50 protein-coding genes (2 of these 50 running past the window's edge) are annotated in these 56,416 nt (G+C 67.8%); 29 read left to right on the top strand and 21 right to left on the bottom strand.

The genetic code is table 11. From position 1 onward, the window contains the following. The 6 genes from ACYQ7X_RS05650 to ACYQ7X_RS05625 form a co-directional block, all read right to left on the bottom strand. Positions 1-803, bottom strand: partial view of an ATP-binding cassette domain-containing protein gene (locus ACYQ7X_RS05650; protein ID WP_459695883.1) — the 5' portion only. Its footprint begins 1 nt before the window's first position; 803 of the gene's 804 nt are visible here — the first part of the coding sequence; the start codon lies at positions 801-803; its stop codon straddles the left edge of the window (only 2 of its three bases are visible, at positions 1-2). Between the two features lies 1 nt (position 804). Then, positions 805-1,860: an ABC transporter permease gene (locus tag ACYQ7X_RS05645; protein ID WP_459695882.1), complete on the bottom strand. Its 1,056-nt coding sequence runs from the start codon at positions 1,858-1,860 to the stop codon at positions 805-807. A gap of 105 nt (positions 1,861-1,965) precedes the next feature. Next, complete coding sequence (locus ACYQ7X_RS05640) at positions 1,966-2,925, bottom strand: substrate-binding domain-containing protein (RefSeq protein ID WP_459695881.1); 960 nt, start codon at positions 2,923-2,925, stop codon at positions 1,966-1,968. Between the two features lie 820 nt (positions 2,926-3,745). Then, positions 3,746-5,323 carry an aldehyde dehydrogenase (NADP(+)) gene (locus ACYQ7X_RS05635; RefSeq protein ID WP_459695880.1) on the bottom strand — a complete coding sequence of 526 codons (1,578 nt, stop codon included), beginning with the start codon at positions 5,321-5,323 and terminating at the stop codon, positions 3,746-3,748. Between the two features lie 44 nt (positions 5,324-5,367). After that, positions 5,368-6,294 carry a dihydrodipicolinate synthase family protein gene (locus ACYQ7X_RS05630; RefSeq protein WP_459695879.1) on the bottom strand — a complete coding sequence of 309 codons (927 nt, stop codon included), beginning with the start codon at positions 6,292-6,294 and terminating at the stop codon, positions 5,368-5,370. Positions 6,295-6,317: 23 nt separating this feature from the next. Next, positions 6,318-8,045, bottom strand: a complete 1,728-nt coding sequence (locus ACYQ7X_RS05625) for an IlvD/Edd family dehydratase (protein WP_459695878.1) — start codon at positions 8,043-8,045, stop codon at positions 6,318-6,320. Between the two features lie 246 nt (positions 8,046-8,291). On the opposite strand from ACYQ7X_RS05625, the gene ACYQ7X_RS05620 reads away from it, so the two are divergent. Then, entirely contained in the window at positions 8,292-9,020 is a 729-nt protein-coding gene (locus ACYQ7X_RS05620) for a carbonic anhydrase (protein WP_459695877.1), read from the top strand. Positions 9,021-9,033: 13 nt separating this feature from the next. On the opposite strand, the gene ACYQ7X_RS05615 is transcribed toward ACYQ7X_RS05620, so the two are convergent. Further along, positions 9,034-10,308 carry an MFS transporter gene (locus tag ACYQ7X_RS05615; RefSeq protein WP_459695876.1) on the bottom strand — a complete coding sequence of 425 codons (1,275 nt, stop codon included), beginning with the start codon at positions 10,306-10,308 and terminating at the stop codon, positions 9,034-9,036. Between the two features lie 243 nt (positions 10,309-10,551). On the opposite strand from ACYQ7X_RS05615, the gene ACYQ7X_RS05610 reads away from it, so the two are divergent. The 5 genes from ACYQ7X_RS05610 to ACYQ7X_RS05590 all read left to right on the top strand — a co-directional run bounded on the left by ACYQ7X_RS05610 (position 10,552) and on the right by ACYQ7X_RS05590 (position 16,398). Then, positions 10,552-10,917, top strand: coding sequence for a winged helix-turn-helix domain-containing protein (locus ACYQ7X_RS05610; RefSeq protein WP_459695875.1), 366 nt, complete (start codon positions 10,552-10,554; stop codon positions 10,915-10,917). 171 nt (positions 10,918-11,088) lie between these two features. Further along, positions 11,089-12,297 (top strand): MFS transporter, encoded by a 1,209-nt coding sequence (locus tag ACYQ7X_RS05605; RefSeq protein WP_459695874.1) that lies wholly within the window; start codon positions 11,089-11,091, stop codon positions 12,295-12,297. A gap of 90 nt (positions 12,298-12,387) precedes the next feature. Further along, complete coding sequence (locus ACYQ7X_RS05600; protein WP_459695873.1) at positions 12,388-13,266, top strand: extracellular solute-binding protein; 879 nt, start codon at positions 12,388-12,390, stop codon at positions 13,264-13,266. Positions 13,267-13,272: 6 nt separating this feature from the next. Then, entirely contained in the window at positions 13,273-15,210 is a 1,938-nt protein-coding gene (locus ACYQ7X_RS05595) for an ABC transporter ATP-binding protein/permease (RefSeq protein WP_459695872.1), read from the top strand. A 126-nt stretch (positions 15,211-15,336) separates the two neighbouring features. Then, a complete protein-coding gene (locus ACYQ7X_RS05590; protein WP_459695871.1) occupies positions 15,337-16,398 on the top strand; it encodes a sugar phosphate isomerase/epimerase family protein in 1,062 nt (353 codons plus the stop codon). Between the two features lie 13 nt (positions 16,399-16,411). Here ACYQ7X_RS05590 and ACYQ7X_RS05585 read toward each other — a convergent pair whose 3' ends face one another. Continuing rightward, positions 16,412-18,439 (bottom strand): M3 family metallopeptidase, encoded by a 2,028-nt coding sequence (locus ACYQ7X_RS05585; RefSeq protein ID WP_459695870.1) that lies wholly within the window; start codon positions 18,437-18,439, stop codon positions 16,412-16,414. A 101-nt stretch (positions 18,440-18,540) separates the two neighbouring features. Here ACYQ7X_RS05585 and ACYQ7X_RS05580 point away from each other — a divergent pair, with 101 nt between their 5' ends. From ACYQ7X_RS05580 to ACYQ7X_RS05540, 9 genes are all read left to right on the top strand, one after another. Then, positions 18,541-19,770, top strand: a complete 1,230-nt coding sequence (locus ACYQ7X_RS05580) for a GGDEF domain-containing protein (RefSeq protein ID WP_459695869.1) — start codon at positions 18,541-18,543, stop codon at positions 19,768-19,770. 171 nt (positions 19,771-19,941) lie between these two features. Then, positions 19,942-20,934 carry an ABC transporter substrate-binding protein gene (locus ACYQ7X_RS05575; protein ID WP_459695868.1) on the top strand — a complete coding sequence of 331 codons (993 nt, stop codon included), beginning with the start codon at positions 19,942-19,944 and terminating at the stop codon, positions 20,932-20,934. 6 nt (positions 20,935-20,940) lie between these two features. Continuing rightward, a complete protein-coding gene (locus ACYQ7X_RS05570; RefSeq protein ID WP_459695867.1) occupies positions 20,941-21,972 on the top strand; it encodes an ABC transporter permease subunit in 1,032 nt (343 codons plus the stop codon). Then, complete coding sequence (locus ACYQ7X_RS05565) at positions 21,965-22,717, top strand: ATP-binding cassette domain-containing protein (RefSeq protein WP_459695866.1); 753 nt, start codon at positions 21,965-21,967, stop codon at positions 22,715-22,717. Before ACYQ7X_RS05570 ends, ACYQ7X_RS05565 begins: the two co-directional genes overlap by 8 nt. Next, the gene (locus ACYQ7X_RS05560; RefSeq protein WP_459695865.1) at positions 22,714-23,790 is read left to right on the top strand and encodes a Gfo/Idh/MocA family protein; all 1,077 of its coding nucleotides are present in this window, start codon (positions 22,714-22,716) and stop codon (positions 23,788-23,790) included. Before ACYQ7X_RS05565 ends, ACYQ7X_RS05560 begins: the two co-directional genes overlap by 4 nt. Further along, positions 23,787-24,620, top strand: coding sequence for a sugar phosphate isomerase/epimerase family protein (locus ACYQ7X_RS05555; RefSeq protein ID WP_459695864.1), 834 nt, complete (start codon positions 23,787-23,789; stop codon positions 24,618-24,620). The genes ACYQ7X_RS05560 and ACYQ7X_RS05555 overlap by 4 nt, the downstream gene beginning before the upstream one ends. Next, positions 24,617-25,426, top strand: coding sequence for an alpha/beta fold hydrolase (locus ACYQ7X_RS05550; RefSeq protein WP_459695863.1), 810 nt, complete (start codon positions 24,617-24,619; stop codon positions 25,424-25,426). The genes ACYQ7X_RS05555 and ACYQ7X_RS05550 overlap by 4 nt, the downstream gene beginning before the upstream one ends. A gap of 46 nt (positions 25,427-25,472) precedes the next feature. Continuing rightward, positions 25,473-26,177, top strand: coding sequence for a ribulose-phosphate 3-epimerase (locus ACYQ7X_RS05545; protein ID WP_459695862.1), 705 nt, complete (start codon positions 25,473-25,475; stop codon positions 26,175-26,177). A gap of 9 nt (positions 26,178-26,186) precedes the next feature. Continuing rightward, positions 26,187-27,110 (top strand): ROK family protein, encoded by a 924-nt coding sequence (locus ACYQ7X_RS05540; protein WP_459695861.1) that lies wholly within the window; start codon positions 26,187-26,189, stop codon positions 27,108-27,110. 25 nt (positions 27,111-27,135) lie between these two features. Here the strand turns inward: ACYQ7X_RS05540 and ACYQ7X_RS05535 are convergent, their stop codons facing one another. From ACYQ7X_RS05535 to ACYQ7X_RS05525, 3 genes are all read right to left on the bottom strand, one after another. Continuing rightward, on the bottom strand, positions 27,136-27,585 hold the full coding sequence (locus tag ACYQ7X_RS05535) for a hypothetical protein (protein ID WP_459695860.1): 450 nt from the start codon (positions 27,583-27,585) through the stop codon (positions 27,136-27,138). A 206-nt stretch (positions 27,586-27,791) separates the two neighbouring features. After that, positions 27,792-28,187 carry a con-10 family general stress protein gene (locus ACYQ7X_RS05530; protein WP_459695859.1) on the bottom strand — a complete coding sequence of 132 codons (396 nt, stop codon included), beginning with the start codon at positions 28,185-28,187 and terminating at the stop codon, positions 27,792-27,794. 101 nt (positions 28,188-28,288) lie between these two features. Next, positions 28,289-28,552, bottom strand: coding sequence for a DUF3126 family protein (locus ACYQ7X_RS05525; protein WP_459695858.1), 264 nt, complete (start codon positions 28,550-28,552; stop codon positions 28,289-28,291). A 183-nt stretch (positions 28,553-28,735) separates the two neighbouring features. On the opposite strand from ACYQ7X_RS05525, the gene ACYQ7X_RS05520 reads away from it, so the two are divergent. The 4 genes from ACYQ7X_RS05520 to pgi all read left to right on the top strand — a co-directional run bounded on the left by ACYQ7X_RS05520 (position 28,736) and on the right by pgi (position 32,516). Further along, complete coding sequence (locus ACYQ7X_RS05520) at positions 28,736-28,969, top strand: sulfurtransferase TusA family protein (protein WP_459695857.1); 234 nt, start codon at positions 28,736-28,738, stop codon at positions 28,967-28,969. Positions 28,970-29,066: 97 nt separating this feature from the next. Further along, complete coding sequence (locus tag ACYQ7X_RS05515; RefSeq protein WP_459695856.1) at positions 29,067-29,858, top strand: SDR family NAD(P)-dependent oxidoreductase; 792 nt, start codon at positions 29,067-29,069, stop codon at positions 29,856-29,858. Next, positions 29,859-30,791 (top strand): histone deacetylase family protein, encoded by a 933-nt coding sequence (locus ACYQ7X_RS05510; RefSeq protein WP_459695855.1) that lies wholly within the window; start codon positions 29,859-29,861, stop codon positions 30,789-30,791. It begins immediately after the preceding gene. A 45-nt stretch (positions 30,792-30,836) separates the two neighbouring features. Next, complete coding sequence (gene pgi, locus ACYQ7X_RS05505) at positions 30,837-32,516, top strand: glucose-6-phosphate isomerase (protein WP_459695854.1); 1,680 nt, start codon at positions 30,837-30,839, stop codon at positions 32,514-32,516. A gap of 133 nt (positions 32,517-32,649) precedes the next feature. Here the strand turns inward: pgi and ACYQ7X_RS05500 are convergent, their stop codons facing one another. From ACYQ7X_RS05500 to queE, 3 genes are all read right to left on the bottom strand, one after another. Further along, positions 32,650-33,870, bottom strand: a complete 1,221-nt coding sequence (locus ACYQ7X_RS05500; RefSeq protein ID WP_459696024.1) for an EAL and HDOD domain-containing protein — start codon at positions 33,868-33,870, stop codon at positions 32,650-32,652. 192 nt (positions 33,871-34,062) lie between these two features. Beyond that, positions 34,063-34,467 carry a 6-pyruvoyl trahydropterin synthase family protein gene (locus ACYQ7X_RS05495; protein WP_459695853.1) on the bottom strand — a complete coding sequence of 135 codons (405 nt, stop codon included), beginning with the start codon at positions 34,465-34,467 and terminating at the stop codon, positions 34,063-34,065. Beyond that, entirely contained in the window at positions 34,467-35,117 is a 651-nt protein-coding gene (gene queE / locus ACYQ7X_RS05490) for a 7-carboxy-7-deazaguanine synthase (protein WP_459695852.1), read from the bottom strand. Before queE ends, ACYQ7X_RS05495 begins: the two co-directional genes overlap by 1 nt. A gap of 165 nt (positions 35,118-35,282) precedes the next feature. Between queE and mutL the strand changes: the two genes are divergently transcribed. From mutL to ACYQ7X_RS05445, 9 genes are all read left to right on the top strand, one after another. Further along, positions 35,283-37,094 (top strand): DNA mismatch repair endonuclease MutL, encoded by a 1,812-nt coding sequence (gene mutL / locus ACYQ7X_RS05485; protein WP_459695851.1) that lies wholly within the window; start codon positions 35,283-35,285, stop codon positions 37,092-37,094. Positions 37,095-37,173: 79 nt separating this feature from the next. Further along, on the top strand, positions 37,174-37,734 hold the full coding sequence (hslV, locus tag ACYQ7X_RS05480; RefSeq protein WP_459695850.1) for an ATP-dependent protease subunit HslV: 561 nt from the start codon (positions 37,174-37,176) through the stop codon (positions 37,732-37,734). Between the two features lie 120 nt (positions 37,735-37,854). Continuing rightward, a complete protein-coding gene (gene hslU / locus ACYQ7X_RS05475) occupies positions 37,855-39,162 on the top strand; it encodes an ATP-dependent protease ATPase subunit HslU (RefSeq protein ID WP_459695849.1) in 1,308 nt (435 codons plus the stop codon). Between the two features lie 34 nt (positions 39,163-39,196). After that, positions 39,197-39,634, top strand: coding sequence for a SufE family protein (locus tag ACYQ7X_RS05470; protein ID WP_459696023.1), 438 nt, complete (start codon positions 39,197-39,199; stop codon positions 39,632-39,634). Positions 39,635-39,808: 174 nt separating this feature from the next. Then, a complete protein-coding gene (locus tag ACYQ7X_RS05465; protein WP_459695848.1) occupies positions 39,809-40,027 on the top strand; it encodes a hypothetical protein in 219 nt (72 codons plus the stop codon). Continuing rightward, the gene (locus tag ACYQ7X_RS05460) at positions 40,024-40,284 is read left to right on the top strand and encodes a hypothetical protein (RefSeq protein ID WP_459695847.1); all 261 of its coding nucleotides are present in this window, start codon (positions 40,024-40,026) and stop codon (positions 40,282-40,284) included. Before ACYQ7X_RS05465 ends, ACYQ7X_RS05460 begins: the two co-directional genes overlap by 4 nt. 64 nt (positions 40,285-40,348) lie before the next feature. Then, on the top strand, positions 40,349-41,290 hold the full coding sequence (locus ACYQ7X_RS05455; RefSeq protein ID WP_459695846.1) for an alpha/beta hydrolase: 942 nt from the start codon (positions 40,349-40,351) through the stop codon (positions 41,288-41,290). Between the two features lie 128 nt (positions 41,291-41,418). Beyond that, entirely contained in the window at positions 41,419-43,350 is a 1,932-nt protein-coding gene (gene acs, locus ACYQ7X_RS05450; protein WP_459695845.1) for an acetate--CoA ligase, read from the top strand. A 42-nt stretch (positions 43,351-43,392) separates the two neighbouring features. After that, the gene (locus ACYQ7X_RS05445; RefSeq protein ID WP_459695844.1) at positions 43,393-43,956 is read left to right on the top strand and encodes a nucleoside 2-deoxyribosyltransferase; all 564 of its coding nucleotides are present in this window, start codon (positions 43,393-43,395) and stop codon (positions 43,954-43,956) included. 155 nt (positions 43,957-44,111) lie between these two features. On the opposite strand, the gene ACYQ7X_RS05440 is transcribed toward ACYQ7X_RS05445, so the two are convergent. After that, a complete protein-coding gene (locus ACYQ7X_RS05440) occupies positions 44,112-45,290 on the bottom strand; it encodes a GGDEF domain-containing protein (RefSeq protein ID WP_459695843.1) in 1,179 nt (392 codons plus the stop codon). Positions 45,291-45,769: 479 nt separating this feature from the next. On the opposite strand from ACYQ7X_RS05440, the gene ACYQ7X_RS05435 reads away from it, so the two are divergent. Continuing rightward, positions 45,770-46,963 carry an alpha/beta hydrolase family protein gene (locus ACYQ7X_RS05435; RefSeq protein ID WP_459695842.1) on the top strand — a complete coding sequence of 398 codons (1,194 nt, stop codon included), beginning with the start codon at positions 45,770-45,772 and terminating at the stop codon, positions 46,961-46,963. Positions 46,964-47,043: 80 nt separating this feature from the next. On the opposite strand, the gene ACYQ7X_RS05430 is transcribed toward ACYQ7X_RS05435, so the two are convergent. From ACYQ7X_RS05430 to ACYQ7X_RS05405, 6 genes are all read right to left on the bottom strand, one after another. Continuing rightward, positions 47,044-51,741 (bottom strand): autotransporter domain-containing protein, encoded by a 4,698-nt coding sequence (locus ACYQ7X_RS05430; RefSeq protein ID WP_459695841.1) that lies wholly within the window; start codon positions 51,739-51,741, stop codon positions 47,044-47,046. Positions 51,742-52,047: 306 nt separating this feature from the next. Beyond that, on the bottom strand, positions 52,048-52,836 hold the full coding sequence (locus ACYQ7X_RS05425; RefSeq protein WP_459695840.1) for a bestrophin-like domain: 789 nt from the start codon (positions 52,834-52,836) through the stop codon (positions 52,048-52,050). A gap of 241 nt (positions 52,837-53,077) precedes the next feature. Beyond that, positions 53,078-54,058, bottom strand: a complete 981-nt coding sequence (locus tag ACYQ7X_RS05420; protein WP_459695839.1) for a helix-turn-helix domain-containing protein — start codon at positions 54,056-54,058, stop codon at positions 53,078-53,080. A 309-nt stretch (positions 54,059-54,367) separates the two neighbouring features. Next, positions 54,368-54,937, bottom strand: coding sequence for a glycosyltransferase family 61 protein (locus ACYQ7X_RS05415; protein WP_459695837.1), 570 nt, complete (start codon positions 54,935-54,937; stop codon positions 54,368-54,370). Then, entirely contained in the window at positions 54,922-55,902 is a 981-nt protein-coding gene (locus tag ACYQ7X_RS05410; RefSeq protein WP_459695836.1) for a hypothetical protein, read from the bottom strand. Before ACYQ7X_RS05410 ends, ACYQ7X_RS05415 begins: the two co-directional genes overlap by 16 nt. 237 nt (positions 55,903-56,139) lie before the next feature. Beyond that, positions 56,140-56,416, bottom strand: the 3' end of a protein-coding gene (locus tag ACYQ7X_RS05405; protein ID WP_459695835.1) for a type 1 glutamine amidotransferase domain-containing protein. Its footprint extends 410 nt past the window's final position; the window shows 277 of its 687 coding nt (coding positions 411-687); the start codon falls outside the window, past its right edge; it ends in the stop codon at positions 56,140-56,142.

Raw genomic sequence — 56,416 nt, 5'->3', positions numbered from 1 at the left:
CAGGCCGCGCGCTCGCCCCGGTGCAACTCGTGCTGCAAGGCTTCAAGCCCGGCACCGCCCGCCATATGGAACATCAGATTGTCGAGCGTGAGATCGGCGCGCGGCGTATCGAGCTCCACCTCGCCCCGCGAGAGGACCATGAAATGGTCCCCCACCATATAGGCGTGGTGCGGGTTGTGGGTGATGAAGATGACGCCGATGCCGTGCTCGCGCGCGGCTTGCGCGATATAGCGAAGCACCACGCCCGATTGGGAGACGCCGAGTGCTGCCGTCGGCTCGTCGAGGATCAGCACGCGCGCGCCGAAATGCACGGCGCGGGCGATGGCGACCACCTGGCGCTGCCCGCCCGAGAGGGTGCCGACCGGCTGTTCCAGATCGACGATATTCGTCCCCATGCGCTTGAGCTCGCGCGCCGCAGTCTCCCGCATCCTCTGCACGTCGAGCCGCCGCAGCAGGCCGCGGCCCATGCGGAGTTCGGAGCCGAGATAGAAATTCCGCCAGACGGAGAGCAGCGGCACCAGCGCGAGGGTCTGATAGACGGCGGAGATGCCGAGATCGAGCGCCTGGCGGGGCGAGCTGAAGTGCATCGGCTGGCCGTCCACCGCATAGGTGCCCTGGTCGTGCTGGATGAGGCCGGCGATGATGCTGATAAGCGTCGATTTGCCGGCGCCGTTATCGCCCAGGATGCAGGTGACCTCGCCCTGCCGCACCACGAGGTTGACCCCCCTCAGCGCACTGATATTGCCGTAGCTCTTGCCGATATTGGAGAGCGTGATGATCTCGCTGCCAGCATGATTGGTCATCTTACTTGCTCCGGCTCACGGCCCGCATGCGGAGCCAGCCATTGAAGACGGTGGCGAGCAGCAGCATGAAGCCGACGAAGAACATGAACCAGTCCGGGTCCCAATCGGCATAGATGACGCCTTCGGTCGTCATGCCGAAGATGAAGGCGCCGAGGGCGGAGCCCGCCGCCGAGCCATAGCCGCCAGTGAGGAGGCAACCGCCGACCACGGCGGAGGCGATGTAGAGCAGCTCGTTGCCGATGCCGGCGCCCGATTGCACCGTGTCGTAGGCGAAGAGCATGTGCATGCCGGTGAACCAGCAGGAGAAGCCGACCAGCATGAAGAGGCCGATCTTGACGCGGCGGACGGGAATGCCGACGGCGCGCGCGCTGTCTCCCTGGCCGCCGACCGCGAAGATCCAATTGCCCATGCGGGTGCGCAGAAGCACCCAGGTGGCGATCGCGGCGAAGATGATCCAATAGACGATGGCGATGCTGATCTTGACGCCGCCGATCGGGATCTGGGAAGCGAAGATGCGGTGCGCGAGGTTGAAGCCGCCCATGCCGCTGATATCCTCGGTCGCCACATTGCCCGTCACCAGCTTGGTGATGGCGATATTGATCCCCTGCAACATCAGGAAGGTCGAGAGCGTAACAAGGAAGCTGTGCAGCTTGGTGCGCACCAGCAGATAGCCGTTGAGCGCGCCGATGCCGAGGGAGAAGAAGAGCGCGAAGATGACGCCGATCCAGATATTGCCGGCCACCTGGGTCGCGAACATCGAGGCGGCGAGCGAGGAGGATGTCACCGCGACGCCCGCGCTCAGATCGAATTCGCCGCCGATCATGAGGAGCGAGACGGCGACGGCGGGAATGCCGAGCGTCGCTGCCTGGTAGAGCACGATCGAGAGCGCCGAGGCCTGCCGGAAGGGCGGCGCCATGACATAGAAAAAGACGAAGACGAGAATGACCCCGCCGAGCGCGCCGACTTCCGGGCGCTTCATCACCTTCTTCCAGAGCGGCTGCTCGACGAGCTGCGCTCGCTGGGTCCGCGTTTCCGCGCGATCTGTCACGACGCTCACCTAAACCTCCCCCGGCAGAACCGCCACGCGCATGCGGCGGTTCCGAACGACCTTCCCGATCGGGATACGAGGGCGCCGGCCTGTGCGGCCAGCGCCTTCACCACCTCAGCGCGTGCCCGCCTTGGCGAACTTGGCGACTTCCGCTGCGTTTGATTTATCGACGAAGGTCGGGCCGGTCAGAACCGGCTGGCCACCACCGACGACATCGCCGTTGATCTTGTTGAGCCAGAGGAAATCAACCGCGAGATAGCCTTCGACGAAGGGCTGCTGGTCGATCGCCCATTGCAGCTTGCCCTGCTCGATGAGCTGAATCGCACGCGGCGACATGTCGAAGGTGCCGACCTTGGCATTGCTGTTGGCCATCGAAATGGCCTGCAGCGCGGTCGGCGCGAAGGGCGCACCGAGCGTCACGACATAATCGATGTTCTTGTCCTGCTGCAGCTTGGCAACCAAGCGTGATTGCGTGGCCGCCATGTCCGAGCCCGGGACATAGAGCACGTACATCTGGCCCTTGAAGGTCTTCTTGATGCCGTCGCAGCGCTGTTCGAGCTGCACCGCGCCCTGCTGCTGATCGACGCAGACGATATCCTTGGCGCCCTCGCTGTTCAGCCGCTCGCCCACCGCTTCACCGGCAACCGTTTCGGCCTGACCGACATAGGAGAGAAGGCCCATGCTCTTCCAGGAATCGGTGCCTGCGTTGAAGCCGATGATCGGGATGCCCGCCGCTTCGGCAGCCTTCACGGCCGGCGCCTCGGCATCGGGGAAGGCGAGCGTCAGCGCGATGCCATCGACATGCTGGGCGACGACGTTGTTGATGAGCTGCGCTTCGCCGGAGGCCGTCGGGTCGGAAAGATAGAGCAGCTTGATATGGTCCTTCTTGGCCGCCGCATTGGCGCCCTTGCGGATGATGTCCCAGAAGGTATCGCCCGGCTGCGCATGGGTGATCATGGCGACCGTCATTTGCTTGGTCGCGGCCTCGGCGCGTACCGCGGTGCCGCCGGCGAGACCGGCGAAGCCAGCAATCGCGCCCATCATGGCGGCAGTAGTGAGCAGAATTTTCTTCATCGAATTCTTGTCCTCTCCCAGACGCGCCTTGTTATGGCGGCGCAATACAACGGCTTGTTTTTGTTTCTTACGCAGAATTTCGCAACAGCTAGCCTGGTGGCACGCGGCCCGTCTTGGCGCGGCCAGCGCATGCTCCTCCCTTGTCATTTCGGCGCGAACCGCTCCGCCCGGCGCGATATGGCCATAGCGGCCGCCTCCTGTAAATCCGGTTTTGACGTATTTCGACCGGAAATTCCACTTTTTTTGCGATATCGACCGCCAATTCCATATTTGCCTGCACTTTCGGCATCACGCCGGGCAAAGGTGGTGCGCCGCGTCGCCTGGCCATTCCAGGCGGCGGCCAAGGGCCGGTCGGCGATATGCCGGGTCTTCTCAGCACCAAAGCGGCGTATCGCCGGGCCTTGAAGCGCGCGGTGGGCCAGGGCGGCCGCTCCGCGGCAGGGCCCGTGGAGGAAAGCGAAAAATGCAGCCGCCTCCTGATATGGAACATGCGTTCCATATCAGACCTGTTGATCGACGAATGGGGGTGAGGTGCCCGCCCTCCCGCGGCAGCGGGCAGCGGCGCGGAGCCCGCGGCGCGGAGCCTGAAGCGCAGCCCAGCCAGGGGACCGCGTTTCTCATCTGACAAGGTGAGGACGGCCGCCGGGCCGATAAGCGGCAGGCACTGGCGGCCGGCGCCCCGCGCCCCAGTCAGGGAGCGCGGGAGCCGGCCTGGAAGTGTGTCAGAACCGCTCCGGTCGCCACACCCTCGTCCTGCCCGGCTTCATGACGGGCATGACGAGGGTGACGACTGCTACGGATCGGTCTGACGCGCGCTCATTTAGCGCGGCGCCGTCATCGCGCCGTCCAGCCGTCGCCACACGCCATAGGGGTTCTCGTCCCGCAGAACCGGCGGCAGCAGGTGCTCGGCCACGTTCTGGTAGCAGACGGGGCGGAGGAAACGGCGGATGGCGAGCGTGCCGACCGAGGTGGTGCGGCTGTCCGAGGTGGCCGGGAAGGGCCCGCCATGCACCATGGCGTGGCTCACCTCCACCCCGGTCGGCCAGCCATTGACCAGGATGCGGCCGGCCTTGGTTTCAAGGATCGGCAAGACCTGCGCGAAGAGCGGCTCATCCTCCGGCGCCATATGCACCGTGACGGTGAGCTGCCCTTCCATGTCTCCGACGAGGGCGGCAAGCGCCATGAGATCGGCATCCCGCACCAGGAGGCCGGCGGCGCCGAAGATCTCATGCGTGAGATGCGGCTGCGCCGCCAGGGTCGCGGCATCGGTGCCGAACAGCGCCGGTGTCGCGCGGCGGGGCTCCGCCCGGCCTGCGCCGAGGCGCTCCACCCCCGGCGTTGCCGCCATCGCGGCGACCGCCTTCTCATAGGCCGCGAGAATGCCCTGGTGCAGCATCACCCCCGCCGCGGCATCGCCGAGCGCTTCCGCCGCCGCCGCCACGAAGGCATCGAGCCCGGGGCCCGGCACCGCGATCAGAATGCCCGGATTGGTGCAGAACTGCCCCGCCCCCATGGTGAGCGAGCCGACGAAGGCGCGGCCGAGTTCCGCACCGCGGGCGGCCAGCGCCCCCGGCATGAGAAAGACCGGGTTGACGCTGCTCATCTCGGCATAGACCGGGATGGGCTCCGGCCGCTCGGACGCGATCTTGGCAAGCGCGAGCCCGCCGCCGCGGCTGCCAGTGAAGCCCACCGCCTTGATCCGCGGATCCGCCACCAGCGCCTCGCCGCTCGCGGTATCCGCCCCGAAGATCAGGGAAAAGACGCCGTCCGGCAGCCCGGCTTCGGCGACCGCGGCGCGGATCGCCCGGCCGACCATTTCCGAGGTGCCCGGATGCGCCGGATGGCCCTTGACGACGACGGGGCAGCCGGCGGCCAGCGCCGAGGCGGTATCCCCCCCGCCGACCGAGAAGGCGAGCGGGAAATTGCTCGCGCCGAACACCGCGACCGGCCCGAGCGGGATCATCCGCATGCGCAGATCCGGGCGCGGCAGCGGCTTGCGCTCCGGCAGCGCCGGGTCGATCCGCACATCCTGCCAGCCGCCTTCCAGCACCTCGCGGGCGAAGAGCCGCAGCTGGCCGACGGTGCGGCCGCGCTCACCCTCGATCCGGCCGCGCGGCAGCCCGGTCTCGGCGCAAGCCCGATCGGTCAGCGCATCGCCGAGCGCGTCGATCTTGTCGGCGGCGAGGTTGAGGAAGCGGGCACGGGCCTCGGGCGTCGTCGCGCGGTAGGGTGCGAAGGCCGCCGCCGCCAATGCGCAGGCTTGGGCGACATCCTCCGCCGTCGCCCCGCCATAGCTCGGTTCCAGCGCCGCGCCCGTCGCGGCATCAAAGCCGTGAAAGGCCTTGGCCTGCCCCCGGCGCGCTTCGGCACCGATCAGCATCTCTCCGGTCAGGTTCATCATCGCATCCTTGTTCTGGCGATCGGCCCTTCGGTCGCTCGCTCTCACTTGCCCCAGCGCAGCACCAGCGGATCGAGCCGGCGCGCGACGTCCAGCAGCCCCGCCTTGATCTCGGGCGAAAGCGCCGGCAGCGGCGCGCGCGGCGCATCGCAGGCGATGATGCCGCCGGCCTTCATGAGGGTCTTGGCGGCAAGCAATCCACCCTGGCGGTTCTCATAATTGATCAACGGCAACCAGCGGTTGTAGCGCTCCACCGCCGCCTCGCGGTTGCCGGCGAGGTAATCATGCACGATCGGCTTCAACCCGTCGGGATAGGCTCCGGCGGTCATCGCGCCGCGCGCCCCGGCATCGAGATCGGGCAGCAGGGTGATCGCCTCCTCGCCATCCCACGGACCTTCGATCGCATCCCCGCCGAGGCGGATCAGCGCGCGCAGCTTCTCGGCCGCCTGCGGCACCTCGATCTTGAAGTAGGAGACCTGCTCGATCTCGCGCGCCATGCGGGCGAGGAAGGCGGCCGAAAGCGGCGTGCCGGCGACCGGCGCATCCTGGATCATGATCGGAATCGAAATCGCGTCCGACACCGCTTTGAAATAGTCGTAGATCGCGGGCTCGGGCACGCGGAAGGTGGCACCATGATAGGGCGGCATGATCATGACCATCGCCGCACCCTGGTCTTGCGCGCGGCGGCTGCGCTCGGCCGTCACCCGGCTGGAGAAATGCGTCGTCGTCACGATCACCGGCACGCGGCCCGCCACATGCCGGAGGATGGCAGCGGTCAGCGTCTCGCGCTCCTCATCGGAGAGGACGAACTGCTCGGAAAAATTGGCAAGGATGCAGATGCCATCCGATCCGGCGTCGATCATGAAGTCGATCGCGCGGAGCTGGCCCGCCATGTCGATCGCCCCCGTCTCGTCGAAGATCGTCGGCGCCACGGGGAAGATGCCCTGATAGGGGCGTTTCGTCTCGGCCATGTGGTCTCTCCCAAGAAGCCTTTTCAGTGATTGTCGCGCGGCACCGGCGCGCCGGAGCGGCCGACCAGGAAATCGAGATCGGCGCCCTCATTGGCCTGCAGCACGTGATCGACATAGAGCTTGGTATAGCCGCGGGTCGCGGCGGGCGCGGGCGGCACCCAGGCGGCGCGGCGGGCGGCAAGCTCCGCCTCGTCCACATGCAGATGCAGGCTGCCTGCCGCGACATCGAGGGTGATGAGATCCCCGTTCCGCACCAGCGCGAGCGGGCCGCCGGCGGCAGCCTCGGGCGCCACATGCAGCACCACGGTGCCATAGGCCGTGCCGGACATCCGGGCGTCCGAAATGCGGATCATGTCCCGCACGCCTTGTTGCAGCAGCTTCGTCGGGATCGGCATGTTGCCGACCTCCGCCATGCCGGGATAGCCCTTCGGCCCGCAGTTCTTGAGCACCATGATGCAGGAGGCGTCGATATCGAGCGCCTCATCCTCGACCGCGTGGTGCATCTCCTCGACAGTCTCGAAGACGACGGCGCGGCCGGTATGCTTGAGAAGCTCGGGCGAGGCGGCGGAGGGTTTGATCACCGCCCCATCGGGCGCGATATTGCCGCGCAGGATGGCGATGCCGGCTTCCGGCTTGAAGGGCTCTTCGAAGGAGGTGATGACCTCCCCGTTCCAGCAACGCGCGCGCGCGACGTTATCGCCGATCGAATGCCCATTCGCGGTGAGCGCGCCCTCATGCAGCAGCCCCTGCTCGATCAGCGTCTTGAGCACCACGGGCAGGCCGCCGGCATAGTAGAAATCCTCCATCAGGAACTGCCCCGAGGGCATGAGATTGACGAGGCAGTGGACGCCTTTCCCCAGCCGGTCGAAATCGTCGAGCGTGAGATCGACGCCGACGCGCCGGGCAATCGCGATGAGATGGACGACCGCGTTGGTCGAGCCGCCGATCGCCGCCAGGGTGCGGATCGCATTCTCGAACGCCTCGCGGGTGAGGATCTTGGAGAGGATCAGATCCTCGTGGACCATCTCGACGATCCGCCGGCCGGAAAAGCGGGCAAGCTCGTTCCGCCTTGCATCGACCGCCGGGATCGCGGCATTGCCGGGCAGCGAGACGCCGAGCGCTTCGACCATCGACGCCATGGTCGAGGCCGTCCCCATCGTCATGCAATGGCCGGAGGAGCGGTTCATGCCGGCTTCCGCCTCATGGAACTCTTCGAGGGTGATCTCGCCCGCGCGGAGCTGCTCGCTCATCGAGATGATATTGGTGCCCGAGCCGATCATCCGCCCCTGATAGACGCCGCGGAGCTGCGGCCCGCCGGAAACGCCGATCGTCGGCAGATCGGCCGAGGCGGCACCCATGAGCAGAGCGGGCGTGGTCTTGTCGCAGCCCATCAGAAGCACGACGCCATCGAGCGGATGGGCGCGCACCGCCTCCTCGACATCCATGGACGCCAGGTTGCGATAGAGCATGGCGGTCGGCCGCATCGTCACCTCGCCGAGCGAGGAGACCGGGAATTCGAGCGGAAAGCCGCCGGCATCGAGTACGCCGTAGCGGACATGCTCGGCGATGGTGCGGAAATGGGAGTTACAGGGGTTGAGCTCGGACCAGGTGTTGCAGATGCCGATGACGGGCCGGCCCTCGAACTGATCCTGCGGAAAGCCGCGATTCTTGAGGAAGGAACGGTAGTAGAAGCCCATCTTGTCCTGCCGCCCGAACCATTCCTGGCTGCGCAGGGGTTTCTTCCTGGTCATGATCGCGTGCTTCCGCCCTGTCGTGGTCTGATCGCCAATGATCCGATCATAACGCCCGCGCGCGGGCTTGGCCACCCGGCACGGTGCGGGCCGCCCCGGCGGCGCGGGCAGAGCGGGTGGGGAGCGCGAACGAGGGGTGCGAGCGGGGGCGCGGAGCCAGGCGGAGGGCGCGGCAGGATATACCGCTCCTTCATTTCTTCTTGCTAATGATGGTATCAGTCGTAAACAAATCATGAGGGCTAGCCGATGTGTGACACCGATTGCGCGCCTCTCGCCCGTCGTTCCCTCCTCAAGGCAGGCGTTGCCGGCCTCGCCATGGGCGAGATCGCCTTGCAGGCGACCAGCCCGGCCGCCGCCGCCGATGCACCACCCGCCGGCGCGCCCAATGCCATCACGCCGGATCAGGCGCTCGCCCGGCTGATGGCGGGCAATGCCCGCTATGTGGACAATAGCCGCCGCAACGCCGATTTCGCCGCCGGCCGCGCCGACCGCGCCGCAGCGCAATACCCGATCGCCGGCATTCTGAGCTGCGCCGATGCCCGCGTCGCCCCCGAATATGTCTTCGACCAGCAGCCGGGGGAGCTTTTCGTCACACGGGTTGCCGGGAATTTCATGACCACCGACGGTCTCGCTAGCCTCGAATACGGGGTGAAGTTCCTCGGCCTGCCGCTCATCATGGTGCTCGGCCATGCCGGCTGCGGCGCGATCGCCGCGACGATCAAGGTGCTGAAGGAGCATGTCAGCCTGCCCGGGCATCTGCCCGAGCTGATCGCCGGCATCAAACCGGCGATCGATCTTGCCGAGAAATCCAAGGCCGCGGACCCTCTGGCCGCCGCCATCAAGATGAACGTGCGCTACAATGTGCGCCGCTTGCAGCATGCCCGGCCGATCATCGCCGAGGCGGTGGCGGCCGGAAAGGTCAAGGTCGTCGGCGGCTATTACGAGATCGCGACCGGAGCGGTGACGATCATCTAGCCGCGGGCAAGGATCAGCGGGGGCCGCTCACCCTGAGCGGGGCGGCCGGCTTGGCGGCAGCGCGGCTGGCGCCCGCCGCCTCGCCCAGCCAGGCGGCCGTGCCGTCCCCGCGGCTCTCGTCCAGCCAAAAGACCAGGGCGGCGGCCGCCACCGCCGGCACGGCGAGCGCGAGGAAGGCGCCCTGCCAGCCGAAACAGGTGACGGCGGCACCCCCCGCGAGGCCGGAGAGCGCGCCGCCCACCCCCTGGCCTGTATTGACCGCGCCGAGCGCCGTCTGCGTGCGGCCCGAGCCCCAGGTGAGATCGGTAACGACGAGCGGCACCGCGACCCCGATGAGGCCCGAGCTCACCCCGTCCATCACCTCGGCCAGGATCAGCCAATAGGGATCAGTGACGAAGGCCGAGAAGAGCGCGCGCACCGGCAGCACCAGGCAGGCGAGCACGAGGAGCCGGCGCCGCCCGCCGCGTTCCGCCCAAAGCCCGGCGGCGAGCGCCACCGGGATCATCACCGCCTGGGCGACGACGACGTAACCCGCGAGCCAGCTATCTCCATCATGCGCGGAGGTGACCAGCCGCTCCGCCACCAGCGCCAGCATATAGCCATTGGCGAGGTTGAAGAGCGCGAGGGCGAGGGCGAGAATGCCGAGCTTCGGATTGCGCAGCACGACCGCGATGCCGGAGCGGTGCTCCACCTCGTCCGGCTCGCTCTCCTCCCAGCCATGGGCGCGGCGGCCGTTGAAGGCGTGGAGCGGCGTCGCCACCACCGCGAGGATGGCGCAAAGCGCCATCGCGCCGAAGACCCAGAAGGGCGCCGTCGGCCCCAGCCAATGATCACCGAAGCCGATGAGGATGGCGGCGAGCACGATGCCGCCATGGTTGAAGGCCTGGTTGCGCCCCTGCTGCGCCGGAAAGCCCGCCTTGCCGACCATGCCGAGGGTGAGCAGGGTGATGCCGGGCAGCAGCAGGATGCCGCCGAGCGCGGCGAGCCCCTGGGAGAACAGCACCCAGGAGAGATCGTGCCGGGTGGCGAGCAGCAGCAGCGTGCCGAGGAAGATGGCGCCACAGGCGGCGGCGAGCAGGCGGCGGGGGCGGCGGGCATGATCGACGAAGAGGCCGGCCGGCCCGTTCAGCAGCAGGGCGAAAAGGCCGATCACGGTCATCACCGTGCCGGTGCGGGCCGGGCTCCACAGCTCGTCCGCCGCCAGCCAGGTGGCAAGAAACGGCCCCAGCCCGCCCTGGATATCGCCCGTGAAAAGGTTGATGAGGCCGAGATGGGCGGTGGGGGACATCAGGCGCGCGGGATCTCCGGCAGGTGAGCGTGTGGGTTTAGATAGCTCCCGCCGCGCCCCCCGGAAGAGGCGGCGCGCGGCGGGCCTCGGCCCTCACCGTTTCTTGCGGATCGCGGATCGCGCGGCGCGGGGGGACAGGGGGGCCGAGCGGGAAGCATGGCCCTTGCCAATCCGCCCGCCCGCGGCCCAGGAATTGGGGCCAGGGCGACGCCCTGCCCATCCGTCGTTTCGGAGCCGCCCCGCATGCCCGAGCTTCGCCTCCGCATCCTGCTCGACCCGGGCGGCCATATCGGCCCCGGCAAGGTGCAGCTGCTCGAAGGGATTGGGCAGCTCGGCTCGATCGCCGCGGCCGGCCGGGCCATGGGCATGTCCTATCGCCGGGCCTGGGAACTCGTGGAAGAGATGAACCGCATCTTCGGCCAGCCGGTGGCGGCTGCGCAGATCGGCGGCCGGCAGGGGGGCGGCGCGCAGCTCACCCCGCTGGGGGAGGAGATCGTCCGCGCCTTCCGACAGGCGGAAGCTGCGGCGGCGGTGGCCATCGCGCCGCAGATGCGGGCACTGCAGGCGGCGGTGCGGACGGGCGAGACCCGCGGGCAAGACGAGACGTGAAAGCGAGACCGACCTTGAAGCCAGGACGAAACGTGAGGGCGGGACGAAGCGTACCGGCGGGGTTGGGCGGATCGCCTTTCGCCGGTGCCTGGCCCGCCCCATCGCGCGGGTCAGCCGGCGCGGCCGAGCCCCGCCGCCAGCCTTGGCGCTGGTCCCGAGGAGCGCGCTGACATGGCCGATGGAGAAGCCAGGCTGGCCGAGGCGCAGGCCGCGGCGCCGCGCCCGGGCGGGGATGGCAACCGGCGCGCCATCGCGGCCCTCATGCTGGCGAGCTTCGGCATCGGCACGGGCGAGTTCGTCATCGTCGGCCTGGTTCCGAACCTCGCGGCCGGCCTTCGCGTCTCGGTGCCGACCGCCGGGCTGCTCATTTCCGTCTATGCGCTGAGCGTCGCCTTCGGATCGCCCGTCGTCGCGGCCCTGCTCTCAGGCGCGCCGCGCCGGCGGGCGCTCCTGCTCCTCATGCTGGTCTTTCTCGCGGGCGATCTTGCCTGTGCGCTCGCGCCCGATTTCCGCGTGCTCATGGCCGCGCGCGTCGCCACGGCGCTGGCGCATGGCGCCTTCTTCGGCATCGCCGCCATCGTCGCCGGCCAGTTGGCGCCGCCGGGCCGGGCGGTGCGGGCGGTGGCGCTGCTCTTCACCGGCATGACGGTCGCCAATGTCATCGGCGTGCCGATCGGCACCTGGATCGGCCAGGCGGCCGGCTGGCGCACCACCTTCCTGCTGGTCGCGGCGCTCGCTGGCGCGGCCTTCCTCGCCATGCTGTTCTGGATGCCGCGGGATCTCGGGCGGGGCGCCGGGGGTCTGCGCGGCGAGTTCGCCGCCCTCGCCCGGCCCCAGGTCTGGCTCGCCATGGTGACCAGCGGGATCACCTCCGCCGCGCTCTTCATCGTGCTCACCTTCATCACGCCGATGCTGGAGCATGCGGCAGGCTTCACCCCGCAAGGCGCGGCGCTGGCGCTGTTCGTCTTCGGCGGCGGCCTCACCATGGGCGGACTGCTCGGCGGGCGGTTGTCCGACCGGACCACGCTGCCCGCCATCCGCCTCTTTCTCGTGCTGGAAGCGGTGGCTCTGCTCGCACTCCGCCTCGTCCTGCCGCAGGCGCCGCTGGTGCTGGCGGCGATCTTCGCCTGGGGGGTGGCGGCCTTCGCCCTGGTGCCGCCCTTGCAGCACCGCGTCGTCATGGAAGCGAAGGGGGCGCCGCAACTCGCCTCCACGCTCAACCAGTCAGCCTTCAACCTCGGCGATGCGCTGGGCGCGGCCCTGGGCGCCGGGGTGCTGGCGCGGGGCCTCGGCTACCTCTGGCTGCCGGCAATCGCGGCCCTCATCCTCTGCCTCGGCCTCATCCCGGCCTTTCTCAGCCGCAGATCGCCGCAGATCTGACACCCCCCGGGGCCCGCCCCCCCTTGGCCTGCGCCGCGCCGATCGCTATTGTCATTCGGGAATAGCGCCAATCATCCGAAGGAGCGCCTTGTGCGAAGACGAGAGCTGCTGATCGCGACCCTTGGCCTCGGCCTCGCCGGCGCGAGCCGAAACCGCGCCTTGGCCGCCGGACCCGCGACCCTCAACGTCGCCTATGCCGGTTCGCTCGTCGCTCTCATGGAGCACGGCATTGCCCCGGTGTTCGACAGGGCGACCGGCCGCAGCTTCCAGGGCTATCCTGGCGGCTCCGACAAGCTCGCCAGGGAAATCGGCGGCGAGCTGATCCAGGCGGATGTCTTCATCAGCGCCGATCCGCGGGTGAATGCCTCCCTGATGGGCCTCGCCCACGGCAATTGGGAGGATTGGTTCATCACCTTCGCAGAGAGCCCCCTCGTCATCGGCTACGACCCTCACAGCCGCTTCGCCGCCGATTTCGCGCAGAAGCCCTGGTACGAGGTGCTGCAGACGCCGGGGCTCCGCCTCGGCCGGACGGATCCGCGGCTCGACCCCAAGGGCCGCCTGACCCTGGCGGTGATGCAGAAAGCCGAAGCCGTGTACAAGTTGCCCGGCCTTGCCCGAACGGTGCTCGGCGCGCCCGAGAACCCGGCCCAGGTGCTGCCGGAGGAGACGCTGGTCGGGCGTCTCGAAACCGGCCAGGTGGATGCCGGCTTCTTCTATTCGACCGAAACGGCGGAGCTGAAGATCCCGACCGTGCGGCTGCCGCCGCCCGTGGCACTCGCGGCGCATTACACCGCCACCATCCTCAACAGATCGCCCAATCCCGCGGGCGCGGCCGAGTTCCTGGCCTTCCTGCTCAGCCCTACCGGCCAGGCGATCCTGCGCCGGCACGGCCTCGATCTGGTGCGACCGAAGCTCACCGGCGCGCGGCAGAAGGTGCCGCCCGGCCTGCTCGCGATGCTTGGGCCCTGACCGGCGGTGCCGGCGATCAGGCAGCCGGGCGTCTCCACGATGCTGCCGCTGCTGGCCGGGCTGCTCGCCCTCTATCTCGCCGCGCCCTTCCTGGCCGGGCTCATGCATCTCGGCATCGCCGATTGGCGCGGGGCGAGCTGGCAGGGCCTCGGCCAGGCAACCCTCATCTCCGTCCTGAGCGCGAGCACCGCGACCGCGCTGATCGCCCTGGGCGGCATTCCCCTCGGCTTCCTGCTGGCGCGCGCCAGGCCGGGCGCGAACGGCCCGGCCAGGCGTGGCCCGGCCAGGCGTGGCGACTTCGCCCGCGCCCTCCTCGGCTTCTGCGTGCAACTGCCGCTCGCCCTGCCGCCGCTGTCGAGCGGCATCCTCCTGCTCTTCTTGCTCGGCTATGCGAGCCCGCTCGGCGCGCTGACCCATGGCGCGCTGACCGATAGCTTCGCCGGCATCGTGCTGGCGGAAACCTTCGTCGCCGCGCCCTTCCTCATCATCGCCGCCCGGTCGGCTTTCGCCGCCGTCGATCCCGTGCTCGAGGATGTGGCGCGCACGCTCGGCCACGGGCCGGGGCGGGTGTTCTTCGGCACTGCCCTCCCCCTCGCCTGGCGGGGGATCGCGGCCGGCATGCTGCTCGCCTGGCTGCGTGCCTTCGGCGAATTCGGGGCAACCGTGATGGTCGCCTACCATCCCTATTCCCTGCCGATCTACACCTATGTCGCCTTCGGGGCGGGGGGGCTGCCGGCGATGGTGCCGGTGCTGGTGCCGACGCTGGGTGCCGCCCTCCTCGTCATGCTGGCAGCGTCGCGGTTGACGGCGCCGGCCCGGCTGCCGCAACACAGCCCCCTGCCCCAGGAGGCGGCTGGGCAGAGCGGCCTCCGCCCCGCCCCGCCACGCCCGGCGCTGCCCCGCCCGGCGCCGCGCGGCCTCAGCCTCCGCATCACCCGGCAGGCGGGCGGCTTCACCCTCTCGCTCCAGCACAGCACGGCGGCGCGGCGGATCGCGCTGCTCGGCGCCTCCGGCTCGGGCAAATCCCTCACCCTGCGGGCGATCACCGGGCTCGATCGCGCGGCCGGGGATCGGCTGCTGTTCGGCGAGGCGGATCTCGCCGCGCTGCCGCCCGAGGCGCGGCACATCGCCTATGTGCCGCAGAGCTACGGGCTCTTCCCCCATCTCGGCGCCTTCCGTCAGCTCGGTCGCGCGCCGGATCACGATCCCGCGGCGGCGTGCTTCTGGTTCACCCGCCTCGGCCTCGCCGGGCTCGAGCATCGCCGCCCCGAAGCTCTCTCCCTCGGCCAGCAGCAGCGGGTAGCGCTCGCCCGCGCGCTCTGCCGGCCGGCCGGGCTGCTGCTGCTCGACGAGCCTTTCGCCGCGCTCGACGCGCCGCTGCGCGCGGAATTGCGCCAGAGCCTCCGCGCGCTGCAGGAGGAGACGGCGATGACGACGATTCTCGTCACGCACGATCCGGAGGAGGCCTTCCTGCTGGCCGACGAGATCCTCGTGCTGCGCGGCGGCGCGCTGGTGCAGGCAGGCGCCGCCCAGGCACTCTTCACCCGCCCGCGGGATGCGGCCGTGGCACGGCTGCTGGGCGCGGGAGAAGCCTCGGCGGGCCGCGCGATCGCGCCGGCCCTGCTCGATATCGGCGGGGGCATCACGCTCGCCGTCTCCGGCCCGCCGCTGACCCCGGGCGGCCGCTATGGCTGGAGCATAGCGCCCGCGCATCTTCGCCTGCTGGCCGAGGGCGGGCTGCCGGCGACGATCCTCTCCGTCTCCCCCGCCGCCGGCGGGCGCCAGCGCGCGCTCATCCGCATCGGCGATATCGGCGGGGCCGAGCGTCTGCTGGAACAGGCGCCGGAGGAGAGGCTGGCGCCGGGGCCCGCGCGGGTTGCGATCCCGCCCGGTTCGCTGCAAATCTGGCCGGAGGGAGCGGCGGCGGAGACCGGCCGCGGGTGAAGGCCGAAGCCGCGATCGCCACCCGCTCCCCCGTTTGCGGTAGCATCCGGCCCCCGAAAACGTTTACAGATAAGAGCTATAACGCCCCGGCTGAAGGCGGCGAGGATCGAGGAGGAATGAGACGCGATGACCGCCATGCGCACCATCAAGGGGCCGGCCATCTTCCTGGCGCAGTTCGCGGGCGATGCCGCGCCCTATAACAGCCTCTCCAGCATCGCCGAATGGGCAGCCGGCCACGGCTACAAGGGTGTTCAGATCCCCTCCTGGGACGGGCGGCTCTTCGACCTCAAGCGTGCCGCCGAAAGCCGGACCTATTGCGACGAGGTGCGCGGCACGCTCGCCGCAGCCGGCGTCGAACTCACCGAGCTTTCGACCCATCTGCAGGGCCAGCTCGTCGCCGTCCACCCGGCCTATGACATCGCCTTCGACGGTTTCGCCCCCGAAGCGCTGCGCGGCAATCCGGCCGCCCGGCAGGAATGGGCGGTCGATCAGCTCAAGCTCGCCGCCCGCGCCTCCCGCAATCTCGGGCTGACCGCGCATGCCACCTTCTCGGGCGCGCTCGCCTGGCCCTTCCTCTATCCCTGGCCACAACGGCCGGCCGGGCTCATCGACACCGCCTTCGACGAGTTGGCCCGCCGCTGGCGCCCCATCCTCGACGCTTTCGACGAGGCGGGCTGCGATCTCTGCTACGAAATCCACCCCGGCGAGGATCTGCACGACGGCGTGACCTACGAGATGTTCCTCGAGCGCGTCGGCAACCACGCCCGCGCCAACCTGCTCTACGACCCGAGCCACTTCGTCCTCCAGCAGCTCGACTACCTCGCCTATATCGACATCTACCACGAGCGCATCCGCATGTTTCACGCCAAGGATGCCGAGTTCACCCCGAGCGGCCGGCAGGGCGTCTATTCCGGCTTCCAGCCCTGGGCCAACCGCGCCGGGCGCTTCCGGTCTCTGGGTGACGGGCAGGTCGATTTCGGCGCGGTCTTCTCCAAGCTCACCCAATATGGCTTCGACGGCTGGGCGGTGCTGGAATGGGAATGCTGCATCAAGGATAGCGAGCAGGGCGCGGCAGAGGGCGCGCCCTTCATCGAAAGCCATATCATCGAGGTCGCCGCCCGCGCCTTCGACGATTTCGCGGCCAGCGGCGTCGATCAGGCAACCAACCGCAAGCTGCTCGGGCTCTGAGCGGCGCGCTGCCTCAGGCGGCGTCGAGCCCGCGGCTCCTGAGGAGGGGCGCCGTGCTCGGCGCGCGGCCGCGGAAGGCGATGTAGAGCGCCATCGGGTCGCGCGTGTCCCCGGCGCTCAGCAGCGCGCGGAGCCGCGCGGCGGTGGGCGGATCGAAGGCGCTGCCGGCCTCGCGGAACGCCTCGAAGCCATCGGCATCGAGGACTTCCGACCAGAGATAGGAGTAATAGCCCGCCGCATAGCCGCCGCCGGCGAAGAGGTGCTGGAAATGCGCCGGGCGGTGGCGGATGCCGATCGCCTGCGGCATGCCGATCTCGGCGAGGAAGGCGGCCTCGAAGGCCTCGATATCGATCGTCTCGGGCGCCGGATGGCGATGCAGGGCGAGATCGATCAGCGCTGCCGCGGTATATTCCACCGTCGCGAAGCCTTGCCCCCAGCCGCGCGCGGCGAGCAGCCGGCGGACCACCGCCTCGGGGATCGCCTCCCCGGTCTCGGCGTGGCGGGCGAAGCGGTGGAGCGTCTCGGGCTCGGCCAGCCAATGCTCGTAGATCTGCGAGGGAAGCTCCACGAAATCCCGGCGCACCGCGGTGCCGGATTGCGAGGGGTAGCGCACCCGGCTCAACAGCCCGTGCAGCGCATGGCCGAATTCGTGGAACAGGGTCTCGGCATCGTCGAAGCTCAGCAGGCAGGGCTCGGCGCGGGCGAAGTTATTGTTGTTGACGATGATCGGCGGCACCGCTTCCGCCATCGCCTCCTGGTCCTGGTAGCTGCTCATCCAGGCGCCGGAGCGCTTGTCCGGCCGGGCGAAATGATCGGCGAGGAAGAGGCCGAAGGGGCCTTCGGCATCGCTGACCTCGTAGATCCGCACATCCGGGTGGTAGCCGGGCAGGTCCGGCCGTTCGGCGAAGCCGAGCCCGAAGAGGCGGCCGGCCGTCTCGAACACCGCCTTCTGCATCTGGCCGAGTTCGAAATAGGGTTTGAGCGCGCTTTCATCGAGCGCGTAATCGGCCGCCCGCACCCGTTCGGCCCAGTACCGCCAATCCCACGGGGCGATGGGCTCGTTCACCCCCGCCGCCCGCGCCGCCGCTTCCAGGCGCTGCCGCTCGGCTTCGGCCTTGTGTTTGGCAGGCTCCCAGACCTCGGCGAGCAGTGCCGCAGCCGCGGCCGGCGTGCCGGCCATCGAATCGGCCAGGCGGAAATCGGCGAAGCTCGCATAGCCGAGCAGGCGGGCGCGCTCGGCGCGGAGGGCGAGGATCTCGGGGATCAGCGGCCGATTGTCATGCGCACCGGGCTGCATGCCCCGCCCGGCCCAGGCGCGATAGGCCCGCTCCCGCAGGTCGCGGCGCGGCGAGAAGGTCAGAAACGGCTCGACCAGGGAGCGCGCGAGCGTTACCACATGGCCCGCGAGCCCGCGCTCGGCCGCGGCTTCGGCGGTGGCGGCGCGCAGGAAGGCAGGCAGGCCCGCGAGATCGGCCTCCGCCAGCGGCAGCACCCAGCTTTTCTCGTCATGCAGCACGTTCTGGCCGAAGGCGGTATGGAGTTCCGCCAGTCGGCGGGTGATGGCCGCCATCCGCCCGCGGCCCGCCGCATCGAGCGCGGCACCGCTGCGCACCAGGCCGAGATGGGTGCGTTCGAGCAGCCGTAGCTGATCCTCCGCGAGGCCGAGTTGCGCCCGCTGGCGAAACACCGCATCCACGCGCGCGAAGAGCGCCGGGTCGAGCGCGATCGCCGCATGATGCTCGGCGAGCTGCGGCGCGAGCGCGCGGTCCAGCGCTTCCAGCGCCGCGCCGCCGAGGGAGCTGACGAGATTGTGAAACACAGCGCTGACCCGACCGAGCAGCCGGCCGGCACCTTCCAATGCTTCGATCGTATTGGCAAAGCTCGGCGCTTCCCCTGCCCCGCCGATGGCGGCGATCTCCGCCCGGTGTTCGGCCATCGCCTGGGCGAAGGCGGCCGGGAAATCCTCCGCCCTGATGAGGTCGAAGGGCGGGAGACGATAGGGTGTCGTCCAATCGGTCAAAAGCGCGTTAAGGTCGGTCATGCCAAAAAGCAGGTCAGAAGCGAAGCGCGCGGTCAAGCTGTCATCATGGGCAGCCGATTTTCGCCGCCGAGGCCGCACCATTCGCGAGGCGCGTGATTCCTTTGAACGCATTTGCCGTGCTGCCTGAGCCGATCACCCTGGTGTCGGTACTGAGCCTGGTCGTCGTCCTTGCCGGACTCAACTACCTGATCATCTGGCTTCAGAATCGGCCCGAGGTAGGGCTGCTCTGGCTGATGGTCGCCGCCTTCAGCGCGGCGGCCGGGCTCTTCCTGCGCGGGGTGCTGCCGGAAAGTTACGCCATCGCGCTCGGGCCACTCGGCCTCATGCTCGGCTACGCGCTGCTCTGGTGCGGCAGCCGCAGGCTGGCCGGCAAGCCACCTGCCTGGCCGGCACTCGGCGCGATCGCGGTACTCTGGCTGCTGGTCACCCGGCTGCCGGTCTTCCTCCAGCACAGCGGCTGGCGAGTCGTGCTGGGCTATGCCCTGACCGCGCTCCTTCTGCTGCTGACGCTCCGCGAAGTGCTGGGGCTGCCGGAGCGCAGGCGCGCCGGCTATTGGAGTACGGTCGCGCTGCTCGGCCTGTTCGGATCGTTCTGCCTCGGCTGGAGCCTCTTCCAGATCTGGCAGAGCCTCGGAGCCGCGCCCGACGGCCCCAGCCCGACCCACTTCAACGTCCTGCTTTTCGCCTTCGTCACCCCCGGCTTTCACCTCGTCATCAGCTATGCCCTGGTGGCCTTGGTCAAAGAGCGATCCGAACTCGCGCATGCCCGCGCCGCCGAGCGCGACGGGCTGACCGGGCTCGGCAATCGCCAGCGGCTGAGCCGCACCACCGCACGCGCCATGGTGGAAGCGCGCCGGGCCGGGCATCGGATCGGCATCATCATGATCGATATCGACCACTTCAAGGCCTTCAACGACCGTTACGGCCATCCGGTGGGCGATACCTGCCTCAGCATGGTCGCCTCCTGTCTCGCGCACTGCATCCTGCGCCCGCAAGACGAGGTCATGCGCTATGGCGGGGAGGAGTTCATCGTTCTGCTGCGCGAGGCCGAGGAGGAGGCGGCGCTCGCCCTCGCCGAGCGGATGCGCCTCGCCGTGCGCGGCCTCGCCTTGCCGCATGCCGCATCGCCCGAGGGGATCGTGACGATCAGCCTCGGCAGCGCAGTGCTGCCCGCCGCTTCCACGACGATTGGCGAAATCATCACCGCCGCCGATCGTGCGCTCTACCGCGCCAAGCAGACCGGGCGAGACCGCTCGGTCCTCGCCCGGAGCGAGGAGATGCCCTGGCGGGGCGAGCCGCTCGGCCTTAGCCGAGTGCTGCACGAAGATTGAGCCTGCCGCCGAGCACAGAGCGCCGGCCGCATCACATCTGTGAAAAGAAATACTAGCCGCGCGGCCCGTGTCGTGGCCTGATAGCTTTCGTGCGGTTCCCGCGGCGCGGGGGGCGCGGCAGAATACAACGGCCCGGCAAGTGGCCCAAAAAACGAAGAGGGAGATGATTTGATGGAACGGCGTTCTGTACTCGGCGGGCTGTCTCTCGGCCTTGCTGGCGCTGCATCCCTGGCGGCGATGGGCAAGGCGCGCGCGGCGGACAAGAAGTTTACCGTGGCCCTCATTCCGGGCCTCACCACCGATGCCTTCTACATCACCATGCATCGCGGCGCCGAGGCCGCGGCCAGCGCCCTCGGCGTCGATCTCGTCTTTCAGGGCGCGCCCGCCTTCAACGCGGTGGAGCAGGTGCCCGTGCTCGATGCCGTCATCGCCCGCAAGCCCGATCTCATCCTCATCGCGCCGACCGACAAGGTGCAGTTGATCAAGCCCCTGCAATCGGCCGTCAATGCCGGCATTCCGGTCATCACCGTCGATACCTATATCGGCACCGGCGTCTATCAGACCGGCAGCGGCGACGCCGATTTCCCCCTCTCCTACATCGCTTCCAACAATACCCTCGGCGGCCAGATGGCGGCGCGCGCGCTCGCCAAGGAACTCGGCGGCAAGGGCAAGGTCTATGTCGCCAACGTCCAGCCGGGTGTCTCGACGACGGATGAGCGCCAGCAGGGCTTCATCGACGAGATGAAGAAGAATTATCCGGGGATCACCGTGCTCGCCACCCAGTTCAACGACGATGATGCGAACAAGGCGGCCTCCCAGGCGCAATCCGTGCTCGCCCGCAACCGCGATCTCGCCGGCATCTTCGGCGCCAATCTCTTCTCCGCCCTTGGCGCGGCCAATGGCGTGCAGCAGGCAGGCTCGGCCGGCAAGGTCAAGGTCGTCGCCTTCGATGCGCCGCAGAGCATCGTCGGCAATATCAAGAGCGGGCTCGTCGATATCGCGATCGCGCAACATCCGGCAGAGATCGGCTGGTTCGGCGTTGCCGCGGCCTACGCCCATCTCACCGGCCAATCCATCCCGCCGGCCATCGCCACCGGCTTCACCATCATCGACAAGCAGAATGTCGATGATCCCGCCATCAAGAAATTCATCTACACGGCCTGATCACCCATGGCGGCTTCCGCACGCGCCACCCCCGGTTCGCCGGGGGCTCGGCGCTGGATCTCGGCTCTCGCATCCGCCCGCGCCTGGATCTTCCTCATTCTGCTTGTCATCGTCTTCGAGATCTGGTCGCGCATCGCCTATGGCACGACCTTCATCTTCAGCCCCTTCAACATCCGCTCGATCGCGGTTTTCGCCGTCGCCCCCGTCCTGCTCGGCCTCGGCCAGACGCTGGTCATCATTTCGGGCGGCATCGATCTCTCGGTCGGCTTCACCATGGGGCTTGCCGCCGTCATCGCGGCCCAGGTGGCGAATGCGGTGGGAGCGGTGGCGGGGCCGGGGCTCGGCCTCCTGGTCGCGACCATCGTCGCCCTGCTCGCCGTGCTCATTCCGGGATGGATCAACGGCGTGCTGGTGGCGCGGCTGCGCGTGCCGCCCTTCATCGGCACGCTCGGCATGTATGGCGTGGCGCGGGGCGCGGCCTATCTCTTCGCCAATGGCACCACGGTGCCGGTGCAGAACACCTGGCTCACCTGGCTCGGCAATGGCCGCGTGCTCGGCATCCCGGCCCTCGTCATCGCCGCCGTCATCATCGTCGCCGTCGTCCACTACGTCCTCGCCGAAACGCTGTTCGGCCAATACACCTACGCGATCGGCGGCAACCGCCAGGCGAGCTTGCGCGCCGGCGTCAACGTCCGCCGCGTCACCATCACGCTCTACCTGCTCTCGGCGCTTACCGCCGGGATCGACGGCATCCTCTATACCGGCCGCTTCGCCGCCGGCGCGCCGCAGGCGGGCGAGCCCCTGCTGCTCGACAGCATCGCCGCCGTCGTCATCGGCGGCGCCAGCCTGTTCGGCGGCTCGGGCACGGTGATCGGCACCATCATCGGCGCCCTCATCATCGCCGTCATCCAATACGGGCTCGTTTTCCTCAACGTCGAACCCTTCTGGCAGTTCATCGCCGTCGGGCTCGTCATCATCGTCTCGGTGCTGGTCGATCAGAGCCAGCGGCGCTTCGCGGGAGGACGCCAGGATGAGTGACATTCGCACCGGTGATCTGGTGCTCGAAACCTACGGCATCTCGAAGCGCTTCGGCGGCGTCCACGCGCTGGAGCGGGTGGATTTCCAGCTCCGCGCGGGGGAGGTGGTGGCGCTTGCGGGCGATAACGGCGCCGGCAAATCGACCTTCACCAAGATCATCTCCGGCGTCTTCCGGCCGAGTGAGGGGGAGATCCGCTATTGCGGCCGCCCGGTTTCCTTCGATGGGCCGCAAGCGGCGCGCAACCAGGGGATCGAGACGATCTACCAGGATCTGGCGCTGGCCGATAATCTCGACATCGGCGGGAACGTGTTTCTGGGGCGCGAACTCAAGACCAAGTTCCTCTTCCTGCCAAGGATCGACCGCAAGCGGATGCGCGAGGAAGCGGCCCGCGCGATCTCCGTGCTCGATGTGCATCTCGACCGGCTGGACAGGCCGGTGCGGGCGCTTTCGGGCGGGCAGCGCCAGGCGGTGGCGATCGGCCGGGCGATCCATTGGGATGCGCGCGTCGTCATCATGGACGAGCCGACCGCGGCCTTAGGCGTGCCGGAGCAGCGGCGGGTGATGGAGTTGATCCGCTCGCTCAAGACCAAAGGCATCGGCATCATCTTCATCTCCCACAATCTGTCCGACATGTTCGCGGTCTCCGACCGGATCGTCGTGCTCCGCCGCGGCGTCGTCGCCGGCGAACGGCAGGTGGGGGCGGTCGATCCCGAAGAAATCGTGCGGCTGATGGTGGGGCAATGATCAGGAAGGAGGCTCGGCGCCTGCGGATCGGCGTGCTCGGCTGCGGGCCGATCGCGCAATTCGCGCATTTCGAATCCTGCACCAAGGCGCGGAATGCCGATCTCTATGCGATCTGCGATGTCGCGCCGGATCTACGGGAGCGGATGGCGGCGACCCATGCGCCCGAGCGTGTCTTCGCCGATTACGATGCGATGTTGGCGGACCCCGAACTCGAGGCCGTCATCATCGCGACCTCGGACGCGTTCCATGTCCCGGCCTCTCTCCGCGCGCTCGCCGCCGGCAAGCATGTGCTCTGCGAGAAGCCGATCGGCGTCACCGTCGAAGAGGTGGAGGCGCTCCGCGACGCCGCCGCGGCCACCGGGTTGACAGTGCAAATCGGCCATATGAAGCGCTTCGATCCCGGCTTGCAGGCGGCCAAGGAGTTCATCGATAGCGAGATGGGCGAGATCCTCGCGCTGAAGGCCTGGTATTGCGACAGCACGCATCGCTACACCATGACGGATGCGGTGCAGCCCCTGCCTGTCACCAGCAAGAACGCGAAAAAGCCGGGCGAGAACCCGAAGGCGGATCTCCGGCGCTACTACATGCTCGCCCATGGCAGCCACCTCATCGATACCGCCGCCTGGCTCTGCGGCCCGATCACCGAGGTACGGGCGCGGCTCTCCGAACGCTTCGGCGCCTATTGCTGGTTCATCGACGTGACCTTCGCCAACGGCACGCTCGGCCATCTCGATCTGACGGTCGCGGTGCGGATGGATTGGCACGAAGGGCTGCAGCTCTACGGGGAGCATGGCAGCGTGCTCGCCCGCACCTTCAACCCCTGGTATTACCGCGCCTCGGAGGTCGATATCTTCCACGAGGCAGATGCGACGACACGCCGCCCGCTCGGCGCGGACGGGCATTTCTACCGCCGCCAGGTGGAAGGCTTCGCCGAGACGATCCTCGACGGCCGGCCGCAATGGGGCGCGGGGCCGGAGGATGGCGTCGCCAATATCCGCGCCATGGTCGCGATCGCGCGCTCGGCGGCGGAAGGCCGGGCGGTGCGGCTTGAGGAAGTGGCGGGGCCGTTATGACCGCGGCCGGCCGCATCGGCATCTTCGCCAAAACCTTCCCCGGCACCCGCGCGGCGGATGTGCTGCGGGCGGCGCGGGCGGCGGGCTACGGCTCGGTGCAGTTCAACCTCGCCTGCTGCGGCCTGCCCTCCCTGCCGGGGGATCTGCCGGAGGCGGTGCCCGCCAGCATCGCGGCGGCGAGCCGGGAGGCCGGCATCGGCATCGCCGCGCTCTCCGCCACCTATAACATGATCCACCCCGATCCCCTGGTGCGGGCGCGCGGGCGCGCGGGGCTCGGCCGGCTCATCGCCGCGGCGCCGAGGATGGGCACCCGCCTCGTCACCCTTTGCACCGGCACGCGCGATGCCGAGGACCAGTGGCGCGCGCATCCCGAGAACGCCAGCGCGGCAGCCTGGGCCGATCTGCTGGCCGAGATGGAGCAGGCCGCCGCCATGGCCGAAGCGGCGGGGGTGGATCTCGGCATCGAGCCGGAACCCGCCAATGTGGTGGCCGATAGCGCCGCCGCCGCGCGCCTCATCGCCGAGCTTGCCTCGCCCCGCCTGCGCATCGTCCTCGATCCCGCCAATCTGGTGGAGGGTCCGCGCCAGGACCAGGCGCGGCTCTTCGGCATGGCGGTGGAGCGGCTCGGCCCGCGCCTCGCCCTCGCGCATGCCAAGGATCGGGATGCGGCCGGGGAGGTTGTGCCGGCGGGCCAGGGCATCATCGATTTCCCGCTCTTCTTCGCCCATCTCGCGCAGGCCGGCTTCACCGGCCCGATCATCACCCATGGGCTGGCGGCGGAGGATGCCCCCGGCGTCGCCCGCTTCCTCACCCAGGCCCTGGCGGCATGAGGGCGCGCCTGCTGGTGGATGATCTGCCGCTCGCCTTCACCGATCTCGGCGAGGGACTGCCGGTGCTGTTCCAGCACGGGCTCGGCGGGGATGAGGCGCAGGTGAGCGGCCTCTTCCCCGATCCGGCGCCCGGCATCCGCCGGCTGACGCTGGAATGCCGGGGCCATGGCGGCTCCCCGCATGATCCGGCCGGGCGCTACGCCATCCGCCGCTTCGCCGAGGATTGCCTGCGGCTTGCCGATGCGCGGCGGGTCTCCCGCTTCGTCGCGGGGGGCATCTCGCTCGGTGCGGCGATCGCGCTGCATCTCGCCTGCTTTCATGCCGATCGCGTCTCGGCGCTGATCCTCGCCCGCCCGGCCTGGCTGTTCGACCCGGCGCCCGAGGGGATGCGGCCCTATGGCGAGGTGGCGCGGCTGCTCGGTACGATGGGGCCGGTGCGCGGCCGCGCGCAGTTCGCGGAAGGCCCGACGGGCCGTCGCCTGGCGGAGGAAGCGCCGGCCAACCTCGCCTCGCTGCTCGGCTTCTTCGCCTATCCGGCGCCGGCCCAGATGGCGCGGCTGCTCGCCCGCATCGCGGCCGACGGGCCGGGGGTGAGCGAGGCGGCGGCCGCGCGCCTGGCACTGCCCGCCCTCGTCATCGGCCATGGGGAGGATCACGTCCACCCGCTCGCCTATGCCGCGCGGTTCGCCGCCATCCTGCCGCAGGCGCGGCTGGTGGAGATTCCGTCCAAAGCCTCCGATCCGGCGGGCCATGCCACGGCCTTCCGGGCGAGCCTGCAGGATTTCCTGGCCGGGCTCGCCGCTTGAGCCGGGCAGACGACAGCTAGAGCAACCGAGAGGAGGCAAGAGAGACATGCCCGCCCCCAACTGGCCCAGCCTATTGCCGCGCCACCGCCTCATCGCCGAATATTCGCTATGGTCGGCCGATCTCGCGCATCTCGGCGAGGATATCAGCCGCACCGATGCCTTCGCCGACATCTACCACATCGATGTCGCGGACGGGCATTTCGCCCCCGCCCTGCTCTTCTTCCCCGATCTCGTGGCGCGGCTCCGCCGCCTCAGCGGCCGGCCCTTCCATGTCCATCTGATGATGGCGGACGCCATCCTGCTGAGCCAGATCGACCAGTTCGCCGAAGCCGGGGCCGATCTCATCTCCATCCATGCCGAGAACGAAAGCGTGCTGATGCCCGCCCTGGAGCGGATCGCCGGCCACGGCATCAAGCGGGGCGTCGTGCTTCGCCTGGAAACGCCGGTCGCCAAGCTCGGGCCGCTGCTCGGCATGGTCGATTTCGTCACCCTGCTCGGCACCGCGATCGGCGTGAAGGGCCAGGGGCTCTCCGAGGAGGCCTGCCCGCGCCTTGCCGCCGTGCAAGGCATGATCGCCGAGGCCGGGCGCGCGGAGGCGATCATCCTCGCAGCCGACGGCGGCATCCGCGAGATGACGGTGCCGCGCCTCGCCCAGGCCGGGGCGCAGACGGTGGTGATGGGCTCACTCGCCTTCGGCGCGCCGGACCTCTCCGAACGCATGCGCTGGCTGCACAGCCTGCCGCGCGGCTGAGCCGCCGCCATGACGGTCGCGATCGGTATCGATCTCGGCGGGACGGAGCTGCGCGCGGCGGCGATGGACGAGGCAGGCCGCATCCTCCGCCACGCCCAGGAGCCGACCGCGGCGCGGGCCGGCCCCGCGGCGGTGATCGGCCAGATGGCGCGGCTGGTGGCGGAGGTTTCGGCGGGTCTGGCCCCGATCGGCCTCGGCATCGGCTCGCCCGGGCCCCTCGATGCCGAGGCGGGGGTGGTGCTGCACGCCCCGATGCTGGATGGCTGGCAGGAGGTGCCGCTCGCGCGGCTGGCGGCAGCGGCGACCGGCCTGCCGACGGCGATCGAGAACGACGCCAATGTCGCCGCACTCGCTGAATGGCGCTTCGGCGCCGGGCGCGGCGCGCGGCATCTCGTCTATGTGACGGTGAGTACCGGGATCGGCGGCGGGATCATCGCCGATGGCCGGTTGCTGCGCGGGCATCGCGGCCTCGCGGGCGAAATCGGCCATATGGCGATCACCGAAGCGGCGGTGCCCTGCGGTTGCGGTGGGGTGGGCTGTTTCGAGGCGCTGGCCTCCGGCACCGCGCTCGCCCGGGCCGCGGAGGCGGCGGGGCTGGCGGGGGATGGCGCGGCACCGATCACCGCGCGGGAGGTGGCGCGGCGCGCGGCCGAGGGCGTGCCGCTCGCCGTCGCGCTGCTGCGGGACGAGGCGCGCTATCTCGGCATCGGCTTCACCAATCTGCTGCATCTCTACGCGCCGGAAGTGATCGTGGTGGGCGGCGGCCTCTCGGCCTGCCTGCCGGCCATGGCGGCGGAGATCGCGGCGGTGATGGCGGCGCGCGCCATGCCTGCCTTCGGCCGCGTGCCGGTGCGCGCCGCCGGTCTCGGCACCCGGGCCGGGGTGATCGGCGCGGCGCTGCTGGCCCTTTCGCCAGAGGCAGCCGGCCGGTAGCAGCGGGCCGGCGCCCGGTCGGCGCCTAGTCCCCCACCGCCCGCCGATCCGCGAAGGGATTGCCGCCGGGCCAGAGCGCTGCGGGCACGGCGGGCAGCGCGAAACCTCCGCGCGGCTCGAAATTCTCCCGATAGAGTGCCACGACCTGCTGCATATGGCGCTGCCAGCCGGGGGTGCGGAGCAGCGGCGCGCTCGTCGCCGCCCAGGGGGCGGAGGGCGCGGCGAGGGCGGCGGGCCGCAGATGGCCGAGAGCGGCAAGCGCCGGCGCTGCCCCGCGGTCTCGCGGCAAGACGCTGAGGCCGAATTGCGTGGCGGGGCCGAGCAGCGCGGCCGCGACATCCCGGCAGAGCCCGGCGGCAGGGGTCGCCCCGCCCGCCGCCCCGCTCAGACAGGGCAAAATCCCGTCCCCGCGCGCGGCCAGACTGCCGGTGCCGAGGAGCGCCACCGAGAGGATCAGGATGGATGACAGACGCATCACCGTCTCAACTTCGTTGTAACGGAAAATCTATAGCCGATTTGGGCTTATGTGCAAAGGAATATCTTTTTCTCGGAGCCGTGCCACTAGACCCGAGCGCGCTGTCGGCACGAAAAAGGGCGCCGCTGGCGCGACGCCCTTTCGCTGGTCTCTACCGGCCGGCGCGGCCGGGCCGGCTGGCAGGCTATGGGCCCGCGCAGCGGCGCTTAGTGACGGCCGCCGGAGTGCTGGCCGCCCTTGCGACCGGCTTCCGACGCTTTTTCGCGATCCTCTGCGAAATTGCCGCCGGAATGCTGCCCGCTCGCGTGCTGGCCACCCGAATGCTGGCCGCCCTTGTGGCCGGCTTCCGACGCTTTTTCGCGATCCTCTGCGAAATTGCCGCCCGAATGCTGGCCGCCCTTGTGGCCGGCTTCCGCCGCACGCTCACGATCATTGGCGAAGTTGCCACCCGAATGCTGCCCGCCCTTGTGGCCCGCTTCGGCTGCGCGTTCACGGTCGTTCGCGAAATTGCCCGGGTTCGTATTATGCGTCTGAGCCATGATGATGCTCCTCCTTATCCACAACAGTCGGTTGACTGCTGTAGCCGGCAGGTTGGGAGGCACCGGTGGCGTTTCATCCCGGCGGGCTTCAACTGCCCGTGCGGCCCGCCGCACGGCTGCGAGAGGCCCGGAGCGGGCAAGGGGAGAAGCGGGCAGGAGGCGCTTCAGGCCCGGCGCGGGGCGCGGCCGGCCGGCTTCGCCGCAGGGGTCTTGGCGAGCGGCGGCAGATCCTCGTCCAGCACCGTGATGGTCACGGCATAGGAGGTCTCACCCTCGTCGGTATCCTTGTCCACCGTGCCGATCGTCTCCCCTTCCACCGCAACCTCGATCGGGAAGCCGGGTTTCATGGGCGGAATGATGGTCAGCCGGTCACTGCCGAGCAGGCGGCGGAGATAGGTCTGGAGGCGGTCGATCTCGGCACCGGTCATGCGCCTGGTCCTTGTCTGGCGGGTTGGGTCTGGCGGGTTGGCTTTCGTCTCTCGCCCCCGGATACCGGAAGCCGCCGGCAAAGGCCACAGAGGCGGGCGGGTGCGTTGCGCAAGGCCGGGCGGCGCGGCGGGCGGGGCCGCCGCCTCTTGATCCGGCCCGCCGCGGGCGCCAGGATGGCCCCCATGAGCGAAACCCTGCTCGATTGCCAAGGCCTCGTCTGCCCCATGCCGGTGCTGCGGGCCAACCGCGCGCTGCGCGCCATGGCCGCGGGGGAGCGCCTGCGCATCCTCTGTTCGGACGCCGCCTCGGTCGTCGATTTCCAGAGCTTCTGCCGCGAGACCGGGCATATCCTGGTCGCCTGGAGCGAGGAGACGGGCATCTACAGCTTCACGATCAAGCGCCGGGCGGGGGAGTGAGGCGCTGGCGGCGCCCCGCGGCGCCGAGCGCTGCCGGACGCATCAGAAATACCTCAGAAAACTATCAGAAAACCATCAGGGACGGAGTGTCAGGGGCATGGAACTCGGTTTGAACGGCAAGGTCGCTGTCATCACCGGCGGCAGCGTGGGCATCGGGCTTGCCATCGCCGAGGGGCTGGCGGCGGAGGGCGTCCATCTCCTGCTCGCCGCGCGCGACGGCGCGCGCCTTGCGCTGGAAGCCGGGCGCATCGCCAAGGCCTTCGGCGTGCGGGTGGAAACCATTGCCGGCGATGTCTCGACCCCGGAGGCCACAGACGCGATCGCGGCGCGGGCGGAGGCGGCCTTCGGCGGGGCTGATATCCTGATCAACAATGCCGGCACCGGCAGCAACGAGACGATCATGGAGGCCCCGGACGCGAAGTGGGACTTCTACTGGAACCTGCACGTGATGGCGGCGATCCGCCTCGCCCGCGGCCTGGTGCCCGGCATGCGCCGGCGTGGCGGCGGCGTCATCCTGCACAACGCCTCGATCTGCGCGAGCCAGCCGCTCGGCTACGAGCCGATCTACAATGTCACGAAAGCGGCGCTGGTCATGTTCTCGAAAAACCTCGCCAATGAGGTGGTTGGGGATAATATTCGCGTCAATACGGTCAATCCCGGCCTGGTGCTGACGCCGGACTGGATCAAGACCGCGAAACAGCTCACCGCCGATTCGGGCGGCGATTGGGAAGGGCATCTGCGCGGCGTGGCGGAGGAATACGCGCCCATCAAGCGCTTCGCCGAGCCGCGCGAAATCGCCGATCTCTTCGTCTTCCTCTGCTCGGAGCGGGCGAGCTATTGCGTCGGCTCCACCTTCTTTGCCGATGGCGGAATGTTGAGGACGATCTGAATGACGGTCCTGCTGCTGACGCACCCGTCCGGCTTCCTGCATGACACCGGCCCGGGGCACCCGGAGCGGATCGCGCGGCTGCGGGCGGTGGAAGCAGCACTCGGCGAGCCGGGCTTCGCCTCCCTCATCCGCGAAGAGGCACCGGCAGCCGATGAAGCAGCACTCCGCCTCGCCCATCCACAGCACTACATCGACCTGATCCTCGGCACCCGGCCGGGCCCGGATGAGCTGGTACGCCTCGACCCCGATACGGTCATGAGCGCGGCCTCGGCGGAAGCCGCACGTCATGCCGCGGGCGGCGCGGTCGCGGCGGTCGATGCGGTGGAGAGCGGGCGCGTGGCACGCGCCTTCGTCGCCACCCGCCCGCCCGGCCACCATGCCGAGCCCGACCGCGCCATGGGCTTCTGCCTCTTCGCCAATGCCGCGATCGCCGCACTCCATGCCCGGCAGCGCTGGGGCAAGAGCCGCCTCGCCGTCCTCGATTTCGACGTGCATCACGGCAACGGCACCCAGGCGATCGCCTGGGAGGATGCCGATTTCTTCTTCGGCTCCAGCCACCAGCATCCCTTCTACCCCGGCACCGGCGCGGCGACCGAACGCGGCGCCCACGGCCAGATCGTCAATGCCCCGCTGCCGGCGGGCACCGGGCGCGCTGGCTTCCAGGCCGCATGGGAGGGTAAGATCCTGCCCGCGCTCGACAGCTTCCGGCCGGATTGCATCATCATCTCGGCTGGGTTCGATGCGCATCGCGACGATCCGCTGGCGCAGATCGACCTCGATGCCGCGGATTTCGGCTGGGTCACGGAAGCGATCCTCGCGATGGCGGCGCGGCATACCGGCGGCCGCGTCGTCTCGCTGCTCGAAGGCGGCTATGATCTCGATGCCCTGGCGGCTTCGGCCGCGACCCATGTGCGTGCCCTGATGAATGGCTGAGCCCCGCGGGGGCGCTGGCCCTTTCCTTTTGCAAAGGAGACGATGATGTCCGACCCGACCCCCCTGCCCGCCTCGGCCACCCAGCCTGCCTGGGACAAGCTCGCAGCCCTCGCGGCAAAGCCCGATGGCCGGAAGATCACGCCGCTCTTCAAGGCCGACCCCAACCGCGCCGAAAAATTCTCCGCCCGCTTCGAGGATCTCTTCCTCGATTTCTCCAAGACCTCGATCAGCCCCGAGGCGCTGGAGGCGCTGTTCGAACTCGCCCGCGCCGCCAAGGTCGAGGACTTCATCGCCCGCCTCTTCGCGGGTGAGCCGGTGAATATGACCGAACATCGCTCGGCCATGCACATGGCGCTCCGCAGCCTGCCCGGAGACGGCTTCCGCGCCGTGACGCCCGATGGCGGCTTTGAGGACGCATCCCAAGTGGCGGCGAAAGAACGCGCGCATATGGAGAAGTTCGTCCGCGCCGTGCATGCGGGCGAGATCGTCGCGGCAGACGGCAAGCCCTTCACCGATGTGCTCAATATCGGCATCGGCGGCTCCGATCTCGGGCCGCGCATGGTCTCGCTCGCACTCACCTATGTGCATGGCGCCAAGATCAACCCGCATTTCCTCTCGAATGTCGATGGCCATGCCTTCGCCGAGCTTTCCCGCACGCTCGACCCGGCGCGCACCCTCGTGCTGGTGGCGAGCAAGACCTTCACGACGCTGGAGACCATGACCAACGGCCATGCGGCGCGGGATTGGATTGCGGGCGCACTCGGCGAAGAGGCCGTGAGCCATCATTTCGGCGCGCTTTCGACGAACCTCAAGGAGACCGCGAAATTCGGCATTCCCGAAGACCGCGTCTTCGGCTTCCGTGACTGGGTGGGCGGCCGCTATTCGGTATGGTCGGCGATCGGGCTTTCCGTCGCCCTCGCGGCAGGCTGGGATGAATTCGAGCAGTTCCTCGCCGGCGGGCGGGCGATGGATCATCACTTCCGTTCGACCCCGCTTGAGAAGAACCTCCCCGCGCTGCTGGCACTCACCGGGATCTGGAATCTCGACGTCCTGGGCGCGGCGACGCTTTGCATCCTCGCCTATGATGCCCGCCTCGCCCGCTTCCCGGCCTATCTCCAGCAGCTGGAGATGGAGAGCAACGGCAAATCCGTCCGCCTCGCGGGGGATCATGTGGCGCACCAGACCTGCCCTGTCGTCTTCGGTGAACCGGGGACGGATGCGCAGCACAGCTTCATGCAGCTCGTCCATCAAGGCCCGGCGCTGGTGCCGGTCGATTTCATCCTCGCCGCCGAAGCCGATCACAACCGGCCGGAGGCGCATCGCATCCTCGCCGCCAATGTCTTCGCGCAGGCCGAAGCGCTGCTCGCCGGCAAGAGCCTCGAAGAGGTGACGGAGGAGATGCGCAAGGCCGGGGCGGATGAGGAGACAATCAAGCGCGTCGCCCCGCATCGCGTCTTCAGCGGCGAACGGCCTTCGACGACGATTCTCTACAAGAAGCTCGACGCCTATAGCCTCGGCCGACTTATCGCGCTCTACGAGCACAAGGTCGCCGTGCAAGGCGCCATCTGGGGGATCAACAGCTACGACCAGTGGGGCGTGGAACTCGGCAAGAAGCTCGCCCAGGCGATCATCCCCTCGCTCGAACCCGGGGCCGATCGGGGGAAGCATGACGGCTCGACGCTCGGCCTGATGAAAGCCTTCCTGGCGCTGCGCGGGGAGGCGTAAGCGCACGAGACGTCCGGCCGGGCGACAGCTTAGAGTTCGTCAGACACTGATTGAATCGCCACAACCTCGTCATGCCCGGCTTCATGCCGGGCATGACGAATTTGAGGAGTGGTTCTGTATCAGCCTGAGAATTCTAAAGGTTGCTTGCCCAGCGCATCGCTTCGATCTGAAGGCGGTTGAACTCCATCGCCTCGGCCGGGGTCATGCGGGCGAGGAGGGCGGCGGTGTCCGCCCCGTCGGTCTGCTCGCTCGCCTCGACCAGGGCCAGAAGTTCGCCGAGCGGCCCCGCGCGCAGCAGCAGGGCCTGGTGCAGCGTCTCGTCGAGATCGAGCACTTGCAGGAGATCGATCATCGTCTGGCCGAAGACGCCGTCAGCCAGGCTGAGGATGCCGACGACGAAAGCCTCTTCGCGCAGCCCCGACATACCGCGAGAGACCGCGAGGTTCTCCATCAGCCGGCCGCGGATCGCCGCCGCTTGCACCAGCGGATCGGAGGAGATGTCGGCAGCATGGTAGCGGGCGAAGAGTGTCACCTGCACCATACGCCGGATCTGCACCAAGCCGATGCGCAAGATGGCGCCCCGCAGGCTGCTGATCTTGTGCAAGGAGCCCATACTCACTGAATTCGCGAGCCGCAGGAGCCGGATCGTAAGATCGGGCGCCGCCTTCAGCATCTCCTCCAGCACGGAGATATCCGGGTCGCTCGCCAGCAACCGCATGAGCGCGATCAGGATCGGTTTCGGCGGCTGCAAGGCGCGGCCACTGATGACGGTAGGGCGCGCGAAGAAATAGCCCTGGAAATAATCGGCACCTGCAGCCTTGCAGAGTTCGAACTCCGCCTCGGTCTCGACCTTCTCGGCGACCGCTTTGGTCCTGTGCTCGTGAACCATGGCCACGAGCGCCGGAATCTCCGGTGGCCGTATCTTGCGGATGTCGAACTTCACATAGCTGATGCAATCGAGCATCGCGATCTGGGCGGGCGAGAGGCCCACGACATCGTCCAGCGCGAAGCGAAAGCCTTCGCGCTTGAGGGCGCGGCATCGCTCCACGATCGCATCGGCAAGCTCGACGCTTTCGAGGATTTCAAGCACCACCCGGTCCCTCGGCAGTACCTCGATCATCTCGCTCATCAAACCGTCGGCGCTGACATTGATGAAGGCGGTTTTGTCCCCAATCGCCCGTTGGATGCCGAGCGAGAGGAAGGCGCTGTCGATCACACTCGCGGTCGCTGCGAAATCATCTTTGAAAACGGCGGCGTTCTCTTGGCCTGAGCGAAAGAGCAGCTCATAAGCCATCAGCTCACAACCGCGCCCAAGGATAGGCTGCCGGCCAAGGAAGACGTGATGCTCCGGCACGAGCGAAGCAGCCGATGCCCGCAACCCTTCTGCAACGCCTCCGTGAAACGTTACGGACGGCGCCGCAGGCGCACCACGCGCCCGCCCCTCGTCTTGCCCGCGCTGCCTCGCCACCTGGGCCGCCTTTCCTTATCAGCCGCGTCTCACCCTAGTCGCCCATGCGTCGCGCGGCCCGAGGCTAGGCAAAAAAGGTTAAGTTGGTATTGCCGCGGCAGGCTGCTTCGAAAGCGCCTCGTGCTCACCGAAATAGGTGCAGCTTTCCTCGCCGCTGTCACGATAAACCGTGATGCGGACGAGGCCAGGGCAACGGGGCGCGAGACGGCGCCAAATCCAGAGGCAGAGGTTTTCGAGCGTGGCGGGCCCAAGGCCGGGCACATCGTCCAGAAGGCGATGGTCGAGCGCGTCTCGCGTATCGGTCAAAATCCGCTCGAAGGTGCCGAGGTCGATGATCATGCCGGAGACGGGATCGGGCAGGCCCCGCACCGTCGCCGTCGCCCGGTAGGAGTGGCCGTGGATGCGGCGGCTCGCTTCCGTATCGATCGAGCGGTCGAGCGTATGGGCCGAATCGAAACGAAACTGCTTGGTGAGTTCGAACATCAGGCGATCCCGAGAATCTTGTGCGTCTGCAGGCTGAGGCGCCAGCGCGGATGGGCGAGGCAATAGGCGACGGTCTCGGCCATGGCGCGGGCACGATCGGGCCCATCCATCGGCGAGAGCAGGAAGTGATCGAAGGCGAGGTGTTCGAACGCCGCCGGCTCCAGGCCAGCCTGGGGATGGACGAGCTTCAGCTCGTCGCCAGCGGTGAGCCGCAGCGGCGCGCCGGCCTTGGGGCTGACGCAAACCCAATCGATCCCCTCGGGCAGGGGCTGGGTACCGTTGGTCTCGACCGCGATGTCGAAACCGCGGGCATGGAGGGCCGCGGTCAGCGCAGCATCCACCTGCAACAGCGGCTCCCCGCCGGTGAGCACGGTGAAGGGCCTGGCACCATCTGGCCCGCCGCCCGCGCCTTGCGGCCAGAGCGCGGCGATCGCCGCGGCCAGGGCTTCGGCGCTCGCGAAGCGGCCGCCCCGCGGCCCGTCGGTCCCCACGAAATCGGTATCGCAGAAGCGGCAGATGGCGGCGGCGCGATCCGCCTCGCGGCCGGACCAGAGGTTGCAGCCGGCAAAGCGGCAGAAGACCGCGGCGCGGCCGGCATTCCGCCCCTCACCCTGAAGCGTGTAGAAGATTTCCTTGACCGTATAAGCCATGCTGCCGAACTGCCGCCTTTCGCCCATTGCCCTGAGCGGGCAGGCACCTAACCCGTCTCGGGCGTTTTGGCGACCCCCGCGGCGGGAGGCTGCTGCGCGAGGAGGCGCGGGGTGCCGGCGACTGCGCCATAGAGCGCGCCCGCCTCCTATGGCATGCTGCCCGCCATGCCCGCGATTCGCCTGCTTCCTTCCCATGTCGTGGACCGTATCGCCGCCGGCGAGGTGGTGGAGCGGCCGGCGGCGGCGCTCAAGGAGCTGGTGGAAAACGCCCTCGACGCCGGGGCGAGCCGCATTGCGATCCTCCTCGAGGAGGGCGGCATCCGCCGCATCGAGGTGACCGATGATGGGCAGGGCATGGCGCCCGAGGATCTGCCCATCGCCATCCAGCGCCACGCCACGAGCAAGCTCTCTGAGGCCGGAGATCTGGTGAATATCCGCACGCTGGGCTTTCGCGGCGAGGCGCTGCCCTCGATCGGCGCTGCCGCCCGGCTTGCCATCACCAGCCGGCCGCGCGGCGCCGAGAGCGCCTATCAGATCCGCGTCGAGGGTGGGATGGTCTCCGAGGTCACGCCGGCGGCGGGGCCGCCCGGCACGCGCATCCTGGTCTCCGACCTGTTTTTCGCGACCCCCGCCCGCCGCGCCTTCCTGCGCAGCCCGCGGGCCGAGGCGGAGCAGGCGGAAGCGGTGGTGCGGCGCCTCGCCCTCGCCGCGCCCGCCGTCGCCTTTCACCTCAGCCATGCCGGGCGGGTGCTGCTCGACCTGCCGCCGAGCGATGCGCGCGGCCGCCTCGCCGCCCTCCTCAGCACCGAGGAGGCGGAGGCCCTGCTGCCGGTGGCGGCAGAGCGGGAAGATGTGCGGGCCAGCGGTTTCGCCGCGGGCGCGGCCACCCACCGGGCGACCACGGCGGCGCAGTATTTCGTCGTCAATGGCCGGCCGGTGCTCGACCCGGTGCTGCGCACGGCGATCCGGGTCGCCTATTTCGAGGTCATCCCGCGCGGGCGGCACGCGATCGCCGGCCTCTGGCTCGACCTGCCGCCGCGGGCGGTGGATGTGAACGTGCATCCGGCCAAGACCGAACTCCGCTTCCGCGACCCCGAGGGCATCAAGAGCCTCGTCATCGGCGCGCTGCGCAGCGCGCTTGCCCGCCCCGCGCGGCTGCACACCCAGCCGCGGGCGAGCCTGCGGGGCTATGGCCGCGCCTTCAACGCCTATGCGCGGCCGGTGGCGGCAGAGGCGGCACCAGCGCCGGCCTATGCCGGGCCAGGCAGCCATGGCGCGCCGGGGCCGGGCGCGATGCTCGCGGAAGCCCAGCTGCCTTTCGCCGCCGCGCCCGCCGCCCGCACCCTGCCGCAGCGCGCCGCCGAGGCGGAGCCGGGCCTGGCCGCGCATCCGCTGGGCGCCGCCGTCGCCCAAGTGCTCGACACCTATATCCTGGCGGTCGCGGCGGATGGCACGCTCATCCTCGTCGATCAGCACGCCGCCCATGAGCGGCTGACGCATGAGGCGCTGCGCGAGCAGGTGCTGGGCGCAGCCGGGCCACGCACCCAGCCCCTGCTGCTGCCGGCGATCATCGACCTGCCGGACAGCGATGCCGCGCGGCTGGCGGCGGCGGCCCCGCTGCTCGCCCGCCTCGGACTCGACCTCGAAGGCTTCGGGCCGGGGGCCGTCATGGTCCGCGCGCTGCCCGCCGTGCTCGGCACGGCCGACCCTGCCCCGCTGCTGCGCGATATCGCCGACGAACTGGCGGAGGCAGAGGCGAGCACCGCGCTCGAAGCCCGGCTCGATGCGGTCATCGCCCGCATGGCCTGCCATGGCAGCATCCGCGCCGGCCGCCGGCTGAACGAGGCGGAGATGAACGCGCTCCTCCGCCAGATGGAACAGGTGCCGCGCGCCGCCACCTGCAGCCATGGCCGCCCCACCTTCCTGCGCTTCTCCAAGGCGGAGATCGAAACGCTGTTCGGCCGGCGAGGGAGCTAAGGCTCACATGCAGCCGCGGCATGGCCGCGTGCTCGGCGACGGCTTGCACGAAAACGTGTGCGGACCCATGTCGGAGCCCATGAACACATCTTCCTCGCCGCATGATCCCATCGGTTGGCACGGCACAACCATCCTCAGCGTCCGCCGGGACGGCCAGGTCGCCGTGGGCGGAGACGGCCAGGTGACGCTCGGCCAGACCGTCATCAAGGGCAATGCCCGCAAGGTCCGCCGCATCGGCAACGGCTCGGTCATCGCCGGTTTCGCGGGCGCCACGGCGGATGCCTTCACCCTGCTGGAACGGCTGGAAGCCAAGCTCGAACGCTTCCCCAACCAGCTCGAACGCGCCTGCGTCGAACTCGCCAAGGACTGGCGGACGGATCGCTACCTGCGCCGGCTGGAAGCCATGATGATCGTCGTCGATGCCGGGCATTCCTATACGCTGACGGGCAATGGCGATGTGCTGGAGCCGGAGGATGGCATCATCGGCATCGGCTCGGGCGGCAATTACGCGCTCTCCGCCGCCCGCGCGCTGATCGACGTGCCGGAGCTTTCGGCCGAGGAGATCGTCCGCCGCTCGATGAAGATCGCCGCGGATATTTGCGTCTATACCAACCACAGCCTTGTGGTGGAGACCATCTGACCGCATTGTTCCCGCCCGCGCGCGGCTGTTCTACCCGCTCCGCGCGCGAGACGGATCAACTTTTAGGCTGCGACCGGCCGCTGCCCAGCGGGGCCGCCCGCAGTGCTCGAGGATAAGCCCATGGAAGCCCCCACCTATTCCCCGCGGGAGATCGTCTCCGAACTCGACCGCTATATCATCGGCCAGAACGACGCCAAGCGCGCCGTCGCCATTGCTCTGCGCAACCGCTGGCGGCGCCAGCAGGTGCCAGAGGGCATGCGCGAAGAGATCGTCCCCCGCAACATCCTCATGATCGGGCCGACCGGCTGCGGCAAGACCGAGATCGCCCGCCGCCTCGCCCGCCTCGCCCAGGCGCCCTTCCTGAAGGTGGAAGCGACGAAATTCACCGAAGTCGGCTATGTCGGCCGCGATGTCGAAAGCATCGTGCGCGATCTCGTCGAAGTCAGCATCACCATGATGCGCGAGGCGAGCCGCAAGGACGTGCAGGCCCGGGCCGAGCTCGCCGCCGAGGAGCGCATCATCACCGCCCTGGTGGGGGAAGGGGCTGCCGCCGATACCCGCTCCAAATTCCGCCGCATGCTGCGCCAGGGCGAGTTCGAGACCAAGGAAATCGAGGTCGCCATCGCCGAGGCGCCGCCCAATGCCATCGGCCAGATGGATCTCCAGCCCGGCCAGGCGATCAATCTCGGCGAGATGATGAAGGGCATGTTCGGCCGCCCGGCGCAGGCGAAGAAGATGACAGTCGCCGCCGCTCGCCGCGCGCTGGAGCGCGAGGAGGCGGACAAGCTGCTCGATAACGAACAGCTCATCAAGGATGCGGTGGCGCATGCCGAGAATAACGGCATCGTCTTCCTCGACGAGATCGACAAGATCTGCGCCCGCACCGAAGCCGGCTTCCGCGGCGGCGATGTCAGCCGCGAGGGCGTGCAGCGCGACCTGCTGCCGCTCATTGAGGGCACCACGGTCAACACCAAGCACGGGCCGGTGAAGACCGATCACATCCTCTTCATCGCCTCGGGCGCCTTCCATGTCGCCAAGCCCTCGGACCTGCTGCCCGAGCTGCAAGGTCGGCTGCCGATCCGCGTCGAGCTTTCGCCGCTCTCGCGCGAGGATATGCGCCGCATCCTGACCGAGCCCGAGCACTCGCTCCTCAAGCAATATGTCGCGCTGATGGAGACCGAGCGCGTCAGCCTCGACATCACCGAGGAGGCGATCGACGCGGTGGCCGAACTCGCGGCCGATATCAACGATCGGGTCGAAAATATCGGCGCGCGGCGTCTGGCGACGGTGCTCGAAAAGCTCTTCGAGGAGATCAGCTTCACCGCCTCCGACCGCCCGGGCGAGACCATCACCCTCGCGGCGAGCGATGTGCGCGACCGGGTGGCGCCGCTCGCCGCGCGGGGCGATCTCAGCCGCTTCATCCTGTGAGCGCCGGGCGGTGAGCGGCGCCGACCCTTTCGTGATGCCGGAGGAGGAGACGGCGGCCGAGGCCGTCTCCGCCATCGGGGACGAGCTTGGCGTTTTCGACGAGTGGATGGAACGCTACGGCTATATCATCGAGTTGGGGCGCAAGCTGCCGCCCTACCCCGAGGATTGGGCGGATGATGCGCATCGCGTGCCCGGCTGCCAGAGCCGGGTATGGATGGAGGCGGCGATGCGCGCGGGGCGGCTCTATTTCGCCGGCGCCTCGGATGCGGCGATCGTCTCCGGCCTCATCGCGCTCCTCCTCCGCGTCTATTCCGGGCGGACCCCGGACGACATCCTAGCGACCGATCCGGTCTTTCTGAAAGACCTCGGCCTGATCGAGGCGCTCTCGACCAATCGCGGCAACGGCATCGCTGCCATGGCCCGCGCGGTGCGCGAGCGGGCGGCGGTCGAGAAGGCCCAGGCTTCCGCCTGAAGGCCGCACCGCCCGCGCCGGCTCCGACCGTCTGAAGCCCTTGTTTCCGCCGCTTCACCCCAGCCCCCTGGGCGGGTGGCCGCAGGCCCGGGTTCCGGCCCTAGCCGGCGCGGCGCTCGCCGCTATATCCTGTTGCACTGAAAGCGAATGAGGAGGCAGCGGATGGCGGCGCGGATGAGAAGTTTCGGATTGCTGCTGCTGGTGGCCTGCGCCGCAGGCGCCGGCACGGTGGTGGCGGCGGCGGAGACGCCGCAGCTCGCCCAGGCGATGGCGGCGCTACAGAAGGCGCGCGGCTATCTCTCCGAAACGCGGAACAACAAGGGCGGCCATCCGCAGGCCGCGATCGCGCTGATCGACCGGGCCGAGGCGGAAATCCGGGCGGTCGGGCCATGACGGGCGGAGCCTTCCGGCGGGGCGCGCTGCTCGCTTTCGCCTTCGCAGGCGGCAGCCTCATCGCGGGCTGCGCGCTGCATCACCAGAACCACATGAACAACGCGCTGGCCAGCCTGAACGACGCGGCCTCCGCCCTCGGCCAGGCGACGCCGGATGCGGCGGGCCATATCGCGGCGGCGCTGAGGGATACCCGGGCGGCGATCCAGGAGGTCGAGGCCGGGATGAGCTACAAGATCCAGACCGGCCAGCAACCCTGAGGCGCGCGGCATTTCCCCCGGTGCGCTGCGGCGTTCCGGCAGCACCCAGATCGAGGAGACGGCGATGAATCCCTTCAGGCTCGACAACGAGGTGATGGACTTCATCCGCCGCACCGAAGCCCTGAGCGCGGATCTCCCCGCGGATGCGAGCCTCGCCCAAACCCGCGCCGCCTTTGACCGGATGTGCGCGGCCTTCGCCCGGCCGATGCCGGCCGGGCTGCATCGGGCAGATGGCGTGCTGCATGCGGCGGGCCCGGACCGCACCTTGCGCGTACGCAGCTACACCACCCCCGATGCGGTGCCCGGCCGCGTCATGCTCTATTTCCATGGCGGCGGCTTCGTCCTCGGCAGCCTCGACAGCCACGACAGCATCTGTGCCGATCTCGCCGCCGGCGGCGAGGTGGGCGTCATCGCGCTCGATTACCGCCTCGCGCCGGAGCACCCCTTCCCCGCCGCGCTGGACGATGCCGAAGCCGCCTACGAGGATCTCATCGGCTCGCATCAGCATGTCATCCTCGGTGGCGATAGCGCAGGCGGCGCCCTCGTCGTCGCCCTCTGCCTGCGGCTTCGCGCCAAGCGCCGGCCGATGCCCTGGGCGCAGCTTCTGATCTACCCCATGCTGCACCCGGACAGCCGCCGCGCGATGGGAACGCCGAAAGCCGAGGCGCCGCTTTTCACCAGCCAGGCGGCCTTCAACTATATGCGCCATTATCTCGGGCGCGAGCCGGTGGCGATCACCGATCCGGAGATCATGCCGCTCGCCACGCATGACTTCGCAACTTTGCCGCCGGCCGCGATCTTTGCCGCGGATATCGACCCGCTCAGCCAGGATGCGCATGATTATGCCGCGGCGCTGGCCACGAGCGGCGTGCCGCACAGCCTGCATCCGGGCCTCGGTCTGGTGCATGGCTTCCTGCGCGGTCGCGGCATGAGTGCCCGCATCGCCGAGACTTTTTCTGGTATCGTTTCGGCGCTGCACGGCTTTGCCCATAGCGGCCGGGGATAAGGAGTTCGCGGTTTCCCGAAAAGCGTTTGACTTCCCGCGTAAGGCCCCGGATTTTGTCCGCAATCGGTCGATGAAACCGAAATCGCCTTGGCGCCGCGCGGCGCCCTGCATGACAGAGGGAACCAAGAATGCCTGACCATGCGATCAATGCGCGCTATCCAATTTCCCAGCGCCTGGCTGAAAGCGCCGAGAAAGTAGCCGCCCTCCGCGCCGCTGCCGCTGGCGATCCTGATCGTTTCTGGAAAGACCAGGCGAGCCGCATCGCCTGGGCGAAGGCCCCGAGCAAGACGAAAAATGTAAGCTATGACGGCAATGTTTCCATCAGGTGGTTCGAGGATGGCAGGCTGAACGCCTCCGTCTCCTGCCTGGATCGACATCTCGAGACGCGCGGCGATCAGGTCGCCATCATCTGGGAAGGGGACGAGCCGGGAACGGACACCAAGATCACCTATCGCGCGCTGCATGCCGAGGTCTGCAAACTTGCGAACGTTCTCAAAAGTCTCGGCGTCGGCAAGGGCGATCGCGTCACCATCTACCTGCCGATGGTGATCGAGGCGGCCGTTGCCATGCTCGCCTGCGCGCGGATCGGCGCGATCCATTCCGTCGTCTTCGGCGGCTTCTCGCCATCGAGCCTCGCCGGGCGCATCCTCGATTGCGCATCGAGCCTCGTCATCACCGCCGATGAAGGCCGCCGCGGTGGCCGGCGCGTGCCGCTGAAAGCCAATACCGATGAGGCGCTGAAGCAATGCCCGAGCGTCTCGCATGTGCTCGTCGTGCCCGTTACCGGCGCCCGCGTGCCGATGACCGAGGGGCGGGATCATGATTACGCGGCGCTGATGGCGAAAGCCTCGGCCGATTGCCCGGCGGAGGAGATGGATGCCGAAGATCCGCTCTTCATCCTCTATACCTCCGGCAGCACCGGCAGCCCCAAAGGCGTCCTGCATACGACCGGCGGCTACATGGTCTGGGCGAGCCTGACGCATGAGATCGTCTTCGACTATCGCCCGGGCGAGGTCTATTGGTGCACCGCCGATGTCGGCTGGGTGACGGGGCATTCCTACATCGTCTATGGTCCGCTCGCGAATGGCGGGACGACGCTGATGTTCGAAGGCATCCCGACCTATCCGGATAGCGGCCGGCTCTGGGAGGTTGTCGACAAGCACAAGGTCGAAATCTTCTATACGGCGCCCACCGCCATCCGCGCGCTGATGCGCGATGGCGATGCGCCGGTGAAGCGGGCCAGCCGCGCGAGCTTGCGGGTGCTCGGATCGGTCGGTGAGCCGATCAACCCCGAAGCCTGGGACTGGTATCATCACGTGGTGGGCGATGGGCGCTGCCCGGTTGTGGATACCTGGTGGCAGACGGAGACGGGCGGCATCCTCATCTCTCCCGTGCCGGGGCAAGATCCGCTGAAGCCGGGCTCGGCCACCCTGCCGCTGCCGGGCGTCAAGCCCGTCATCGTCGATGCCAATGGCACGCCGCTCGAAGGCGAGGCGGACGGGCATCTGTGCCTTGCCGATAGCTGGCCGGGGCAGATGCGCACGGTCTATGGCGACCACGACCGTTTCGTGAAGACCTATTTCAGCACCTATAAGGGCCTCTATTTCACCGGGGACGGCGCGCGCCGGGACGCGGACGGCTATTACTGGATCACCGGCCGCGTCGATGACGTGATCAACGTCTCCGGGCATCGCATGGGCACGGCCGAGGTGGAGAGCGCGCTGGACGGGCATCACGACGTGGCGGAATCCGCCGTCGTCGGCTATCCGCACGACGTGAAGGGCCAGGGCATCTACGCCTATGTCACGCTCAAGCGCGGCATCGAGCCGACTGACGCGCTGAAGAAGGAACTCGTCGCCTGGGTGCGGCGCGATATCGGGCCGATCGCCGCCCCCGATGTCATCCAATGGGCGCCGGGCCTGCCCAAGACGCGCAGCGGCAAGATCATGCGGCGCATCTTGCGCAAGATCGCGGCGAACGAGGTGGATAGCCTCGGCGATACCTCGACGCTCGCCGATCCGTCCGTGGTGGAGGATCTCGTCGCCAATCGCGGGGGGTGAGGCTCCGTTGCCAGCGGGGCACAAGGCGGGCATCATCCCCGGATGATCACCGCCTATCTCGCCGGGCCCGATGTCTTCCTGCCGAATGCCGCCGAGCACGCGGCCGCCAAGGTCGCCATCTGCGCGCGCTATGCCATCCGCGGCCTGCCGCCGCTGAATGAGGATATCGCGGCCCTTGCCAGCATGAGCGAGGCCCAAGCCGGGCTTGCCATCTTCGCCAAGGATGTGGAGATGATGGAGCGGGCGGAGATCGTCATCGCCAATCTCACACCCTTTCGCGGCGCCTCCGCCGATTCCGGCACGCTGGTCGAGATCGGCTGGTTCCTCGGCCGCGGCCGGCCGATCTTCGGCTATTCCAATAGCGCGACACTCTTCGCCGAACGCAGCCGCGCCCAGGTGGCGGCCCTGCCCGATCCTCTGCCGGGCTTGGCCGTGGAAGGCTTCGGCCTGCCGGATAATCTCATGATCCCGGGTGCGGTTGAGGCGGCCGGCGGCCTACCGATGGCCGTTCCACAAGACGGGCGAGACCGCTCTTTCGACGCGCTCGACATCTTCGAGCTTTGCGTGGCGCGGGCGGCAGCGAAGCTCGGCCTCTCGCTGCCATAATTGCCTTCGCCCTGCGTCGTCCTCGGGCTCAACCCCGCGATCTCCCCGCTCACGCGCACGGATCTGGCTGGCTGGGAGCCAAGATCCGCAATCCCCGAACCACCGAGCGCCGCTCTCCGACCCGGTGAAACCGGAGACTGCTAAGACGTGCCCCTTCATGCCTGAGCCTGTTGCGCTCCAGCGATGATGACAGCCTGATTTCTGCCGAAGACCTTAGCTTGGTAGAGCGCGTTATCCGCCGCTCGGACCAGCGCGCGGCCGATATCCCCCGGCGTTGCGGGCGTCTCCTCTATCGCGACCCCGATGCTGACGGTGACGAACTGGCTCGCTGCCCGTTCATGCGCGAGATCGAGCGATCGGACGGAGGCCAGCAAGCGGTTCGCCAGGCGCGTCGCCCCCGCCAGATCGAGGCCCGAAGCCATCACGACGAACTCCTCCCCGCCGTAACGGAAGAGCTTGGCGCGGTCCTCCCTGGAAGCCTGGTCCAATGCGATCGCAAGCTTGCGAAGGCACCAATCGCCCTGCACATGGCCGTATTGGTCGTTATAGGATTTGAAGTGATCGACATCGATCATCAGGAGCGCCAGGCCCCGATGGGGGCGGCGCCCGATGCTGGAACCGGCCGAATCGAGGGCTGCTTCGAAAGCCCGGCGATTGCCAACCCCGGTCAGCGCGTCGCGGATCGCAGCAGAACGGTAATGCCCCATCGCCCGTTCCCGGACGAGAACGATAAATCCGACGGCCATCAGCAGCGTGGTGATAAGGGATGCGATATTGACCAGCATGATGCCGCGAATCATCTGCAGGGGGCCGGAGACAGGCGGCACGGCTAAATTAAAGGCGGCCCATCCCCAATAGACCGCCGCCTGAAGGCCGAGCAGCCCCATGATGTAGAAGCGTAGAACCTTGGGGGAGTCCTCGAGCCTCCAGAGTTCCCTGACAGCAAGAATGAACACGCTGCCCATGACGATATTGGCGAGGACGATACGGCGCCCGATATCCTCGAAGAACCATGGCACCCCGGACAGGAGCGCCCAGGCGACCAGCGGAAGACCCAAGATCCATGGCATGGCCGGCCGACCGGAGAGCCGACGACAGGCCATCCACAGGCCACACATTCCGCCCTCGACAAGCCCATTCGCGAGGATAAGTGACGCTGGCGCAGGCAATCCGAAGCGAACGACCACGCCAAGCCCGGCCGAGAAGGCACCGCCCGCCATCCACAGGAGGGCATCTTCGTCCCGCGTCTGCACCCAGGCCATGAAGTAGCTGAGGCTGACGATAACAATAAGCAAACCGTGCGTGACGATCAGCGTGATCGGATCAAGATTCATGAGCGCGAAGCATATGTGTCTGTAGTGATCCGACTCGACCCAGGATCGGCAAGCTTGCCCCAGCGCAATCTAGACTTTTTGGGCTAGGCTAGTTAGTGATATCTACCTCTTGCGAATAGGTGGCTGGGCTTGTCCCTCGGATCGCATCGGGGCTCGGCCAAGCTCGCAGGGCCGCAGACGGCGGCCCTTTCTCCCCATCGCACCAAAAGCCAGAAGCACGATCGGCGCGGTCGAGGATAAAAGTAGCGTCTTTTAGCGCCAACTCCAACCGCTCTGGCTTTCCCCTCGGGAAGATCCCGCGGCGCGGGCGCTGCCGGGCGACGACCGCCCCGGCTTTGCCCATCGCTGGGCAAGGGCGGCGTGGAGCGCATACACCGAAAGCCAAGGAATCCGGGGCCACCATACCGATGATGGAAAACGACAACGCAGTCTTGGGGCGGCGCAGCCTGGCGCGCCATGCAGCAGGGATTTTCGGAGCCGTGGCGTCATTCGGCCTGCCTACCGCCAGGGCGGCGGAGATTGAGGGCCCGCCTGCCCTGCCGGTCGCTGCGGGGGTGACCTATCGCCTCATCGGCAGGTGGGATGCGGCGAAGCTCAATCAGGTGCTGCTGGCGGAAGCCCCCAAATTCTTCGCGCTCGATATGCGTTTCACCCCAGCCCAGCATGGCGTGAAGCTCTATCAGGTAATCTATCCCTCGGTCGTTCCGGAGCAGGGAAACCGGCCCATCGCGGCCTCAGGCCTCCTCGCCGTGCCTGATACGGCGGGCGCCCGGTTTCCGCTGGTCTCCTATCAGCACGGCACGGTTTACGGGAAGCAGCAGGTTCCATCCGACCCCGACCAATCGCCCGAGACGGCGCTGATGATCGCGCAGTTCGCCGGCCAGGGCTATATCGTTATCGGCGCCGACTATTTCGGCATGGGCCTGTCGGCCGAGCCGGAAGGCTATCTGGTGAAAGCCGCCCACCAGCAGGCATGTTTCGATATGCTGCAGGCATCCCGCCCCGTGCTGCAAGCGCTTGGCCTCTCCGCCGGGAAGCTCTTCCTCGCCGGCTGGTCGCAGGGAGGGTTCGTCACCATGGCCTTCCTCGAGAAGCTACAGAGGAGCGGCGTGCCGGTCAGCGGCACGGTGACGGCCAGCTGCCCGATGGACGGGCTCGCGACCTTGGGCGGCTTTCTGAACTTTCCGCGCGGGAACGATGCGAGCTGGGTGCCCGTGCTTTTTATTCTCACTGCGTTTTCGTTCGAAAACTATTACGGCCTGCCGGGCCTCGCCCGCGCGATGTTCCTCGAAAACCGATACGACATCGCCCGCGCGGTCTATGAGCGGCAGAGCTACGACATGGCACAAGTCCCCACCAGACTGCACGATCTGCTACGGCCGGCCTATTTCGACCCCGAATTCTTTATGGCGTCCGCCTATGGCCGTCTCGTGACCGAGACCTTGCAGGTCTATCGCTGGATCATCCAAACGCCGGTGCGAAACTACTACGGCGAGAGCGACGAGGTGATAACGCCCGGTGTCGGCCGCATGGCGATGACCTATCAGCAGGCGATCGGCAGCGGCAATACCGCAGTGACCGCCCTCTCCACCGGTAAGACGGACCACCGCGGCACTTTCATGACCGCGGTGCCGGAGTGGAAGCGCTGGTTCGACCAGCTCGGCGAGGGCTGATCCCGATCAGATGACGCCGCGGCGCCGCTCTCGCTGAGTGAGCGGCGCGTGAGCGAGCATGAACCCCGTCAGGCGGCGGCTTACCAGCTGACCCGCAATCCGCCGGTGACGTTCTGAGACTCGCTCTGACCGTTGAATGCCCCAGCATAGGAGGCATAGACCGAGAGCGGCCCGCCGGTGGAGAGGCTGGCGCCCAGGCCCAGGACCGCGAAATCCCGCCCGAGAGTTGGGCTGCTGACGGTGAAGGCAGGGCCGCCGAGCGAGAGGAAGGACGCCTGGATGGCGGCATTGGTATCGGCCAACTGGTGCATCCATCCGATATCAGTCGTCGGTGTCAGCACCATGTGGCGGCCGAAGGCGAAGGCACGCTCGATATGCACGCCAAGCAGGGTCTGCACGCTCGCGGCCGAGGTTCCGTTGATGGCGAGGCTCGTCAGCCCGCCTTGGGTTTCGTTGAGGCTATTGGCGGTAAAGCTCGCCGCCGAAAGGGTGAGCCCAGGATCGACCTGCCAACCGCCCAAGGGCAGGCGAAGCCCTGCGCGCAGGAGGCCGCCGCCGGCGGTGCCGGTCTGCTGGCCCTTGGCGGCAGTGCCGAAGGCAGGTTCCGGGCGCGTCACGTCATTTTCCGAATAGCTGCCGCCGAATTGCAGATCGGCGAAGGCGATGCCCTTTTGGAAGGAGCCATAGCCGAGCAGCTCGAAACTATTGCCCGAGAGGGTGGCGCCGGAGCGGTCACTGATATTGGGGCTGGTGAAGGCGAAGGCGACACCGGCGCGCAGACCCGGCTGCAAGAGCTTATCGACGCCGACCGCGACACCCCCGAGCGATCCGCCATAGCCGGGCGCGCCGGTGGAGTTGACGCTCGCGAACTGGCCGAGCCCGGTCATCCAAACCGTCTGCCCGGCGTGGTTGGTAGTGGCATAGGATTGCGGCGCGCGCGCCGAGCCACGCTCGGCATCCAGCTCCTGCTCGACCGCCTGTGTCCCGAGGGACCAGCCGGACAGCGACGTCATGATCCCGTCACCATAGATCGTGGGGGCGAGCTGTTGCAGGCTGGTCGGCAGGCTTGCCGCCGCCTGCTGGTAGAGCGTGGTGTAGAAGCCGGCGCTATTCCCGGTCATGGCGAGGCCGGCCGCCGGGCGGCTCGCATCGAGCGCGGCGCCGACCGCCGATTGCGTGCTCGTCTCGGCGATACCGGCGGCGGGGAGATTAGCGTAGCTGGACGGCGTGACCACCAGGCTGAGGCTGGTATTGCCATAGAGCGCATCGAAGCGCGTGCCGGCGCCGAGCCCGGCGGGCTGCACGAGGCCGGCAAAGCTGCCCGTGATGCCGCCGGCGGCGGACAGGATGCCAAAGGTCTGGCCGAGCGTCGGCGTGAACCGATTGCTCGCATTGCCGGTGATGCCTCGCAGCTGCGGGGCGAGCAGACCACCCGCGGTCAAGCTGTTGCCGGCCCCGAGCACGATGACGCGGCTGTAATTACCTGCCCCCGTGCCGGTGCCGTCGATATCGAATTCCGAGGTCGCGGTGCTGCTCAGCACGACGGGCGAGAGGAAGGTCAGCGTGCCCGGGCTGTCACCGGGCGCGAGGCGGCCCGCCACGCGCGTCGGCGCGGTGATGACGCCGGTGCCACGCAACTCGCCGCTGGTGCCGATGGAGATCGCGCGTGCCTGAATCTGGCCGTCGATCCGTAGCTCGCCAGAATCCTGATCGGCGGAGGAATTGACGAGCTTGCCGGTACCTGTGAGGGCGAGCGTCGCACCCGGTGCGACGCGGGTGGCGCCCGAGAATGTGTCGATGCCGCTCAGAGTCTCGGTGCCCGATGCGATGGCAAGCGACCCTTTGGTCCCACCCGCGACGCCGCCATCGGCCATCGTGCCGGCGAAGGTGCCGTTGGCATTGGTGATCGTCAGGCGTTGGCCGCCGAGATTGACCCGCCCGCTGCCGCTGAGGGTCTGCACGGAAGCCCCGGCGCTGGTGGCCGAGATATCGAAGGTGCCGGTATCCGCGACGCCCGAGGAGGTGGCGATGCTGCCCTGGCCGCTCAGCGCGAGGGTCGCCCCGCTCGCGATCGTCGTCGCCCCGCTATAGGTATTGCGATTGGTCAGCGTCAGCGCCTGTGGACCAAGCACGTTGAGAGCGCCGCTGCCGCTGACGACACCGCTCACGGTCAGCGGCGCCGCTGTCTGGAAGCCGCCGCCCGTGGCATTCAACGTGATGGGCCGCGCGGTCGTGAAGCTTGCCGTGTTGCGCAGCACGCCGCCCGCGAAGATGAGGCCGCCGGCACTCGCTCCGAGATTGGCATCCTGGGCAACCGAGAGGACGCCCTGCTGTAGATAGGTACCGCCGGTATAGCTGTTGCTGCCGGTGAGCGTGACGGTGCCGGCGCCGGTTTTGACCAGCGGGCGGCCGCCGGTCGTGCCATCGGTGAAGGTATCGCCGCGCAGAGAATCGAATCCCCCATTGCCGAGAACGATCCGTGTCGCGCTATCGAAATAACTGGTGACGTCGGGGACGATCCAGGCGCCGCGCCCAAGGGTCGCGACGGCGAGGAGATCGTCGGTATAGGAATAGGTCAGCTGGGTCACCTTGACATTCGGCAGGGCCTGGGCAAAGGCGGACCACGCACCGCTCCCCCAGTTACGCGTCGGGTCGTTTTGCAGCGTGTAGATATTGCTCACGCCATTGCCGGTGGCGACGGTTGATTGGCCACCGACAAAAAGGGCGTTGACGCCGTTATTGTCGATCGCAGTAACGGCGCTGACCGCGGAGAGGGTTGCCGGCAGGGTTGTGCCAAGATCCCGCATGCTGCAGACGGCACCGCCGAGGCAGGCGCTGTTGGCTTGGACGAACCAGACATCACGGCCGCCGACGGCGAAGATCTGGCCCGGGCTGGACGGTGCGAGCGCAAGCGCATCGACAGAGGAAAGCTCTTGCGGCAGGTTAAGCCGGACGACGGATGCGCCAGGCGCCGTCGCATTGGCAGTGGCGTAGAGGCCGAGGGCACCGCCAGCGCTAGAGCCGGAGGCAACCAACCCATAGCGCCAGCTGCTCTCCCGCGAGCCGAAAGCAACCTCGGTCATCGAGCTATTCGCGGATGCGAAGCCGGGCGCGATATCCGTGACGCCGACGTATTGGTTGTTCGTGAGATCGTTCAGCTTGTCCTGCCCGACAAAGAGGCTTGTACCGGCAACCGCGAACCAGGTCGGGTCCAGGCTATCGAGCGTGAATTTCGCCATGAAAGGTTGAGTCGGCAAATCATTCCCGTTGAGGGTCAACCCCAACTCGGTCTGCGTGCCGAAATTTCCGGCGGAGTCCACAACGACGCGCGTTACCGTCGTAAATTTCTGGAACGTGCCGTAGAGCACGGCCTTGCCGCTGCCGCGCAGGCTGGTGCTGTTGATCGCGACATTTGTTCCGTCACCACCCACGAAGGTTTGCCATTGCGCACTGCCCTGCATGATCTGGCTATTGACGCCGTTATCCTGAAACGCGCCCGCGATGGTTTTGCTGACAGAGTTCCAGGCGACACCGTAGAGTTCGCCGGCGACATAGCCGTTCATGATCGGCTGCCAGGCATTGCTCTCCGGTTTCACCGACTGGTTTCGGTAGATGCCGCCATCGCTGCCGAGAAGAAGATTGCCGGCACTATCGAAGGCGATCGTGCGGAAATCCGAATGCGGGTTGTCCACGGTCGTCTTCAGCGCGCCGATATCGGTCCAACTAATCGCGCCCGTAGCTGGGTTGATCACACCACGATAAAGGTTGCTGGGCAGATCATCCGCCTGAGCGGGAGTATTCGGCGGACTGCTGCCGATATAGATGACGTTGCTATTCGTCGGATCAACAGCAAAGGCGAGATGCTGCGCTCCCTGTTCGGCCTGCATGAGAGCGCTGTTGACCGGCAGAACCGCCCACTGGTTGGTCGCCGGATCAAGCCTGAACAGGGCCTGCGCGCTGCTGCCGCCTGCTGCCGTATTCGATGCGCTGACAGCGTAGATGGTACCATTGGAAGAGGCAGCGAGCTTCAAGTTCACGCTCGCGCCGATCATGCTGGCATTCGCTGTCGTCTGGTCGAGAACCCGCGAGAAGCTCAGCCCGCCGTCACTGCTGCGATAAATGCCGTTGAGTTGCGGAGCGGCGGCATTGGCGACAGCGGCATAGACGAGATTGGCGTTGTTCGGGTCGGCAACCAGGCTGGTGACCGGAACGCCCAAGGGGAGAGGCTTGGCGGGATCGCTGATCGCCTGCTGCAGGCTGATGTTCTGGCCGACCCAACTCCCCGTCCCGTCGGCACCGATTCGATAGACGCCACCCTGAACGGCCGCGACATTCGAAATGTCCGAGCCGGCCAGAATGACACCCTGATTGTAGGACAAGCTCGTGAAATTGGCTGAAAGTCCGGCGGCCAGCCCGCTCGCGCTCAGCGTGGACCAGCTCTGCCCGCCATTGTCGCTGCTCAAAAGCCCGATGAGCGGGCCACCGGCATAAGCGGAGGAACTTGTTCTGCCGATCGCAGCGATGACCCGGTTCGCATTGGTCGGATCGAGCGCGAGGGCGCCGATCGAGAGGGAGGCTTGCCCATCGGTCAAGGCTTGCCAGGATGCGCCATCGTTGAGCGATTTCCAGACACCGCCATTGGTCGAGCCCAGATAGATCAGGCCTGGGACTGTCTTGCTTGTCGCGATCGCCTGAACGGCACCACTAAGCGCGGTGCCCATGAACGTATTGAGGGCGCGCGGCACCGCCGCGGGGCCGGGGCCTGCGGAGCGGATCATCTGCGCACCCGCGGGCCTGGCCGTGAGCGGCAGCGTGGCGAAGGCGCCAAATAAGGCCCATGCGGAAGAAGCCAGCAGGTATCCACGCCGCGTGATGATCATTCTTGTCTCCGACCTTCGGCCGGCCTCTTCTCAAGGAGCTGCACGCTATTCAAGGAGCGACAAAGATCCGCTTTAGGGAATCTTACGCAATACTTTGCAAAATCATTATCAAAGCCAGACATAGCCCGGCCTGGACCACTCAGTCATTCAACGGAAAGCTTCCAGCCAAGCCAACACAGGAACAAACCGAGAGCACATGGCCCCTCAGAGGCGGTGGGCGTTCAATAAAAGGGTCTGTTGCAGCGGTTCGCTCGATACGCTCGTTTGCCCACGAAAGGGCTCGTCCACGATCATCAGCATCGCGAGCATGAGGGCGACCGCGCAGGTGGCCGACATCGCGGTCGCCAAGGCCCCTGGCGTCGTGCCGATAAAGAGGCCGAGCGCAAAGACGACGAGCATGAAGACAAGAATGGTTGTCCAGTAGAAACTGCTCAGACCGTAAAGCTCGGGATTGCTTTCGGAGATGGTCAGCTCCCGCAGGTCACTCAGATCATCCAAGGTCTTGAGGATTTCCCCGTAAGCGACGGTCTTGCGCAAGTCGGACGGTGTGTTCGAGCGGAGGGCGACCGATAGCGCGTGCATCGCCACATCGGTGCGGACGGAACGACGGGCGTTCCGCATGGCCGGCCATTCATCATCAATGCGCGCCTGAATGTAAGCGGCGAGGAGCGGGCGGTCCGCCGCGAACTCCGGCTTTCCCGAGCGGAGCAGCATGCGATCCATCGTCTGGCCGAGCGCGGCCTCCTTCACAACCAGATCTTGCGCGGCCTTGAGGTTGTTCTGCGCCTGCACGAGCGAGAAGGCGAGCAGCACGCCGAGGATCGACGCCACGCCCTTCAGCGCATCGAGAATGGCCTTCTCCCGGTCTTCATTCTGCTTGAAGGGCAGGATGCGCCGCCCGACAAAGGGCAGGAAGAGAGAAATCATAGCGCAGGATGCGACGGTGACGAAGAGGATCGTCAGGTCGCCAAAAGAATGAATGAAAGAGAGCATTGGTACAGTTCAGCAGGAGTATTCAGGGAGCACTTAACGAAAACGCAATAACACTGTACTGTTCCAGCCTGGGCGATCACAGTGCGAGCGCAAGGCAAGTTTGATCATAGCCAGTCGTGCGGAGGCAACAAGGCGGCAGATCCCGGTTTGAGATGTTTCGGCATCTGATTGAGACGCCGTGGCGGTTAATCCCGCCTCTGCGCCGCCGCGGAGCCTTGCGGCGGCGATGCCCCCCCGCCGCTCAGTCGGTGCCGGTCGCCCGCAGCGTGCGCATCCAAACCGTGAAGTTGCGCTCTGGGCTCGCATCCGGCCCCGGGGCAGGGAGCGCCGCCTGCAGCCCATCCGCGCGCGCCCTGGCCTCGCTCGGGCACTCCCCGAAGGCCGCCTTGAAATTCCGGGTCAGCGCCGTCGCATTGGCAAAGCCACAGGCGGCGGCGATCTGGCTGAGCCGCGCGTTCCGATAGGCGGGGGACGCGAGACGGAGTGACGCCTCGGCCAGCCGCCGCCTGCGGATATGTTCCGAGACGCCGCCCAAAGGTTCGAACAGACGATAGAGGCTTGCGCGGGAAAGGCCGAAGCGCGCGGCGATCTGCACCGGTTCCAAAGCACGGTCGGCAAGATTGGCATCGATATAGACCGAGATCTGGCGCAGCAGGGAGGGGATTTTCAAATCCGGCTGATCGGCCACGCGGATTGTTGCCGCATCCGTCAGCAGCGTGCTGATGAGCGCGACCGTACCGCGCGCGGCGGCTGTCGCTTCGCGCGGACTGAGGGACGGCGCTCGCGCCGTCAGCGCCTCCAGATGCGCCGCCAGCAACTGCGTGAGGGGGCGGTTCCGATCCATGACGAGGCCGTTGAGGTGGCGGAGATGCGGCAGCGCCGAGGCGAGCCATGGGCGGGGGATCAGCAGCGTCAGATTATGGAAGTCTGACGCCTCGGTCCGCAGAGTGCCGGTGAGGTCAAAGAGGCAAATATCGCCTGCCTCCACCCTGATCGGGCGTCCATCGGCGCTGCCCGTGAAGCCGCCTTCACGATAAAGTTGCACCATGGCGTGATCGAGCCCGCTACGTTGCACGAGTTGCGGCGAGCGCTCGAAGCGGAGCGCGCTTGCACGGATGGAACCCAGCATGACAGTGCCAAGATGCCAGGATACCATCTCCAATGCGAAATTCTCGGCCGAGGCATCCCGCGGCAAGCCGATCGCGAAGATATCGCGGGTCACCTCTTCAAAGGCCGCAAAGGCGGCAGCGGCACCAATACCGCGCGCCGAGAGGTGAAAGCTGGGCAAGCTTGTGGTCGCGCAGGGCCGCACGGCTGGGGCATCCTCAAAGCTGAAGTCGGGCCGGGATCGTGATGCCGGCGGCGGGCATAGCGATCCGCTGGCTGTCTCTCGCACAAAAGCCGCTACCGCCGGCCCGGTCAACCGGCGCGGTGGCGGCCGGCCGCTCATGGAGCAGGTTCACCGCAAGGACGGTGAAAGCCTGGCAGGCCCGCCCCCCCGGCGGCTTCGCGGGGCGTCAAGCCCGGCCGATCACTCTTCCGAAGCGCCCTTAAGCACTGCACTGGCCCGCTCCGCGATCATGCTCGCCACGAGGCCCGCGACGGCCTCCACATCGACCGAGAAATTGGCGTGCCATCCCCGCCCGACCTCCGCCTCGGGCGGATCGAAGCCGACGAACCCATACCGGTGGCCGAGGATATTCGCGAAGTTCTTGAACCAGGCGTTAAACTGCAGGCCATGGAAAATCTCGATCACCGATGCACCGGGCGGCGCGAAGGCCATATTGCTCAACGCCCCACCATGCGGCCCGACGATGACTTCGGCCCGCGCGAAGGCAGCCTCCTGCTCAGCATAGCTCATCTCTCCGCAAACGATCGCGCTGAAGCCGAGCTTGGCGAGGGCAGCCACGAGCTCCGGCTCGTTGACGACGCTGCGCTGCGTATGGATATCCTTGCGACTGAGATAGATGCGGGTCGGCCGAGAGGCATCCGGGGGCGAGGCTCGCTCGCGCATCGGAGCCAGACCTTGCGAGAGAAAGCGCGAGAACCGCTCCTGTTCGGGAATGCGATGCAGCGAGGGCACGATCAGCTTGCGAAACATGATCCCCTCGCTCGGATCGCCAGCCCAGGGATCGAGCACCGGCAGGGCGCCGCAGCCGAACCGCGCGAGCGACTCTTGCCGAAACGCTTCAAAACGCACCCCGTTCGTGATGCCGAGGACGATATCCCGCGCGGCTTCACCCATGAAGCCGGAAAGATGCGCAAGCATCGCGAGTTCGGCAGCGATTGGGTATGCCAATGTCCGAAATTACCGCCGAGCGTATTCATCAGCAGGGTCGGGCGGGTTTCATAACGCATCACGAAAGGCGTATCGAGACAAACATCCTCGCCGTGTTCGAAGGCTCTACGCGCAAAATTCCCTGTTCTAAGATCGGCCTGATAGGTTGTCTCGAACAGCGGCACGGAATGCTTCGTCAGAACAACAACACCATTGATCAGCGTCGCATTGCTCAAGACATGGAAGAATACCGGCCCGGCCTCGTATTCCTGCGCGAACACGTAAGTCCGATGCTCGGGGACCATGCTGCCACGATAGGCCGAGGATGAATTGTAGGCGGAACGCACCACTTCCGCGGGATGAAGGAGGAAGGAGAAGTCCTGCCGATCCTCATCCATCCGTCTTGCTTCATCAATATCGGATGTCACGAGCGGTAGCGGGCCGGTATGGGTCCGCAGCCGCGCACCGAGCTTGCGAAAGATATGGATGACATCGGTCCTTCCCTCGAAGGGAAACTGGTACCGCCCGGATATTTCACGATAAAGACAGAAACGATCGATATCGATCTCGCAGATCGTGGTCGGCCTGAATTCTTCGGAGAAGATGACGAGGGTCCGGCCATCCAGCAACCAGAAGCGTTCATTTGGCGCGCCACCACGGATCGTACCGCTTTCCTCGAAGACAAGTTGACCGAGGAGGGTTCCGCTATTGTCGCGGTACATGAGCCATTGTCCGACGATCAGCACCCGAAGATCATGATCACTCACAGGGCGAGCGCGATCCGCCATCAGCCTAACCTCTTGCGCGACTACCGAGGTGAAACAAGGGCCTCAGGTGCGAGCCGGTGTCAACCACCGGTTCACTGGCTACGAAGCGCGCAAGGCCACGGCAAAGCCTTGCGCAACACTCGTTAACTTTTGCCCCGAGCGATGGCCCCTGAGGATGCGAGCGCAGCCTGCGCGCCGATGCCGGATGAAAGCACCGGCATCGCCCCCCCCCCCCGCACGGGATGACGATGGGAGCAGCTATTTCTCGGCGCGCAGCGCCTCCATCAGCACTTTGGCGGCTGCCGGTGACGAGCCCGGATTCTGCCCGGTGATCAGCAAGCCGTCCTGAACCACGTACGACCCCCAATCGGGCCCGCGCGAATAGATGCCACCCTTGGCCTTCAATTCGTCCTCGACGAGGAAGGGCACGATGGTGGTGAGGCCCACGGCCTCCTCTTCCGAATTGGCGAAACCGGTGACCTTCCTGCCTGCGACGAGCGGCCGCCCATCGGCCGCCTGCACGTGACGCAGAACG

This window comes from Acidisoma sp. C75 (assembly GCF_054665095.1).
This window is presented reverse-complemented; position numbering and strand designations above follow the sequence as displayed.

What these genes read in the sequence shown, in the direction of transcription:
- ACYQ7X_RS05640 (WP_459695881.1), bottom strand. Translation starts at nt 2,925, where the DNA reads ATGAAGAAAATTCTGCTCACTACTGCCGCCATGATGGGCGCGATTGCT.
- ACYQ7X_RS05635 (WP_459695880.1), bottom strand. Translation starts at nt 5,323, where the DNA reads ATGAACCTGACCGGAGAGATGCTGATCGGTGCCGAAGCGCGCCGGGGG.
- ACYQ7X_RS05630 (WP_459695879.1), bottom strand. Translation starts at nt 6,294, where the DNA reads ATGGCCGAGACGAAACGCCCCTATCAGGGCATCTTCCCCGTGGCGCCG.
- ACYQ7X_RS05625 (WP_459695878.1), bottom strand. Translation starts at nt 8,045, where the DNA reads ATGACCAGGAAGAAACCCCTGCGCAGCCAGGAATGGTTCGGGCGGCAG.
- ACYQ7X_RS05620 (WP_459695877.1), top strand. Translation starts at nt 8,292, where the DNA reads ATGTGTGACACCGATTGCGCGCCTCTCGCCCGTCGTTCCCTCCTCAAG.
- ACYQ7X_RS05615 (WP_459695876.1), bottom strand. Translation starts at nt 10,308, where the DNA reads ATGTCCCCCACCGCCCATCTCGGCCTCATCAACCTTTTCACGGGCGAT.
- ACYQ7X_RS05610 (WP_459695875.1), top strand. Translation starts at nt 10,552, where the DNA reads ATGCCCGAGCTTCGCCTCCGCATCCTGCTCGACCCGGGCGGCCATATC.
- ACYQ7X_RS05605 (WP_459695874.1), top strand. Translation starts at nt 11,089, where the DNA reads ATGGCCGATGGAGAAGCCAGGCTGGCCGAGGCGCAGGCCGCGGCGCCG.
- ACYQ7X_RS05590 (WP_459695871.1), top strand. Translation starts at nt 15,337, where the DNA reads ATGACCGCCATGCGCACCATCAAGGGGCCGGCCATCTTCCTGGCGCAG.
- ACYQ7X_RS05585 (WP_459695870.1), bottom strand. Translation starts at nt 18,439, where the DNA reads ATGACCGACCTTAACGCGCTTTTGACCGATTGGACGACACCCTATCGT.
- ACYQ7X_RS05575 (WP_459695868.1), top strand. Translation starts at nt 19,942, where the DNA reads ATGGAACGGCGTTCTGTACTCGGCGGGCTGTCTCTCGGCCTTGCTGGC.
- ACYQ7X_RS05570 (WP_459695867.1), top strand. Translation starts at nt 20,941, where the DNA reads ATGGCGGCTTCCGCACGCGCCACCCCCGGTTCGCCGGGGGCTCGGCGC.
- ACYQ7X_RS05565 (WP_459695866.1), top strand. Translation starts at nt 21,965, where the DNA reads ATGAGTGACATTCGCACCGGTGATCTGGTGCTCGAAACCTACGGCATC.
- ACYQ7X_RS05560 (WP_459695865.1), top strand. Translation starts at nt 22,714, where the DNA reads ATGATCAGGAAGGAGGCTCGGCGCCTGCGGATCGGCGTGCTCGGCTGC.
- ACYQ7X_RS05555 (WP_459695864.1), top strand. Translation starts at nt 23,787, where the DNA reads ATGACCGCGGCCGGCCGCATCGGCATCTTCGCCAAAACCTTCCCCGGC.
- ACYQ7X_RS05550 (WP_459695863.1), top strand. Translation starts at nt 24,617, where the DNA reads ATGAGGGCGCGCCTGCTGGTGGATGATCTGCCGCTCGCCTTCACCGAT.
- ACYQ7X_RS05545 (WP_459695862.1), top strand. Translation starts at nt 25,473, where the DNA reads ATGCCCGCCCCCAACTGGCCCAGCCTATTGCCGCGCCACCGCCTCATC.
- ACYQ7X_RS05540 (WP_459695861.1), top strand. Translation starts at nt 26,187, where the DNA reads ATGACGGTCGCGATCGGTATCGATCTCGGCGGGACGGAGCTGCGCGCG.
- ACYQ7X_RS05535 (WP_459695860.1), bottom strand. Translation starts at nt 27,585, where the DNA reads ATGCGTCTGTCATCCATCCTGATCCTCTCGGTGGCGCTCCTCGGCACC.
- ACYQ7X_RS05525 (WP_459695858.1), bottom strand. Translation starts at nt 28,552, where the DNA reads ATGACCGGTGCCGAGATCGACCGCCTCCAGACCTATCTCCGCCGCCTG.
- ACYQ7X_RS05520 (WP_459695857.1), top strand. Translation starts at nt 28,736, where the DNA reads ATGAGCGAAACCCTGCTCGATTGCCAAGGCCTCGTCTGCCCCATGCCG.
- ACYQ7X_RS05515 (WP_459695856.1), top strand. Translation starts at nt 29,067, where the DNA reads ATGGAACTCGGTTTGAACGGCAAGGTCGCTGTCATCACCGGCGGCAGC.
- ACYQ7X_RS05510 (WP_459695855.1), top strand. Translation starts at nt 29,859, where the DNA reads ATGACGGTCCTGCTGCTGACGCACCCGTCCGGCTTCCTGCATGACACC.
- pgi (WP_459695854.1), top strand. Translation starts at nt 30,837, where the DNA reads ATGTCCGACCCGACCCCCCTGCCCGCCTCGGCCACCCAGCCTGCCTGG.
- ACYQ7X_RS05495 (WP_459695853.1), bottom strand. Translation starts at nt 34,467, where the DNA reads ATGTTCGAACTCACCAAGCAGTTTCGTTTCGATTCGGCCCATACGCTC.
- queE (WP_459695852.1), bottom strand. Translation starts at nt 35,117, where the DNA reads ATGGCTTATACGGTCAAGGAAATCTTCTACACGCTTCAGGGTGAGGGG.
- mutL (WP_459695851.1), top strand. Translation starts at nt 35,283, where the DNA reads ATGCCCGCGATTCGCCTGCTTCCTTCCCATGTCGTGGACCGTATCGCC.
- hslV (WP_459695850.1), top strand. Translation starts at nt 37,174, where the DNA reads ATGAACACATCTTCCTCGCCGCATGATCCCATCGGTTGGCACGGCACA.
- hslU (WP_459695849.1), top strand. Translation starts at nt 37,855, where the DNA reads ATGGAAGCCCCCACCTATTCCCCGCGGGAGATCGTCTCCGAACTCGAC.
- ACYQ7X_RS05470 (WP_459696023.1), top strand. Translation starts at nt 39,197, where the DNA reads ATGCCGGAGGAGGAGACGGCGGCCGAGGCCGTCTCCGCCATCGGGGAC.
- ACYQ7X_RS05465 (WP_459695848.1), top strand. Translation starts at nt 39,809, where the DNA reads ATGAGAAGTTTCGGATTGCTGCTGCTGGTGGCCTGCGCCGCAGGCGCC.
- ACYQ7X_RS05460 (WP_459695847.1), top strand. Translation starts at nt 40,024, where the DNA reads ATGACGGGCGGAGCCTTCCGGCGGGGCGCGCTGCTCGCTTTCGCCTTC.
- ACYQ7X_RS05455 (WP_459695846.1), top strand. Translation starts at nt 40,349, where the DNA reads ATGAATCCCTTCAGGCTCGACAACGAGGTGATGGACTTCATCCGCCGC.
- acs (WP_459695845.1), top strand. Translation starts at nt 41,419, where the DNA reads ATGCCTGACCATGCGATCAATGCGCGCTATCCAATTTCCCAGCGCCTG.
- ACYQ7X_RS05445 (WP_459695844.1), top strand. Translation starts at nt 43,393, where the DNA reads ATGATCACCGCCTATCTCGCCGGGCCCGATGTCTTCCTGCCGAATGCC.
- ACYQ7X_RS05440 (WP_459695843.1), bottom strand. Translation starts at nt 45,290, where the DNA reads ATGAATCTTGATCCGATCACGCTGATCGTCACGCACGGTTTGCTTATT.
- ACYQ7X_RS05430 (WP_459695841.1), bottom strand. Translation starts at nt 51,741, where the DNA reads ATGATCCGCTCCGCAGGCCCCGGCCCCGCGGCGGTGCCGCGCGCCCTC.
- ACYQ7X_RS05425 (WP_459695840.1), bottom strand. Translation starts at nt 52,836, where the DNA reads ATGCTCTCTTTCATTCATTCTTTTGGCGACCTGACGATCCTCTTCGTC.
- ACYQ7X_RS05415 (WP_459695837.1), bottom strand. Translation starts at nt 54,937, where the DNA reads ATGTTTCGCAAGCTGATCGTGCCCTCGCTGCATCGCATTCCCGAACAG.
- ACYQ7X_RS05410 (WP_459695836.1), bottom strand. Translation starts at nt 55,902, where the DNA reads ATGGCGGATCGCGCTCGCCCTGTGAGTGATCATGATCTTCGGGTGCTG.